Origin of the sequence: Bradyrhizobium sp. GCM10028915 (assembly GCF_042666195.1) — a bacterium.
Lineage (GTDB): Bacteria > Pseudomonadota > Alphaproteobacteria > Rhizobiales > Xanthobacteraceae > Bradyrhizobium > Bradyrhizobium canariense_D.
In genome coordinates this window covers 57672-115342 of the sequence record NZ_JBHTFN010000009.1, presented here as the reverse complement: position 1 = coordinate 115342, position 57671 = coordinate 57672, and the positions used below count along the sequence as shown (strand labels likewise).

The following is a 57671-nucleotide window of genomic DNA, read 5'->3' as shown; positions in this document are numbered from 1 at the left end:
TGACAACGTCAAGGGCTGGATCATCAACGGCGAGAAGATGTGGACGACCGGCATGCACGTCGCCACGCATTGCGCGCTGTTCGCGCGCACGTCAGGCAATGACGGCGATGCCCGCGGCATCACCTGCTTCCTGGTGCCGGCCACGAGCCATGGCGTGAAGATCGAAGAGTATATGTGGACCTTCAACATGCCGACCGATCATCCCCGCGTCAGCTTTACGGACGTGTTCGTGCCGGAGGATGCGCTGTTCGGCGAGGACGGTCGCGGCCTGTCGCTGGCGCAATGTTTTGTCCATCAAAACCGCATCCGGCAGGCAGCGAGTTCGTTGGGGGCAGCGGTCTACTGCATCAACGAGAGCGTGAAGTATGCGCGCGAGCGAAAACCGTTCGGCAAGGCGCTGGCCGAGAACCAGGCGATCCAATTCCCGCTGGTCGAGCTTGCGACGCAGGCCGAGATGCTGCGCCTGTTGATCCGCAAGACCGCCTGGGAAATGGACAAGCTCACCGAGGAGCAGATCGAGCGCACGCTCTCCGACCGCGTCTCGATGTGCAACTACTGGGCAAACCGCCTGTGTTGCGAGTCTGCCGACCGCGCCATGCAGGTTCACGGCGGCATGGGCTATTCACGCCACAAGCCGTTCGAGCACATTTACCGCCATCACCGCCGCTATCGCATCACCGAGGGCAGCGAGGAGATCCAGATCCGCAAGGTAGCGGGATTTTTGTTCGGCTATATGGGGCCGGGGAAGCATTGAGGGATTGTTGCGCGCAGTCTCTCCCCGGAGTCGTCCCGGCGAAGGCCGGGACCCATTACCCCACGGAGAAGTCGTTGCGCGAGACGGCAACTCCGAGTTTTCGCAAAACCCAATCCTGTGGCTATGGGTCCCGGCCTTCGCCGGGACGACGATGTGGCTGGAGTGGTGCTAATTCACCCTTCTATCCTTCCCCGCCCAATACGGCTCCCGCAACTGCCGTCGCAAAATCTTGCCTGAGGGATTGCGCGGCAGCGCCGGCAAAAACTCCACGCTCTTCGGCGTCTTGAAGCCGGCGATGCGCTCGCGCGTGAAGTTGATGATGTCGGTGGCGGTCGCCTGCTTGCCGGGCTTCATCACCACAACGGCCTTCACCGCCTCGCCCCATTTGTCGTCGGGTATGCCGATCACGGCAGCTTCCGCGACGTCGGGATGATCGCACAGCGCGCTCTCGACCTCGGCCGGGTAGATGTTTTCGCCCCCGGAGATGATCATGTCCTTGATGCGGTCGTGGATGTAGAGATAACCGTCTTCGTCCATGTAGCCGGCATCACCCGTGCGCAGCCAGCCGTCGCCGCGCAGCGTCGCGGCGGTCGCTTCCGGCAGGTTCCAGTAGCCGGCCATGTTGGAGCCCGAGCGCGTCGCGATCTCGCCGACCTCGCGCGGCGGCAGCGGCTTGCCGTCAACGTCTAGGATCGCGATCTCGACGCCCGGCAGCGCCTTGCCGGCCGAGCGCATCCGCTCCAAGCCCTGGATATGATCCTCCGGCGGCAGCGCGACGATGGTGCCGGTGGTCTCGGTCATGCCGTACATTTGCACGAACCCGCATTTGAAGATCTCGATGCATTCTTTCAGCAGCGCCGCCGGTATCGGCGAGGCGCCGTACAGCATGTATTTCAACCGGGAGAAATCGATTGTCTTCGCGCGCGGCTGCCGCACCACGAACTGCATCGCCGCCGGCACCATGAACAGCTTTGTGATGCCGGACTGCTCGAAGAAATCCAGCACCTTGGTCGGATCGAACTCGCGCGCGATCACGCCGCGGGCGCCGTGGTAGAGCCCCATCACGCCCCAGCCGGAGCCGCCGATATGGAAGATCGGCATCGCGACCAGCGACACGTCGTCGGTCGACCATCGGTTCCACTCCGGCTTGTCCTCGGCATTGCCTGTTTGCACCAGGTTGAGGAAGTTCGCATGCGACAGCATCGCGCCCTTCGGCTTGCCTGTCGTACCCGAGGTATAGAGCTGGATCGCGATGTCCTTAGTGTCGATCGGCACCTTGGGATCGTCGCCACTCTGTGCATCGCGCCAAGCTGTAAAATCCTGCCATTCCGGCGCGCCGCCTTCGGTGGTGATGACGCTGCGCACGCCCGGCAACTGGTCCTTGATCTGGCGGACCTGGGTGATGAACTCAGGTCCCACGAACAGCACCGGCGCTTTGCAGTCGCTCACGATGAAGGCGACCTCGGGGCCCGCGAGCCGCCAGTTCACCGGCGCCATCACCACGCCGGCCTTCATGGCACCCATCAGCAGCTCGAAATAGTTGTCGCTGTTCTTGCCGAGATAGGCGATGCGCTCGCCCTTGTTCACACCCATCGCGATCAGCGCATTGGCGACGCGATTCGTCTTGATGTCGAACTCGGCGAAGCTGGTGACACGACCTTCGAACTCGAAGGCGATGGCATTGCCGCGGCTCTTGGCGCGCTCGCGCACCATGTCGGCGAGGTCAGCCAATGGCTGTGTGGTGGACATGTCTCTCCCGTGACGTCTTGTTCTTATGCCGCGGAGTGTGGCGTCATCCGCGGGCGAAGACAAGATGGGAGAGGGTACGCCATGGCTTCAGCGTCGTCGTCTTGGCGAAAGCCAGGACCCATAGCCACAAAACGCAATTCGGCGAAGACTGGCCATGGCCAATCTTCGCCAAAGAACATTCGGTGATAATGGGTCCTGGCTTTCGCCAGGACGACTACGGAGAGAGCCTCAGCCCCGCTTCGCACGGTCCTTTTCATTCTGCGCCATGATGCTCTCGCGTGCGGTTTTCCAGTCGTCGTCGCTCCAGTCGCGGAGCTGGTAGAAATTGCCGCCCATCGCGAGCGCCTGCGCGCCGTCCATGGCGATGGTCTCGCCGCTGATCCAGTCGCAACCGCCGGAGATCAGGAACACGGCGACGTTCTGCAATTCCTCCATGGTGCCGACGCGGCCCATCGGGTTCATCGCCTTGGTGCGCGCGCCGGCTTCGTCACCGGGCTTGATGCGCTTGCTCATGCCCTCGGTCGGGATCTCACCCGGCGCGATCGTGTTCAGCCGGATGCCGTAGCGGCCCCATTCGGTGGCGAGCGACATCGTCATGGCATGGATCGCCGACTTGCTCATCGCCGACGGCACCACGTAAGGCGATCCGTTGCGTACCCAGGTCGTGGTGATCGAGACGACGTTGCCGGGCTGCTTCAACGCGATCCAGCGCTTGCCGACCGCCTGCGTCACGTAGAACGTGCCGTGCATGACGATGTTGGCGACGGCGTCAAAGCCGCGCGGCGACAGCTCCTCGCTGCGCGAGATGAAATTGCCGGCGGCGTTGTTGATGAGGTCGGTGAGGGGGCCGTCGCGAAAGATGGTCTCGATCATCTCCTCGACCGCGAGCGCGTTGCGGATGTCGACGCCGTGGCTGGTGACGCGGCCGCCATGCTCGGCCATCAGCTCGGTCGCGGTCTCGTCGCAGACGATCTTGCGCCGGCCGCAGATGTGGACTTCCGCGCCGAGCTGGAGAAAGCGCGCCGCCATCGACTTGCCGAGCCCGGTGCCGCCGCCGGTCACGAGGATGCGCCGCCCCGCCAGAAGATTTTCCTTGAACATGGCTGTTTCCCCCGTCGCGATTGTCGGTTAATTGATCGATTGACTAAATCCGGCCGCCGGCTTCCTGTAAAGCGGCACCGAACAAGAACAGCCGGGAACCAGGGGAGAATTCATCCATGGAAGAGCGCGTCTCGATCTCGATCTCGGAAGGCGTCGCCGACGTGCGGCTGGTGCGCGCGGACAAGATGAATGCGCTGGATCAGGCCATGTTCGAGGCCCTTGTGGCCGCAACGGATCGGCTTTCGAAGGAAAAAGGCGTGCGCGTCGTGGTGCTGTCCGGCGAGGGCCGCGCCTTCTGTGCCGGTCTCGACATGGGGCGTTTTGCCGCCATGAAGGAAAAGGGGGGCAATGGAATTCCGGGTGGCGAAAATCGCGACCTCACCAAACGCACGCACGGCCAGGCGAATTTTGCGCAACAGGCCGTGTGGGGCTGGCGCCAGCTTCCGGTCCCCGTGATCGCGGCGATCCAGGGCGTCGCCTTCGGCGGCGGCTTCCAGCTCGCACTCGGCGCCGACATGCGCTTCCTCACGCCCGATGCGCGAATGTCGGTGATGGAAATCAAATGGGGTCTGGTGCCCGACATGGCGGGCACGCCGATCCTGGCTTCGCTCGTGCGCGACGACATCTTGCGCGATCTCACCTACACCGGCCGCATCTTCTCCGCGCAGGAGGCGATGGCTTACGGTCTCGCCACGCGCATCTGCGACGACCCGCGCGCTGCCGCGCTCGACGTCGCGCGCGAGATCGCGGGAAAAAGCCCCGATGCGATCCGCGCCGCGAAACGCATGCTCAACAATCTCTCGGTCGATCCGGGCCCCGCGCTACTCGCCGAGTCCGTCGAGCAGCAGAAGTTGATCGGCAGCGCGAACCAGACCGAGGCGGTGCGTGCCAATCTGGAGAAGCGCGCGCCGAAGTTTGCGGATTAGCGCAGACCTCATCCCGAGGAGCCGCGAAGCGGCGTCTCGAGGGATGGGCCACGGGCTCTCATGGTTCGAGACGGCGCCTTGCGCCTCCTCACCATGAGGGGCAACTTCAACAACAAAGAAAAACAACAATGAGCGAAACCTCAAATTTCCTCGGCATCGTCTCCGGCGGGCGCAGCCGCTCCCATGCCGAGGTCGCTGATCGTGCCGACCGCATCGCGAGCGGTCTCAGCCAGATCGGCGTCAGGCAGGGCGATTGCGTCTGCATGCTGATGCGCAACGACATCGCCTTCATCGAAGCCGCCTATGCCGCCATGCGGCTGGGCGCCTACGGCGTGCCGATCAACTGGCACTTCAAGCCGGAGGAGATCAACTACATCCTGAACGACACCGGCACCTCCGTGCTGATCGGCCATGCCGACATGCTGCATGCCTTGCGCGATGCGATTCCCCAAGGCGTCACCGTGCTCAGCGTGCCGACGCCCCCGGAGATCCTGTCCAGCTACAAGATCGATCCCGATCATCTGAAGACGCCGGACTTCGCGATCGATTTCGAATCCTGGCTCGCAGAGCACCAGCCCTATGACGGCCCGGTCGGGCCGCAGCCCATGAACATGATCTACACCTCGGGCACGACAGGCCACCCCAAGGGCGTACGGCGCAACGCGCCGACGCCGGAGCAGGCGGCTGCCGGCGAGCGCATGCGCGCGATGATCTACGGGCTCAAGCCCGGCGCCCGCACGATCCTGCCGGGCCCGCTCTATCACTCCGCGCCGAACTCGTTCGGCATTCGCGCGGGAAAACTCGGCGGCGCACTGGTGCTGATTCCCCGCTTCGAGCCCGAGGAATTTCTCGAGCTGATCGAGCGCTACAAGATCGACACCATCTTCATGGTGCCGACCATGTTCATCCGCCTGATGAAGCTGCCGGAGGAGGTGCGCAAGCAATACGACGTCTCCTCGCTCCGCCACATCATTCACGCCGCAGCACCCTGTCCGGCGGACGTCAAGCGCGCCATGATCGAATGGTGGGGGCCGGTGATCTATGAATTCTACGGCTCGACCGAATCCAGCGCCGTCACCTTCGCGACCTCCGAGGACGCGCTGAGGAAGCCCGGCACCGTCGGCAGGATTTCGCCCGGCGCCGAGCTGCGCTTCATCGGTGAGGACGGACGCGTGCTGGGTGTAGGCGAGATCGGCGAGATCTACTCGCGCATGGCCGGGATGGCCGATTTCACCTACCACAACAAGCCGGAGAAGCGCGCCGAAATCGATCGCGACGGCTTCATCACCTCCGGCGACGTCGGCTATATCGACGAAGAGGGCTACGTCTTCATCTGCGACCGCAAGCGCGACATGGTGATCTCGGGCGGCGTCAACATCTATCCGGCCGAGATCGAGTCCGTGCTGCACGCGGTGCCCGGCGTGCATGATTGCGCGGTGTTCGGCATCCCCGATGCCGAGTTCGGCGAAGCGCTGATGGCGGTGGTCGAGCCGCAAGCCGGCGTTACGCTGGATGCCGCCGAAATCCGCACCCGCCTGAAGGCCTCGCTTGCCGACTACAAGGTCCCAAAGCACATCGAGATCCGCACCGGGCTGCCGCGCGAAGACTCCGGCAAGATCTTCAAGCGGCGCCTGCGCGATCCCTATTGGGAGCAGGCGGGGCGGAAGATCTAGCGGTGCGTAGCCCGGGTGAGCGAAGCGATACCCGGGATAACAACCAGTAAGACCCGGATGTCGCTTCGCTCATCCGGGCTACACGAGCACGCGAATACGTGAGCGGCTTTATCGATCGCAACCTCGCGCATCGTGCTATACTCACGGGATCATTGACCTTCGGATCATCCCATGGCTCCCGTTTCCATCCTGCTAAACCTGCTCTGGATTCTCATTGGCGGCGCCTGGATGGCGCTCGGCTGGCTGGTCGCTGCGGTCATCATGGCGGTCACCATCATCGGCCTGCCCTGGGCGCGGGCGGCGTTCAATATCGCCGTCTACACGCTGATGCCGTTCGGCTCGCGGGCGGTCAGCCGCTATGAGGTCACCGGTGTCGAGGATGTCGGCACCGGCCCGCTCGGGGTGATCGGCAACATCATCTGGTTCGTGCTCGCCGGCTGGTGGTTGGCGCTCGGCCACCTCTTCACCGCCGTGGCCCTCGCGATCACCATCATCGGCATTCCCTTCGCCTGGGCCCACCTCAAGCTCGCCGGCATCGCGCTCTGGCCGATCGGCAAGGTGATCGTGCCGGCTTAAGGCAAACTCGTAGGATGGTAGAGCGCCAGCGAAACCCATCAAACCGTCCGCTGATGACGAAGCATGATGGGTTTCGCAAGCGCTCAACCGATCCTGCGCTGATTCGAAGTGGACCACGACTGCTTTCAACGCGGCATAAGTATCCTGCCCCTCCGCAATGCGTCACATTTCATTGCAACTTTTTCCCGACTTCATTGTTGACGAGCGGGAGCGAACGCGGGCGCAATGTGCCGCGGCTGGCCCTTGGTTCATTCTTATCGGGAGGCGATTGCATGAAGTGGCTTTGCTTGGTGGGCTTTGTGGCGGGGGCCGTTGCTTTGACACCCACACCTTCTGCTTCGGCGATGCCCGTTGCCAAGCCGGACACACTGGGCGCGTCTCAGACTGACACCATCGAGGTCAAGGGCGGCCACGGACATGGCGGTGGCCACGGGTGGGGTCATCGCGGCGGCCGTGGTCATCATTACGGCTGGGGCAGAGGCCGAGGCCATCACTATGGCTGGCGGCACCATCACCACTGGTAAGCGTCACTATTGTCCCGAGATTGGAGTCGGGTGGCCGCTCAATGCTTCCGACCCACAATCCCTCGCGTTGCCCGACGGGCAAAACCCGCCACATGCAGGTCAATCGATCGGTTCTCCAATATTCTGATTGACCGAATTCGCTCCTTCGGGTAAACCGCAAACTATTCCGGCCCGCTAAAAAGGGCGTTTCGCGATCGTCACGATACGTGAGCCGAGATGCGATGGACGCGGCAGCGCCGGCGCGTGACGAGATGGCAGGGCGGGCTACGCCTGTGAGTCATCGCGATCCGCGCGAACGACCCGGCGCGGTCACAGCGGTTCTTTTCGGCTTCGGTGGCGAGCACGCGCGAGCTTCCGGATGTCCGGGGAGGGACGTCCGCGGACGGCAAAAGCGTGTGGTCCTGACGCCCGGGGTCTGTGCGTGAAGGCTTGCGGTGATGTGCGGCCCGACCGGGTGGGCGCATCGATCATCTGCGAGGCGACGGGGGCAATAGTGCATCGCTGCCCGGGGAGAGCGCGCCATAAGCCGTAAAACCATTGCGCAGGGAAGGCCGGGATGTTCCGGCATCACCTGTGGTTACCCCCGCGTGCGTTTTTCGCGTGTGCGGACCCTGGGTGCCAGCCGGCGCCCGGCCTTCCCTGCGCCCTTTTTTATCGATGAGGGCGAAACGACAGCAAAACTCGGGCCCCGCGCCGCGAGACCGCGGACGTGTGCGCGCGTCCGTCGGCAAGGCGCATTTCTCCCATGATAGGTGATGTTGCCGCGCCGCCCCCAACTTCATCTTGCGCTGCGGCAAAAAACTTGCACACTCGGCTGAGCCGGGCAGCCAAGCGAGCTCGAACAACGGAGCGAGCCATGTCCCTCCAGACCATATCATCCGACACCGCCGAGCAGCGCCCCAACCGCCCTGAGGACGTCCAGGCGCTGGAAGCGGACGTGCGGCTGCGGGACGACATCCGCCTGCTCGGGCGCATTCTCGGCGACACGGTGCGCGACCAGGAGGGGCCTGAATTGTTCGATCTGGTGGAACGCATCCGCCAGACCTCGATCCGATTCCACCGCGACGAGGACCGGCTCGCCCGCCGCGAGCTCGAGCAGATCCTCGACAGCATGTCGACCTCCGAGACGGTGCGGATCGTCCGCGCCTTCAGCTATTTCTCCCACCTCGCCAACATCGCCGAGGACCAGAACAACATCCGCCAGATGCGCGCCAACAAGGGCGGCGGCTCCGGCGTGCTGGCCGAGACGCTCGCCCATGCGAGGGCTGCGGGCATCGGTGCCGATGCCCTGCGCAACTTCTTCAAGAGCGCGCTGGTCAGCCCGGTTTTGACGGCGCATCCGACCGAGGTCCGCCGCAAGAGCACCATGGACCGTGAGATGGAGGTCGCAGCCCTGCTCGATCGTCGCGAGCGCGTCGCGCTGACGGCGGAAGAGGCTGCCGCCAGCGACGAGCAGCTCCGCCGCGAGGTGCTGACGCTGTGGCAGACCAACCTGCTGCGCCGGACCAAGCTCACCGTGCTCGACGAGGTCGCCAACGGCTTGTCGTTCTACGATTACACGTTTCTCCGCGAGGTGCCGCGGCTGGTCAACGCGCTGGAGGACCGGCTGGAGGAGGGCGGCGAGCAGGCGGCCGGCGAGCTCGCCTCGTTCCTGCGCATGGGTAGCTGGATCGGCGGCGACCGCGACGGCAATCCCTTCGTCACCGCCGACGTGATGCGCGGCACGCTGCGACTGCAGTCGAGCCGGGTGATGCAGTTCTATCTGAACGAGCTGCACGTGCTCGGCTCGGAATTGTCGATCGCGGCGCACCTCGCCGACGTCTCCGAGGAGCTGCGCACGCTGGCGGAGCGCTCGCCCGATACCTCGCCGCACCGGAGCGGCGAGCCGTATCGTCTTGCGGTCTCCGGCATCTATGCGCGCCTGACTGCAACGGCCGAAATGCTTCAGGTCGAGATCACGCGCCGGCCGGTCGGCAAGGGCGCGCCGTATGACAGCGTCGGGGAGCTCAAGGCCGATCTCGACGTGCTGCACCGCTCTCTGATCTCCAACAACGCCGGCGTCATCGCCCGCGGCCGGCTGCGGCTGCTGCGCCGTGCGGTGGACTGCTTCGGCTTCCATCTGGCCCGGCTCGACATCCGCCAGAACTCGGCAGTGCACGAGCGCACCATCGCCGAGCTGATGGACGCCGCCAACCCCGGCATGTCCTATCTCGCGCTCGGCGAGGACGCGCGCATCTCCCTGCTCACCAACGAGCTGCGCTCGACGCGCTCGCTGGTGTCGCCATTCGTCAAATACAGCGACGAGACCATGGGCGAGCTCAACGTCTTCCATGCCGCCGCCGAGGCGCATGCGAAGTTCGGCTCGGACGCCATTCCCCAATGCATCATCTCGATGTGCAAGGGCATGTCCGACATGCTCGAGGTCGCGGTGCTCCTGAAGGAGGTCGGTCTCGTCCATCCCTCCGGGCGCAGCGCGATCAACATCGTGCCGCTGTTCGAAACCATCGAGGATCTGCAGGCGTCTTCCACCATCATGGACCGCATGCTCTCGCTGCATGATTACCGCCGGCTGGTCGACAGCCGCGGCAGCGTGCAGGAGGTCATGCTGGGCTATTCCGACTCGAACAAGGATGGCGGCTTCGTCACCTCGGGCTGGGAGCTCTACAAGGCCGAGATCGGCCTCGTCGACGTGTTCGAGCGCCACGGCGTGCGCCTGCGTCTGTTCCATGGCCGCGGCGGTTCGGTCGGCCGCGGCGGCGGCCCGAGCTACGATGCCATCATCGCCCAGCCCGGCGGCGCGGTGAACGGCCAGATCCGCATCACCGAGCAGGGCGAGATCATCTCGTCGAAATATTCCAACGCCGAAGTCGGCCGCAACAATCTGGAGATCCTGGCAGCCGCGACGCTGGAAGCGAGCCTGTTGCATCCGCGCCAGAGCGCGCCGCGCCGCGAATATCTGACCGCGATGGACGAGCTTTCAAGCCTGGCCTTCAAGGCCTATCGCGGCCTCGTCTACGAGACCGACGGCTTCGTCGATTATTTCTGGGCGTCCACCGTCATCAACGAGATCGCGACGCTCAACATCGGCAGCCGCCCGGCCTCGCGCAAGAAGACCCGCGCGATCGAGGATTTGCGGGCGATCCCCTGGGTGTTCTCCTGGGCGCAATGCCGCCTGATGCTGCCCGGTTGGTACGGCTTTGGCAGCGCCGTCGAGCAATGGATCGCGGAGCATCCCGACAAGGGCATGCCGTTCCTCAAGGAGCTCTACAAGGAATGGCCGTTCTTCCGCATGCTGCTGTCGAACATGGACATGGTGCTGGCGAAAAGCTCGATCGCGATCGCGTCGCGCTATGCCGAGCTCGTGCCCGACGAGGCGCTCCGGGAAAAGATATTCGGCCGCATCCGCCGCGAATGGCATTCCTGCATCGAGACGCTCTTGGACATCATGGGCCAGGACCGCCTGCTGCAAGGCAACCCGCTGCTGGAGCGCTCGGTGCGCCACCGCTTCCCCTATCTCGACCCGCTGAACCACGTGCAGGTCGAGCTGCTGAAGGAGCACCGCGCGCAGAACCCGGACGAGCAGGTCCTGCGCGGGATTCAGCTGACGATCAACGGGATTTCGGCGGGATTGAGGAATACGGGGTAGAGACATGGTGAGTGGCGAGTGGAATCCATTCGCCACTCACCATTCGCTGCACTCAACAGAAATGCGCGCCCTGCGTCTCCACATACACCGCATAGAGCGACTGGCTCGCGGTCATGAACAGGCGGTTGCGCTTCTTGCCGCCGAAGCAGACGTTGGCGCAGGTCTCGGGCAACAGGATCTGCCCGATGCGCGCGCCGTCGTTTGGCGCGAACACCTGCACGCCGTCATAGCCGGGGCCGACCCAGCCGGCGCCGACCCAGATGTTGCCTTCGGTGTCGACGCGCAGGCCGTCGGGGAAGCCTGATTTGCCGTCGAGCGTCATGTCGATCAGCTTCTTCGGGTTCGAAAGCTTCGCCCCATCGATGTCGTACGACCACACCACGTTCTTGGCTTCAGGATAATGCGTGATGCCGGTGTCGCAGACATAGAGCTTCTTGTAGTCCTGACTAAAAGCGATGCCGTTCGGCTTGAACGGCTCGTCGGCCACCTTCGCGACCTGGCCGCTCTGCGGATCAATGCGATAAACCGCTTCCTTCTGATGGGGCTGCAGCGAGCCGGTATTGGCAAGCTTGCCCTCGTAGATACTGATCGCGCCGTAGCCGGGATCGGTGAACCAGATCGCCTTGTCGTTGGGATGCACCACCATGTCGTTGGGGCCGTTGAGCGGCTTGCCGCCGGCCTGCTCGGCCAGGGTCGTCACCGAACCGTCGTGCTCGTAGCGGACGAGCCGGGTGCGCTCGGCACTGAGCTGGCGCCCCTCGGTGTCGAACGAGTTGCCGTTGGCCTCGTTCGACGGCTTGTGGAACTGCTCGGAGATGTGGCCGTCGTCATCGAGGTAGCGCAGCTGCCGGTTGGCGGGGATGTCACTCCAGACCAGATATTGCCCTTGCGCATTCCACGCTGGCCCTTCCGCCCACAGGCAGCCGGTATAGAGCCGCTTGATTGCGGTGTTGCCGACCTTCGCCTTGAAGCGCTTGGGATCGATGGCAATGATGTCAGGATCGGGATAGCGCTGCGGCTCGGCATTGGCGCCGAAGTCGCGGGCGTCCGCGCGTGAGGCGAGCAGGGCGGATGCGGCAACGGTCGCGGCGCCCTTGAGGAGCGTGCGGCGGGCGAGGCCGCTGCCTGCAGTCGTGTCGTCGGAGTCGGTCAGCATTCTTGTCATGGTTTCCTCCCAAAGTTGTGTTGGGAGGAAATGATCCGCCAGCAATCGGGCGTAAAGCGGAGCGATCTCCGGACAAGGCAGCCGGAGATCGCAGAGCAGGAATGCCGGAAGTGCGGCTCGACGGGATCCTTACACGGGATCCCACGGGAAGATGTCGGCGGAGCGGTCGAGCTTGTAGAATGATCCCTTCAGCGCCGGCATGCCGTGTTCCGCGATCGATTGCGGCGTCCAGCCCTCGCTCCGGTGCACCGAGCGCAGCGGACGGTTCTGGCTGAACAGGAACAGCTCGTTCATGCGCGCGCCGAAGATCTGCCCGGACACGTCCTTGGCGGCATCGGAGAGCAGATAGGCGCAGACCGGCGCGATCTTCTCCGGGCCCATCTGCTTGATCTTCTCGACGCGCGCCTTCTCGGCTTCGGTCTCGGTCGGGATGGTCCCGATCATGCGGGTCCAGGCGAACGGCGAGACGCAGTTGGAGCGAACGTTGAAGCGGCCCATGTCGAGCGCAATAGACTTCGACAGGCCGACGATGCCGAGCTTGGCGGCGGCGTAATTGGCTTGTCCAAAGTTGCCGATCAGGCCGGAGGTCGAGGTGAAGTGCACGAACGAGCCGGACTCCTGCTCGCGGAAAATCCGTGCCGCGGCGTGGCTGACGTAGAACGAGCCCATCAAATGCACCTTGATGACGGCCTCGAACGCTTCCACGCTCATCTTGTGGAAGATCATGTCGCGCAGGATGCCGGCATTGTTGACCACGCCGTCGAGCCGGCCGAAATGATCGGTCGCGGTCTTCACGATCCTGCTGGCGGGGATGGCTTCGGCCACCGACTCGAAATTGGCGACGGCGGTGCCGCCGCGCTTCTTGATCTCCTCGACCACTTCCTCGGCGGGCGCGGCGCTGGTGCCAGCGCCGTCCGCGGCGACGCCGGGATCGTTGACGACGACCTTGGCGCCCTCGCCGGCGCAGAGCAGCGCGATTTCGCGCCCGATGCCGCGGCCTGCGCCGGTGACGATGATGACCTTGTCTTGCAGTGATTTCGTCATGTGGATTACCTCTCGTTCGTAAACACGATCGTGCCCGACGCGGCGAACATGCCGCCGACGCCGTGACACACCGAAATCTTCGCGTTGGCGACCTGCGCCGGCGCGATACCGCGCATCTGCCGCACGCTCTCCTGGAGCGCGTACATGCCGTACATGCCCGAATGCATGTAGCTCAGGCCGCCGCCATTGGTGTTGAGCGGCAGCTTGCCGCCGGGCCGCGTGTTGCCGTCGGCGATGAACTTTCCGGTGTCCTCGTGCGGCATGAAGCCGAGGTCGCCGAGGCCGAACAGCGGCAGATGCGCAAAGGCGTCGTAGATCATGAGATGGTCGACGTCCTTATGCGCGATGCCGGCCTCCTTGAAGGCGAGGGGCCCCGCGGTCTTGAACGCGCGCGAGGAGTTGAACGTCTCCATCTGGCTGACCATCGGCGTCTCCACGCTCTCGCCGGTGCCCATGATGTAGACGGGCTTGCGCGGAAAATCCCTGGCACGGTCCGCCGAGGTCAGGATCAGCGCGCCGCCGCCGTCGGTGACGAGGCAGCATTGCAGCAGGCGGAACGGATAGGCGATCATGCGCGAGTTGAGGACGTCCGCGACCGTGATGGGATCCTTCATCATCGCGCGCGGATTCTTCGCCGCCCACTCCCGCTGCACCACTGCGACCGAGGCGAGCTGCTCGTGCGTGATGCCATAGGTCTTCATGAAGCGAAGCACGGGGATCGGGAACATGCTGGGCGGGCCGTAGACACCGAACGGCGCCTCGAACTGGCCTTGCAGGCTGTCGGCAGGAATCGAGCGCGGTGCCTTGCCGATCATCGACTTGCCGCTCTCGGCATGGGTGATCAGCACCGTCTTGCACAGGCCGGCCTCGATCGCTGCGGCGGCATGGCGGACGTGCAGCATGAAGGAGCAGCCGCCGACCGAGGTGCCGTCCACCCAGGTCGGCTTGATGCCGAGATAGTGGCAGACCTGCTGCGGCGTTTCGACGGCGGTGGCGAAACCATCGATGTCGGACAGCTTCAGCCCGGCATCGGCAATGGCATTGAGCGCCGCATCCGCGTGAAGCTGGAGCTGCGAGGCGTTGGGGATGACACCGAGCTCGGTGGTCTCGGCCGCGCCGACGACGGCAACCTGATTGCTGCGCATGGGCTTACCCCTTCGCCGGACGGAATACGGGAAGGGTGATCTTGTCGTCGAGCGCCTCGAAGGCCACCTCGAGCTTCATGTCGAGTTCGAGCGCCTCCGGCGTCTGCGGGCAGTCGATGATGTTGCTCATCATCCGCGGTCCCTCTTCGAGCTCGACTACCGCAATCGCGTAAGGCGGCGTGAAGCCGGGCGCGGCGGGACGGTGGTTGATCACGTAGCTGTAGAGAAAGCCCTTGCCGCTCGCCTTGAAGATGCTGACCTTGCGCGAGGCGCAGGACGGGCAGAACGGGCGCGGCGGGAAATAGACATGCGCACAGGCGTCGCAGCGCTGCAGGCGCAACTCGCTCGCCTTGGTGCCGTCCCAGAAATGCTGGGTCTCCGGCGTCGGTTTCGGTCGCGCGCGATGCGGTTCGGCCATCTCGGCAGGTCCTCCCAAGGCCAAGCGAAGCCCGGCTGTTGCGATCTTGATGCGACAATCGACCATGGCGCGTCAACGGTCCAGCAATGCGCATGCATGCCATCATGCGCACAATGCTTGTGTCGAAGTGAGGCAGCGCTATACATTGCGCGCAAATATTCCGTGAGACAGACATGCCCGATTTTTCGACACTGAAGAAGCTCGCCGAAGACCTCGAAAGCGGCCGCACCAGCTCCCGCAAGCTGGTCGAGGCTTGCATCGCCAAAATCGCCGATCCGGCCGGCGAGGGGCAGCGTACCTTCATCCATGTGGACAGGGACGCCGCGCTTGTGGCGGCGGATGCGATGGACGGTTTGCGCAAGGTGAAGGCGGCGCCGTCGCGCTACGCCGGTATCCCGGTCTCGATCAAGGATCTCTTCGACATCAAGGGCCAGGTGACGCGCGCCGGCTCCCGCGCGCTTGATGATTCCTCGCCGGCCGAGCAGGATGCCCCCACGGTAGCGCGGCTGCGCAAGGCCGGCTTCGTCGTGATCGGGCGCACCAACATGACCGAGTTCGCCTATTCCGGCATCGGCATCAATCCGCATTACGGCACGCCAAAGGGCGCCTGGAACCGGGCCGAGGGCCACGTGCCCGGCGGTTCGTCCTCGGGTGCCGCGGTCTCCGTGCTCGACGGCATGGCGCATGGCGCGCTCGGCACCGACACCGGCGGCTCCTGCCGGATTCCGGCGGCCTATAACGGCATCGTCGGCTACAAGCCGACGCAGCGGCGCGTGCCGCTCGACGGGGCTGTGCCGCTGTCGTTCTCGCTCGACAGCATCGGGCCGCTGGCACGATCGGTCAGTTGCTGTGCCATTCTCGATGCCGTGCTCGCCAACGAGCTGATCGGCCCGCTGAAGCCGCGACCTGTCAAGGGCATGCGGCTGGCGGTGCCGACCACGATCGCGCTCGATGACCTCGACGCGGCTGTGGCCGGGACATTCGAGCGTGCGCTCAAGAGCCTTGCCGATCACGGCGCGATCATCGAGCGCATGGAGATGGCCGAATTCCACGACATCGGACCGATGAACGCCAAGGGCGGCTTTGCGGCTTCCGAAAGCTACGCCTGGCACCGCTACCTCCTCACATCCAAGGGTGACGTCTACGATCCCCGAGTCTCCGTGCGCATCATGCGCGGCGAGGCGCAGAGCGCGGCGGACTACATCGATCTTCTCCACGAGCGCCGCTCGCTGATCGCCCGCGTCAATGCGCGGATCGCGCCCTATGACGCGCTGGTGCTGCCGACCACCGCCAACACGCCGCCGAAAATCGCCGATCTCGCCGACGACAAGGAGTTCACCAGGGAAAACCTGCGGGCGCTCCGCAATTGCACCCTGATCAACATGATCGACGGTTGCGCCATCTCGCTGCCGGCGCATCGCGAGGGCGAAATTCCCGTCGGCCTGATGCTGGCGGGCGCGGGCGGATCGGACCGCCGTATCTTCGAGCTTGCTGCCGGCATGGAGGCCGTAATTCGTGTTTGACCTGACCTTCACCGTTGACGCCCAGGACACCACCACGCCGCTGACGCTGGCGATCGACCAGATGGTCATCGCCGGCTGGACCGGCCGCGATCCGGTCGCGCGCGACAAGCACATTGCCGAGCTGCAGGAGATGGGTATCGCGCCGCCGGCCTCGACGCCGATCTACTACCGTGCCTCGGCGCGGCGGCTGACGCAGGAGGACAGCATCGAATGCACCGGCGGCGATTCCTCCGGCGAGGTCGAGTTCGTGCTGATCGGCTGGCAGGGTCGCATTTTCGTCGGCTGCGGTTCCGACCACACCGACCGCAAGGTCGAAGCCTACAACGTCACGGTGTCCAAGCAGATGTGCGACAAGCCGATCGCATCCACCGTGTGGGAGCTCGAGGACGTCATCGGCCATTGGGACAGGATGATCCTGCGCTCCTGGGCCACGATCAAGGGCGAGCGCGTGCTCTACCAGGAGGGCACGCTCGACGCGATGCTGCCGGTCGTCGACCTCATCGCGCGTGGCTTCGACGGTGGGAAATTCCCCGACGGCTGCGCCATGTTCGGCGGTACGTTTGCGGCGAAGGGCGGCATCCGTCCCGCCGATCGCTTCGATTTCGAGCTGGAGGACCCCGTGCTGAAGCGCACGATCAAGCACGGCTATGACGTGGTGACGCTGCCGGTGCGGGGCTAAAGTCTCTCCTTCGTCATTGCGAGGAGCTCTTGCGACAAAGCAATCCAGACTGGTTCCGCGGAGGAATTCTGGATTGCTTTGCTCCGCTCGCAATGACGGGGAGAGAGACGGAAATCGGGTGGTAGAGGACGGGGCGGTCCTGCGAAGGTCAGAGAGCCATGACAGCAACAGCACGCAAATCGCCTCAATCCCCGTCAGCGGATACTGCCGCCCATGTCGATGCCCTCGACTGGCCGCAAATCACCGGCGAGCTCGACACCCACGGCTCCGCCGTCCTGAAGGGCCTGCTCACGCCGGAGCAGTGCCGCGCCGTCGCCGCGCTCTATCCCGACGACACCAACTTCCGCAGCCGTATCGTCATGGGCCGCCACGGCTTTGGCCGCGGCGAATACAAATATTTCTCCTATCCGCTGCCCGATCTGATCGCGCAGTTGCGCCCGGCGCTCTACGCGCATCTCCAGGGCGTCGCCAATCGCTGGAACGAGGCGATGGGGATCGACATTCGCTATCCCGCCACTCACGCCGCGTTCCTGAAACGATGCCACGAGGCAGGCCAAACGCGGCCGACGCCGCTGCTGTTGCAATATGAGGCCGGCGATTTCAACTGCCTGCATCAGGATCTCTATGGCGAGCACGTGTTCCCGCTCCAGGTCGCGATCCTCTTGTCCGAGCCGGGACGCGATTTCACCGGCGGCGAGTTCGTGCTGACCGAGCAACGCCCGCGCATGCAGTCCCGCGCCGAAGTGGTTCCGCTCGCGCAGGGCGACGCCGTTGCCTTCGCTGTGCATCATCGTCCAGTGCAGGGGACACGCGGCACCTACCGCGTTAATCTCCGCCATGGCGTCAGCCGGATTCGCTCTGGCCAGCGCTACACGCTGGGTGTGATCTTTCACGATGCGAAATAAACGCTGCCGCTGATGGGGGATTTGTTCGATAATGTCGCCGAAGCTCAGCCGTCGCGCGAGAAGATCGCCGACGGCGCCGTGCTGCTGCGCGGCTTCGTCAAGCCGATCGAAAGCGAGTTGATCGATGCGGTGCGCGCCATCGTGGCGCAGTCGCCGTTCCGGCGCATGACCACGCCCGGCGGGCATCTGATGTCGGTCGCCATGACCAATTGCGGCGAGCGCGGCTGGATCACCGATCATACCGGCTATCGCTATGATCCCATCGACCCGCGGACCGGGGCGCCGTGGCCGGCGATGCCACCCGTGCTCCGCGATCTCGCCCGCCGCGCGGCGGAGCAGGGCGGCTTTAATGGCTTTGCGCCCGATGCCTGCCTCGTCAACCGCTATGAGCCTGGCACGCGGCTGTCGCTGCATCAGGACAAGGACGAGCTGGATTATTCGGCGCCGATCGTCTCGGTCTCGCTTGGGCTACCTGCGACCTTCCTGTTCGGCGGCCTGGCACGCAGCGACAAGCCGCGCCGCTTCCGCTTGGTGCATGGCGACGTCGTGGCCTGGGGCGGCCCTAGCAGGCTGGCCTATCACGGCGTCGCGCCGCTCGCCGACGGCGAGCATGCGTTGCTCGGCCGCAAGCGGGTCAATCTGACGTTCCGCAGGACGCGCTGATCTTCCTTCTCCCCTTGTGGGAGAAGGTGCCTTCCCGAAAGGGAAGGCGGATGAGGGGTCTCCATCCGCGGAGACAGCCCCTCATCCGTCTCGCCGCCGCTGCGCGTCAGCGATCCACCTTCTTCCGCAAGGGGAGAAGGAAAGAGTTCCGGAACGACGATGCTTCGTTTACGGCTTCGGCGGGTGAATGAACGCCCACGGGCTGCCTTCCGAATCCCGCGTCACTTCCACCGAGATCAGATAAGGCCCGCCATGGGCCAGCGCCTTCTCCATCGCCGCCTTGAACTGGTCAGGCGCGGTGACGCGCGCGGATGCGACGCCAAAGGACTCTGCAAGCTTGACGAAATCCGGATTGACCAGATCCGAGGCCACCACGCGGCCGTCGAAGCGCTCGCGCTGGTCGCGGCGGACATTGCCATAGGCGTTGTTGTTGAACACCAGCGTCACCACGCCGATGTTGAACTGCACGGCGGTGGCGAGCTCCTGCACGCCGAACATGAAGCCGCCGTCGCCGGTGATCGCCACCACCGGCTTTTCGGGATTGGCGACCTTGGCGCCGAGCGCGGTCGGGAAGCCCGAGCCGAGCGTGCCCTGATAGCCGGATGTGATGAAAGTGCGCGGCTCGTAGATCGGGAAGCCGTACCAGGAGGCGAAGCCGAACTGGGACAATTCATCGGTCACGATCGCGTTCGCCGGCAGCACCTCGCGCAGGATGTTGAGATACGCCATCTGCGGCTGGATGCGCTGGATCTCGGCTTGTGCCGTCGCAGTCGCCTCGCGGATCTCTCCCCGCCGGCCGCTGGTCCTGGCATAGCCGGCCTTCGTCACGGCTGTGACGAGATCGGCCGTGCCGGCTTTGGCGTCGGCGACGATAGCGACATCGGAGGCAAGCCGGCGCATCTCGGCTGGATCGATGTCGACACGAATGGATTTCAGCCCCTTCGGCTGATACGGCCAGCGGAAGCCCGATGCCGGCAGTTCGGCGCGCGTGCCGATCGCGATCATCAAATCGGTCGTCGGCCACACCTTGTAGGCCGCCGCCATGGTCAGGCCGAGCTCATGCGCATTGGAGACGATGCCGCGGCCGCTGCGGAAGGCGACGACAGGCGCGTCGATCATCTCGGCGAGTTCGAGAATCTCCTCGCGCGCTTCGATTGCGCCGCTACCGACGAAGATCATCGGCGCCTTGCTGTTCTTGATCAGCGCGGCCGCCTGCTTGATCATATCAGGGTCGGGCTGCGGCGCCGGCAAAGGTTCCAGCACCTGTGCTGCAGCCGTGTCCGCGCGTTGTGTGAAGACGTCCCAGGGCATCTCGACCGAAGCGGGGCCACGCCGTCCGGACGTCATCTCCTGGAAGGCGCGCGCGACGGTGGTCGGCGCGTTGCCGGGATATTCGATCCGGTCCGCCCATTTCACATAGGTGCGTAAGGTCGCGAGCTGGTCCGGCATCTCATGCAGATGGCCGCGGCCCTTGCCCAGAAACTGCATCGGCACCTGGCCGGTGACGCATAGCACCGGCTCGTTGCAGCCGAACGCGGTGAGCAGCGCGGCGCTAGCGTTGAGCACGCCGGGGCCGGGCACCACGCTGAACACGCCGGGCCTGCCGCTGGAGCGCGCATAGCCGAACGCCATGTAGCCGCAGGCCTGCTCGTGCCGCGCGCCGATCACCTTGAGCTGCGCCTGGTGGAAGGCGTCGAACAGGCCGTAGACCTGCGCGCCGGGCAGGCCGAACACGGTGTCGACGCCGTGGGCGACGAGGCCGCTTACGATTGCTTCGCCGCCGGTGAGGGTGGTCATGGCACTATTCCATTTCAATCGGTGTTCAGGCTTCGTCGACGACGCCGTTGCGTAAGGTTCCGATGCCCTCGGCTTCGACCTCGACGACATCGCCAGGCTTCAAGTAGCGCGGCGGATCGAACCGTGCCCCGGCGCCGGTCGGCGTGCCCGTGACGATGATATCGCCGGGAACGAGCGTCGCGAAGGTCGAGATATAGCTGATGAGATAGCGGAACGGGAACATCAATCGGCTGGTGCGGTCGTCCTGGCGCAGCTCGCCATTGACATGCGTGGTGAGGCGGATGTCGGCAATCTGCGATTCCTGCGTGTAGGGCACCAGCCACGGGCCAAGGCTGCCGCTGGAATCGAAGTTCTTGCCCTGCGTGACGTTGAACTTGGCATGGCGCAGCCAGTCGCGCACCGAGCCTTCGTTGCAGAGCGTCAGCGCGGCGATGTGATCGAGCGCAGAACTTTCCGGAATGTGTCGGCCTTGCTTGCCGATCACCAGCACGATCTCGCCTTCATAGTCGAGCTGCGCGGAGGCGCGCGGGCGCACCAGCGGCGTGTCGTGGCCGACGAAGGAGCGCGGCGAGCGCATGAACATGCTCGGATATTTCGGCGCGTCCTGGCGGTCCTTGTACTCGGCATTGCGGTCGGGGTAGTTGACGCCGATGCAGATGATCTTTTCCGGCGCGGGCACCGGCGGCAGCCAGATGATGTCGCCGAGTGTATGATCGGGCGTGCGGCCGGCAGCCTCTTCGGCGAGGCTCGCGAGCTGTCCTGCCGCGATCACCTCGCGCAGCGTCGGATAATCCTTGGCGTGGCGCGCGGAGAGATCGACAATGCCGCCGTCGACGACGGCGCCGTAGCTGACGGCGCCGTTGACGGAATAGGTGGCGAGGCGAGGGAGATTCATTGCTTAATCCGCCACCAGCACGTCGGCCACGAACTTCGGCTCGCGCACGGCTTGCCCGGCGAACGGCGAGCCCTGCTCGAACCACGAGCGCGGGGCCGGCGCGCCCCACAATGTCTGGCGGCGCGGATCGCGCAGCGACCAGCGCAGCGGCTCGTGGTCGTGATCGCCGGTGAAATAGTCGCTGGTGTAGAGCTCCAGCCGGTGGCCATCGGGGTCGCGAACATAAAGGAAGAACGCATTCGAGATGCCGTGGCGGCCGGGGCCCCGCTCGATGTTCTTCACGAAGCCCTGCGAGGCCATGACATCGCAGAGATGGATGATGTTCATCGCCGTCGGCGTCCAGTACGCGAAGTGGTGCAGCCGCGGGCCCTTGCCGTTGGTGATGGCAAAGTCGTGGACATTGCCCTTGCGATGCATCCAGGCGGCGGCGATGCGCCCGTTCGGTCCGTCCTCCTCGGCGTATTCGGTGAGGCGAAAGCCGAGCCGGGCATAGAATTCGACGGTGTCCTGCACCTCGGCGGCGAACACGTTGAAATGGTCGAGCCGCTGCGGGTGGCAGCCCCTGTAGAGATCGTAGCGGCGCAGCAGATGCGGCCGCCGGTCCATCGACGCATACAGCTCGATCTGGAAGCCGAAGGGGTCGGTGAACTGCAGCGTGCGGCCCTGGAACGGTTGATCGACGAAGGCGTAGCCAAGGCCGTTCTCGGACAGGAACTTCGCGGCCTTGTCGAGATCCCCGTCATTGCCGACTTTGAAGCCGAGGCGGTTGCAGGCAGGCGCCGCCGCCTTGCGCAACACCAACGAGTGATGCTGGTGCTCCTCGGCGGCGCGCAAGTAGACGACCTTGTCGTCGGCGTCCTCGACATGCAGGCCGACAACGCTTTCATAGAACTCGCGGCTGAGCTTCAGGTCGGTGACGTCCAGCACGGCGTGGCTGGAGCGGATGATGTTGAACGGCGGCTCGAAGATATGTTGCGGTACGGGCATTGCGTTTCCCCTCTCTAGACCCAGCCATTCCTCGTTGGCGCTCCGCGCGCCGAGGAACCGCGGGCGTTAGATTCCCAGCTTCTGAATCTTATGCGTGCCCCGCGCCAGCGAGACGTGCTTGGTTTCCATGTAGAAATCGAACGAGTAATCGCCGCCGTCGCGGCCGATGCCGGAGGCCTTCATGCCGCCGAACGGCGTCGGCAGATGGCGGACGTTTTCCGAGTTCAGCCAGATCATGCCGGCTTCCAGCGCATCCGCGACACGCAACGCGCGGCCGACATCGTTGGTCCAGACATAGCCGGTCAGGCCGTAGCGGATGTCGTTGGCGATCTCGATCGCGTCTGCTTCGTCCTTGAAGGGCAGCACGGTGAGGAAGGGGCCGAACACCTCTTCCTGCGCCACGCGCATCTTGCCGTGTGCGCCGGTCACCAGGGTCGGCTCGACATAATATCCGCCGCCCGGGCCATCATAGGCCTTGCCGCCGACGGCAATCGTCGCGCCGTCCTGGCGTGCGACGTCGAAATAGGAGCAGACCTTCGCGAGATGACGTTCGTGGATCAGCGGCCCGATCTCGGTGGCGGGATCGAGGGGATGGCCGACCTTCAGCGCTTTCACCCGTGCGGTCAGCTTTTCGACGAATTTTTCGGCGATGCCGGCCTGGATCAGCAAGCGGCTCGACGACGTGCAGCGCTCGCCGTTGAGCGAGTAGATCATGAACACGACCGCATCGAGCGCGCGGTCGAGATCGGCGTCGTCGAACACGATCACCGGGTTCTTGCCGCCGAGTTCGAAATGCACGCGCTTCAAGGTCGGCGCGCCCTGAACCATGATCGCCGAGCCCGTCGAACTTTCGCCGACGAAGCCGATCGCCTTGATGGCGGGATGCTCGGTCAATGCCTTGCCGGCCTCTTCGCCAAAACCGTGGACGGTGTTGAGCACGCCGTCGGGCACGCCGGCTTCCTTGACGAGCTTCGCGAGGATAGCCGCCGTGACCGGCGACCACTCCGCCGGCTTGTGCACGACGGTGCAGCCGGCCGCGAGGGCAGGGGCGATCTTCCAGGTCGAGAGCATGAACGGCGTATTCCACGGCGTGATCACGCCGACCGGGCCGATCGGCACGCGCGTCGAGACGTTCCAATGCTCGTCGCTCGGTGTGTTCTGGCCGTCGCGCGCCTCGCCGCATCGATCGGCGAAGAAGCGGAAATTCTCGGCGGCGCGGATCGCGGCCTTGGCCATGAAGCGATAGGCCTGGCCGGTGTCGATGCATTCGAGCACCGCGATGTCCTCGGCATTGTCCTCGATGGCGTCGGCCACGCGATGCAGCAGCTTCTTCCGCATCGCCGGCCCCATGTCGCGCCAGGATTTGAAGGCGAGTGCGGCAGCGGTGGCGGCGCGATCGACATCCTCGGCATTGCCGCGGGCGACGCTCGCCAGCGTCGCGCCGTCGACCGGCGATTTCGTCTCGAACGTCTCGCCGGAGATCGACGGCACGATCTTGCCGTCGATCATGTGGCCGATACCGTCGGCACGCAGCGTCTTCAGCAGCGGTGCGATGCGGTCGCGATTGGCCTGGAATACGTCGGTTTTCGGCGTGGGCTTATCCATAGGCGGCCTCCGCTTTCAGGGCGTCGTGGATGTTGTTGCGCTTCCAGCTCGTATCCTTGTCGTTGATCTGCATGTCGAACGAGAGCGCGAATTTCGAGCTTGCGAAGACGGGATCAAGATGGCGGGAGAGCGCCTGGAAGATTTGTTCGCCGGCTTTCTTGCGGGTTGGCAGATCGCGGCCTTCGCCGATGCGCAGCACCATGCCGAGAAAGCCGTAATCCTGCCGCGCGTCCGCAATCGCATAATGCTCGCATTTGACAGCGCGGACGCGGATGCCGCCGAGCGGGAAGATGCCGGTCTCGACCGCCGCCTTGCGCACCACCTCGCACGCCGCGCCAATGTCGAGGCGGTCGTCGAGATTGGCCGAATATTCGATCGTGAAATGCGGCATCGCGGTTTCACTCCCTGTCTTTTTGGTCGTCTAAGCGAAGTAGCAGCTCACCGAGCCGTAGGCGCCATAATCGGCTTGAATTGTGTCGCCCTTGCGGGTCTCGATCGGACGGATGAAGGAGCCGGCGAGCACGATTTGCCCGGGCTCGAGCGCAAGGCCGAGCGGTGCGATCTTGTTGGTGAGCCAGGCGACTGCAGTCGCGGGATGATTGAGCACGCCGGCGGCAAGGCCGGTCTCTTCCAGCTGGCCGTTCTTGAAACAGAGCGCGCCGATCCAGCGCAGGTCCGCGTCCAGCGGGCGGATCGGCCGTCCGCCGAGCACGATGCCGGCATTGGCCGCGTTGTCGGCAATGGTGTCGAAGATCTTTCGGGTCGCCTTGGTCTGGGGATCGACGCGCTCGATGCGCGTGTCCAGAATCTCCAGCGCCGGCACGACGAAGTCGGTGGCGTTGAGCACGTCGAACAGCGTGCAGTCGGGGCCCGCGAGGCGCTTGCTCATGACGAAGGCGAGCTCGGCTTCCACGCGCGTCGCGATGAAGCGCTCCGTCGGGACGAGGCCACCATCGGCGAAGAACATGTCGTCGAGCAATACGCCGGAATCCGGCTCGTTGATGCCAAGCGCGCTCTGCATCGCCTTCGAGGTCAGGCCGATCTTGTGTCCCCGGACGATGCGCCCCTCGGCGACCTTGACGTCGACCCAGGCCTTCTGAATCGCGTAGGCGTCAGCGATGCTGATGTCGGGAAAGTCCTGCGAGAGCTGCCGGATCTGCGTACGGGTCTTTTCCGCCTGGTGCAGACGGTTCGCGCAAGCTCGGATATCGTCGTTTGAAAGCGCCATGTGTAATCTTACAAATCGTCGTGCCGGAAGATACTTAACATGTTAAGTGAATGCGTCAATCGCAAATTGGCTTGCTGCACTGCAAACGTTTCGCGGCTTGAAAGGGCGTCATGACGAAGAGACCGGCTGATCCTGCGAACGGAAGTGAGCCCGCCGTGCGGCAGGTGCCGATGCGCGACTTCTCGCGTTCGCTGCCGATGTCGTTGCTGCGGGCACGCGAGGCGGTGATGCGGCAATTCCGTCCCTCGCTGCGCACGCATGGCCTGACCGAGCAGCAATGGCGCATCCTGCGCGCGCTCGCGGCGATCGACACGGTCGAGGTCACGGAACTCGCGCGCACCGCGTTCCTGCTCGGCCCGAGCCTGTCGCGCATCCTGCGTGATCTCGAGGCGCGCAATCTGATCGAGCGCAAGACCGCCAAGGCGGACCAGCGCCGCAGCATGGTCTCGATCTCGGAAAAGGGCGTGAAGCTGATGGCTTCCGTCGCGCCGTCCTCCGAAGCGATTTATGCCGAGATCACGCGACGCTTTGGCGCGCGCAAGCTCGTCGAATTGCAGGAGATGCTCAGCGAGCTCGAACAAAGTCTCGCAGGGCTCGGCGCGGGCGAGGAGGCAAGTGCCGAGGAGTGAAAGCAGATATGCGCGAGCGCGCGGCAACAATCATGGACATCGCCGCATTTTTTCGCTCAAAGTGCCCCGCAGCCGATGCGCAAAAATCGGCGCGCCGGGACGGATTGCGCCGCCTTTGCCAAGTGAAACCTTGCGTCATCGCGAGCGTAGCGCGGCGGTCGGGTTCGCGCTAGTAACGGCATCGTGCTGTCGCGGCGCTCGTCATGGTGACGAAGGTCCAAAACAAAGAAGGAAGGCAACGTGGCGAACAAGGTCAAGGAAATCTGGAAGTCGGGCAAGGCCGTGGTCAACGCGTGGCTCGCGATTCCCTCCGGCTTCTCGGCCGAGATGATCGCGCAATGCGGCTTCGACAGCGTCACCGTCGACATGCAGCACGGCGTGCAGGATTATCTGTCGATGGTGCAGTGCTTCCAGGCGATGGACAAGCACCCGATCACGCCGATGGTCCGCGTGCCCTGGAACGAACCCGGCATCATCGGCAAGGTGCTCGATGGCGGCGCCTATGGCGTGATCTGCCCGATGGTCAACACGCCGCAGGAAGCCAGGAACCTCGTCTCCTATGCCAAGTACCCGCCGAAGGGCGTCCGCTCCAACGGCCCGATCCGCGCCGGCATGTACGGCACCGCCGGCTCCTACCAGAAGACGGCCAACGACGACATCGTGCTGCTGCCGATGATGGAGACCAAAACCGCCGTCGAGAACATGGAAGCGATCTTCGACGTCGAAGGCATCGACGGCGTCTATATCGGCCCGTCCGACCTCGGCTTCTCCTACGGCCTCGAACCGAAGCTCGATCGCACCGAGCCCGAGATCCTTGCGATCTACGAGAAGATCATCAAGGAGTGCGGCAAGCGCGGCCTCAATCCGGGCATCCATTGCAGCGGCGCCGAAGGTGCCGCGCGCGCCATCAACATGGGCTTCAAGCTGGTGACGCTCTCGAACGAGGTCGGCCTGATGACGACCTACGCCAAGATGCAGGTCAACGCCACCCGGAAGGATTCCGGCGGCAAGGCCTGAGAACTCGCGAATGGCGATGGGGAGTAGCGAATGAGCTGCTCCCCTTTTCCATTCGCCACTCGCTACTCACTATTCGTCTGAAGGAGACCTCCCATGACCATCAGCCCCGTCATTCGCCTGCATCCCGATGATGGCGTGCTGATCGCGCGCGCGAGCTTGCCGCCGGGAACATTGGTGGCCGACGGCGTGACGACGGTCGAGCGCATTCCTTCCGGCCACAAGGTCGCGATCAAGCCGATCGCATTGGGCGAGCCGGTGATCCGCTACGGCCAGATCATCGGCTTTGCGACGGTGCCGATCGCGCCGGGCCAGCACGTGCACGTGCAGAACTGCGGCATGGGCGATTTCGCCAAGGACTATGCCTATTGCGTCGACGTCAAGCCGACGCCGAATTTCGATCTGCCGGCGAGTTTCGAAGGCATCCGCCGTCCGGACGGCCGCGTCGCCACGCGCAACTACATCGGCATCCTCACCTCGGTGAATTGCAGCGCGCATGTCGCAAGCCTCGTCGCCGACGTCTTCAAGAAGAATCCGTTCACCGGCGACAATCCGCTGGCCGACTTCCCCAATGTCGACGGCGTGGTCGCGCTGACCCACAAGACCGGCTGCGGCATGACGCAGAACGAGCCCTTAGCGCTGCTCCGCCGCACGCTCGGTGGTTATGCACGGCACGTGAACTTCTCTCATGTGATCGTGCTCGGCCTCGGCTGCGAGGTGAACCAGATCGGCGGCCTGATGGAGGAGCAGAAGCTCGCGGGACGTCTGCGTGCGATGGACATCCAGGAGGTCGGCGGCACCCGCAAGACGGTGGAAGCCGGAATTGCCTTCGTGCGCGAGGCACTCGCGGAGTCCAACAAGGTCAAGCGCGAGTCCGTTCCGGTGAGCGAATTGACCGTGGCGCTGCAATGCGGCGGTTCGGACGGCTATTCCGGTGTTTCCGCCAATCCGGCGCTGGGTGCGGCCAGCGATCTCATCGTACGTCACGGCGGCACCGTGATCCTGTCGGAGACGCCGGAGACCTATGGCGCCGAACATTTGCTCACGCGCCGCGCCGTCAGCCGCGAGGTCGGCGAGAAGCTGGTCGATCTCATGCGCTGGTGGGACGAATACACGACGCGCGAAGGCGCCGAGATGAACGCCAATCCCAGCCCGGGCAACAAGGCCGGCGGCCTCACCACCATTCTGGAGAAGTCGCTCGGCGCGATGGCGAAGGCCGGCACAACCAACCTCGTCGAGGTGCTGCGCTACGCCGAACCCATCACCAAGAAGGGTTTCGTGTTCATGGACACCCCCGGCTACGATCCGGTCGCCGCGACCGGGCAGGTCGCCGGCGGCGCCAATCTGGTCTGCTTCACCACGGGCCGTGGCAGCGTGTTCGGCTGCAAGCCGGCGCCCTCGATCAAGCTCGCCACCAACACGCCCATGTACAAGCGCATGGAAGAGGACATGGACGTCAATTGCGGCACCATCCTCGAAGGCGAGGAGAGCGTCCAGCAATGCGGCCAGCGCATTTTCGATCTCATCCTCAAGACCGCGTCGGGCCAGCCCACCAAGAGCGAGAGTTTTGATTTCGGCGGCGCCGAGTTCGCGCCCTGGGTACTGGGCGCGACGATGTAGCAAAGGCACAGCCCGTGCCGTAGGCACGGTCTGCCCGTTGTTAGTGCTTGATCGAGGTCACCAGCGGTGTTCTGCTCAAAAAAGCTGCTGGAGTACCGCACCCCGTGTCGATCTACGTCGCACTACACCACGTCACGCACTACAAATACGACCGTCCGATCGATCTCGGCCCGCAGACCATCCGTCTGCGGCCGGCGCCGCATACCCGCACGCCGATCCTGAGTTATTCGCTCAAGGTCACTCCGGCCAATCATTTCGTGAACTGGCAGCAGGATCCGCTGGGCAATTGGATCGCCCGTTACGTCTTTCCGGAGAAGACGACCGAGCTCAAGATCGAGGTCGATTTCACGGCGCAGATGACCACGGTCAATCCGTTCGACTTCTTCGTCGAGCCCTATGCCGACAGCTTTCCGTTCGAATATACGCAAGATCTCAAGACGGAACTCGCGCCTTATCTCGAGACCGTCAAGCCCGATCGGCTGTTCGCGAAATATCTCGATACGATCCCGCACGAAGCCCCGAACACCGTCAACTTCCTGGTCGATCTCAACAGGGAGCTGCAGAAAAGGATCGGCTACGTCATCCGCATGGAGGCGGGCGTGCAGACGCCGGAGGAGACGCTCTCCTCCGCGGCCGGCTCATGCCGTGACTCCGCCTGGCTTCTGATCCAGACCTTCCGTCACCTCGGTCTCGCCGCCCGTTTCGTCTCCGGCTATCTGATCCAGGTCCGTCCCGACATCGATCCGATCGAGGGGCCGCCGGAGGTCGAGAACGATTTCACCGATCTGCACGCCTGGGCCGAGGTCTACCTGCCGGGCGCGGGCTGGATCGGCTTCGACGCGACCTCGGGCATGCTTGCGGGCGAGGGCCACATCCCGGTCGCCGCGACGCCGCACTACCGCTCGGCGGCGCCGATCTCCGGCGGCGCAGGCTTCGCCGAGGTCGAATTCGCCTTCGACATGAGCGTCAAGCGCATTCGCGAGGCGCCGCGCATCACAAAGCCGTTCTCCGACGAATCCTGGATACGGCTGAACGATCTCGGCGAGCAGGTCGACGGCGATCTTGCGGCCCAGGACGTGCGTCTGACCATGGGCGGCGAGCCGACCTTCGTCTCCGTCGATGATCTCGAAGGCGCCGAGTGGAACACGGACGCCGTCGGCCCGACCAAGCGCGGGCTCGCCGACGATCTGATCCGCCGCCTGCGCGCGCGTTTCGGACCCGGCGGCCTGCTGCACTTCGGGCAAGGCAAATGGTATCCCGGCGAAAGCCTGCCGCGTTGGGCGTTTGGCCTGTACTGGCGCAAGGACGGCGTGCCGATCTGGAAGAATGCCGACCTCATCGCCAGCATCGAAAATCCGCGGTCGGCGCAGGCCAAGGACGTCCAGGCGTTCGTGGAGGGCACGGCGCTGCGGCTCGGGCTCGATCCCGGCTACATCATGCCAGCCTATGAGGACACCGCGTACTGGCTGCAGAAGGAATCCGAGCTTCCCGTCAACGTCGATCCCTCCGATTCCAAATTGTCCGATCCGGAGGCCCGCGCGCGGATGGCGCGGGTGTTCGAGCAGGGGCTCAACAACCCTCGCGGCTTCGTGCTGCCGGTGCAGCGCTGGAATGCGGCGCCACGCTGGCGCAGCGAGCGCTGGCAGCTCCGGCGCAGTCATCTGTTCCTGATGCCGGGCGATTCGCCGCTCGGCCTGCGCTTGCCGCTGGACTCGCTCGGCTATGTCCCGCCCGATCAATATCCCTACATCGTCGAGCGGGATCCGATGGAGGCCCGCGGCAAGCTGCCGGTGTTCAGCCTTCCGGCGCGTCCGGACGCGCCGGAGCGGCTCGAGCCCGAACAGCTCAACACCTCGGTCCCCGTCCGCACCGCGATGTCGGTCGAGGTCCGCGACGGCGTGCTCTGCGCCTTCATGCCGCCGGTCGAGCAGATCGAGGATTATCTCGAGATGATCGCGGCGCTCGAAGCGACTGCCGAGGAGATGCAGCTCCAGGTCCATGTCGAGGGTTATCCGCCGCCATTCGATCCGCGTGTCGACGTGATCAAGGTGACGCCCGATCCCGGCGTGATCGAGGTCAACGTCCAGCCGGCAAAGAACTGGCGCGAGGCGGTCGACATCACCGTCGGGCTCTATGAGGATGCCGGCAAGACACGCCTCGGTGCCAATCGCTTCCTGGTCGATGGTCGCCACACCGGCACCGGCGGCGGCAATCACGTCGTGGTCGGCGGCTCGAGCCCGCAGGACTCGCCGTTCCTGCGCCGGCCTGATCTGTTGAAGAGCCTGGTGCTGCACTGGCAGCGGCATCCGTCGCTGTCCTATTTCTTCTCCGGCCTGTTCATCGGCCCGACCAGCCAGGCGCCGCGCATCGACGAAGCCCGCCACGACAGCATTTACGAGCTCGAGGTCGCGCTCACGCACGTGCCGCCGCCGGGCACTCAGGCGCCGCTGTGGCTGGTAGATCGCTTGTTCCGGCATCTCCTCGTCGACATCACCGGCAACACCCATCGCGCCGAGATCTGCATCGACAAGCTCTATTCACCTGATGGCACGACCGGCCGCCTCGGTCTCGTTGAATTCCGCGCGCTCGAAATGCCGCCGGATCCACGCATGTCGCTGGCGCAGCAGCTGCTGATCCGCGCGCTGATCGCAAAATTCTGGCGCGAGCCGCAACAAGGCAAGTTCGTGCGATGGGGCACCGCGCTGCACGACCGCTTCATGCTGCCGCACTTCATCTGGGAGGATTTCCTCGAAGTGCTCACCGAGTTGAAGCAGTCCGGGTATCCGTTCGAGCCTGAATGGTATCTGGCCCAGCTCGAATTCCGCTTCCCCGCGTTCGGCCGCATCCATCATGGCGGCGTGACGCTGGAGCTGCGGCAGGCGCTGGAGCCTTGGCACGTCCTCGGCGAGGAGGGCTCGGCCGGCGGCACCGTGCGCTATGTCGACTCGTCGGTCGAGCGGCTTCAGGTCAAGGCGGAAGGCTTCGTCGCGGGCCGCCATATCGTCGCCTGCAACGGCCGCCGCCTGCCGATGACCGCCACCGGCCGCTCTGGTGAAGCCGTGGCCGGCGTCCGCTTCAAGGCCTGGCAGCCGGCCTCAGGCCTGCACCCGACCATTCCCGTTCATGCGCCCCTGACCTTTGACCTCATCGACACCTGGAACGGCCGCTCGCTCGGCGGCTGCGTCTATCATGTCGCCCATCCGGGCGGCCGCAGCTACGACACCAAGCCCGTCAACACCTACGAGGCCGAGGCGCGGCGGCTGGCGCGCTTCCAGGACCATGGCCATACGCCGGGTCCGATGCAGCCGCCGCCCGAGGAACGCACAAATGAGTTTCCGCTGACCCTCGACTTGCGGACCCCGCTCCTGCAATGAGTATGATGCCGGGGCAGGGAGTGGCGCATGGCCGAGGGCGCAGCCGAAGAGGACGACAAGGCGGGTCAGGCGCAAGGTCAACGTGATGGCCAGCGCGAAGGCCAGCGCCGCTTCGCGCAATGGGTCCGCGACTACAGGCGCCTGCCCGACATCCCCGACGAGTTTCTCGGCCCGGACGGCAAGCCCCGCGCGGTCTGGAGCCGCTTCTTCGATGCCTTCGGTGCGCTCGCGCCCGATGAGGTTGAGCGGCGGTTTGGCATGGCCGACCGTCATCTCCGCGAGGCCGGCGTCACCTATCGCGCGCCCGGCGAGAGCGCCGACCGGCCCTGGTCGATCAGCCATCTGCCGCTGCTGATTGACGAGGCCGACTGGAAGCAGCTGTCCGACGGCATCACCCAGCGCGCCGAGTTGCTCGAGCTCGTGCTGCGTGACATCTATGGCGAGGGCCGCCTCGTCGCCGAAGGCGCGCTGCCGGCGGCCGCGATCGCGGGGAGCCCCGAATATCTCCGTCCCGCCTGCGGCGTGCCGCCGCCGGGCGGGCGCTATCTCTCGCTCTATGCCGCCGATGTCGGCCGCGGGCCCGACGGACGCTGGTGGGTGCTCGGCGATCGCACGCAGGCGCCGTCGGGTGCGGGCTATGCGCTGGAGAACCGCCTGGTGCTTTCGCGCGCCTTCTCGGATCTCTACAAGTCGATGAACGTCCCGCGCGTCGCACCATTCTTCGAGGCGTTTCGCGACAGTCTTCGGGCGCGCGCCGACCGCGACGAACCGCGGATTGGCGTGCTCACGCCGGGCAGCTTCAGCGAGACCTATTTCGAGCATGCGACGTTGGCGCGCTATCTCGGCTTCCTGCTGGTCGAGGGCGACGATCTCGCCGTCAGCGACAATCATATCCACATCCGCACGGTTGCAGGCCTCAAGCGCCTGGACGTGCTGCTGCGCCGTGTCGATTCCAATTCGCTCGATCCGCTCGAGCTCGATGCCTCGTCACGGCTCGGGGTCCCCGGCCTGATCGACGTGCTGCGCAAGGACGGCGTCGTTGTCGCCAACATGCCGGGCTCGGGTGTCCTCGAGGCGCGCGCGATGCTCGGCTTCCTGCCGGCGCTCAGCCGCCGGCTGCTCGGCGAAGAGCTGAAGATGCCGCACATCGCGACCTGGTGGTGCGGCCAGCGCTCGGCGCGCGACGAAGTGTTGTCGCGGCTCGACGAGGTCGCGATCGAAGGCGCGTATCGGCGCGGCGTTCCCGGTTTCGACAGCAACGGTCCGGTGCTCGCGAGCGAACTCGACGCCGCCGGGCGCCGGCGCCTGAGCGACGCCATCGCTGCGCGCGGCATGGACTATGTCGGCCAGGAGGTGGTGCGGCTCTCGACCATGCCGGTGTGGGAACAGGGGCAAATCACGCCGCGTCCCTTCGTGCTGCGCGTGTTCGCAGCCGCGACGCCGGACGGCTGGGCCATCATGCCCGGCGGCTTCTGCCGGATCGCCGAGCAGCCGGATGCGCGCGCGGTGTCGATGGGCGACGGCGCGCGCTCCGCCGACGTCTGGGTGGTCTCGGACAAGCAGGTCTCGACCGCGACGCTGCTGCCTGCGATCGACAAGGTGCGCATCCGCCGTATCGCCGGCGTGCTGCCGAGCCGCGCCGCCGACAATCTGTTCTGGCTCGGCCGCTATCTCGAACGCGCCGAGGCGACGCTGCGGCTGGTGCGGGCGCTGGGCTCGCCGAGCGGGCCCAACAAGGGCACCGCGGCCTCGCTGCAATCGGCGGAACGTATCCAGCGCCTGCTGGTGACCTGGGGCGCGATCTCGCAGACCTCGCGCGCGGCGCCCGGCCGCATCGTTGCCGAAGCGCTGCAGAGCCCGGAGCGTTTCGGCTCGGCACTGTCGCTGGTCCGCGCGGCCCAGCGCACGGCGACCTCTTTGCGCGAGCGGCTGTCGCCCGATGCCTGGCAAGTCATCACCGAGATGGTCGAGCGGCTGGCCGTCGAGGTCGAGGACGACGACAGCGTGCTGAGCGCGGCCGAGTTGACCTTGCAGGAGCTCGCGAGCTTTGCCGGCCTTGCGCATGAGAACATGAACCGCGCCGCCGGCTGGCGCTTCCTCGATATCGGTCGGCGCACCGAGCGCGCCATCAACACCACGCGCTTTGCCCGGCAGTTTGCCTATGACGAGGCCGGCGACGAGGATCTCGATATCCTGCTGACGCTGGTGGATTGCCAGATTACCTACCGCTCGCGTTATCTGCTGGCGCCGATCCTGGCGCCGGTGCGCGACCTCGCCGTGCTCGACAGCTACAATCCGCGTTCGGTGGCGTTCCAGGTGACGACGCTGAACGAACACATCGCCGCACTGCCGAGCCTGAAGGAGCACGGCCTGATCGAGAAGCCGCAGCGGCTTGCGGTCGCGCTGCAGGCGATGCTCGCGACCGCGCAGGCCGAAAAGCTCGAGGTCAAGACGCTGTTCGCCCTGGAGCAGGATCTGCTCAGCCTCGCCGAGGCGGTCGGGCAGCACTACTTCCCGCACGGTCCCAATGCGAGCCGGCCGGAAAAGCTGACGGGGCTGGCGTGATCTACGATATCCGTCACGTCACCACCTACGAATACGAGAGCCCGGTTAGCTTCGCGCGCTGCACGCTGCGGCTGGAGCCGAGGAGCGGCAATGGCCAGGAGCTGATTTCGCATAAGGTCGAGATCCGTCCGCGCCCTGCGGAGCGTAGCGTCCGGCGCGATTTCTTCGGCACCTTGACCGAGAGTGTCGTGATCGAGGCCGCGCATCGCACCCTGCGCATCGATTCCCGCTCTCGCGTGAAGGTGTCGCGCCAGCCGCCGGCGCGCGCCGCTGTCAGCCCGGCCTGGGAGAACATTCGCGACATCGCCTTCGAGGCGACGAGCCTCGGGCCGTCCTCGCCGGTCGGCTATGTCTTTGCGAGCCCGCTAGTGCCGGTGCTGGGACCGGTCAGCGCCTATGCGGCGGAAAGCTTTGCGCCCGGCGCGGGCATCCTTGCCGGGGCGGTCGATCTGATGCATCGCATCCGCACCGAATTTCGCTACGACCCCAAGGCGACGGTGATCTCGACGCCGCTCAACGAGGTCTTCGTCAAGCGCCATGGCGTCTGTCAGGATTTTGCCCATGTCATGATTGCGGGCTTGCGCGGGCTGGGCCTGCCCGCGGCCTATGTCAGCGGATATTTGCGCACCATTCCGCCGGCGGGCCAGCCGCCCCTGCAGGGCGCCGACGCCACCCATGCCTGGGTGTCGCTGTGGTGCGGGGAGGAGCTTGGCTGGGTCGATTTCGATCCGACCAACGATCTTATGGTTGCTGGCGACCATATCGTGCTCGCAGTCGGCCGCGACTTCTCCGACGTTTCGCCGGTCGACGGCATCATCGTCGGCTCGCCGAAGCAGAAGCTCGACGTCGCCGTCGACGTGCTGTTGGTGGAATGATTGCGGGTCCTGCCCGCGACACCCATCCCGGGTGTGGCGGGTCTGCACCGCAACCGCGATATCGCGGGGCACAAACCGCAACATATTTCCGAGTTTGCGCCCCCGGGTTTGGCCAGTCGGCCAAGATGGGCTATGCTGGCGCCTGCTCGAGGACGAGAATGAGACGTCGGGAATTGGCGTGGAAAACCACCGACAGACGGGGCTGCATCCATGATGACGTTACCGAAACTGGCGGCGGACTCCCTTGAAAAATTGCTGGGCTCGTTCATGCGTCGCCGGTTCGACGAGCCCTCTGCGCGCATCGTCGAGAGCGCAACCCGCACGGCGATGGAATGCATCGGCAATAGCGACGCGCTCTATCACAATATCGAGCATACGATGCTGGTGACGCTGGCGGGTCACTCCATCCTCAGCGGCCGATATCTTCACGCCCATCTGTCGGCGGAAGACTATGTCCATGTCCTGATCGCCTGCCTGGCCCATGACATCGGCTATGTGCGCGGCCTGTTCGAGGAGGATGACACCGATGGCTTCGTCATCGATGCAGCCGGCACCAAGGTGTCACTGCCGCGCGGCGCCTCGGATGCAAGCCTGATGATGTATCATGTCGACCGTTCCAAGCTTTATGTCTCGCGGCGGCTGCGACACATTCCGGGGCTCGATCCGGAGCGCATCGCCCGCGCCATCGAGGGCACCCGGTTTCCGGCCCGGGAAGGCCAGGACTATGACGACGAGGCCTCGATCCTGCGCGCGGCCGACTTCATCGGCCAGCTCGGCGACCCCAATTATCTGCGCAAGGCCAATGCGCTCTACTACGAGTTCGAGGAAGTCGGCATCAACCGCCAGCTCGGCTACGATTCGCCTGCCGACATCGTGAACCGCTATCCGCAATTCTATTGGAACAGCGTCGCGCCGCACATCCAGACCGAGATCGGCTACCTCAACAAGACCGAGATCGGTCGGCAGTGGATCGCCAACCTCTACAGCAACGTGTTCCGCGCCGAGCGTGACATCACGTTGTCCGGGCCGCAAAAATAGCTCCGCTTTCTAATGCAACAAAAAACGGTCGCCACCAATATTCTCGACATCGCCTATCGCGAATACGGCGCGCCGGACGGCTGGCCCTGCATCATGGGTCACGGCTTTCCCTACGACGTGAACGCCTATGCCGGGACCGCGCCGATCATGGCGCAAGCAGGCGCGCGGGTGCTGGTGCCCTGGCTGCGCGGCTACGGGCCGACGCGATTCCGCTCCGCTGCGACGTTGCGCTCCGGCGAGCAGGCGGCGCTGGGCGCCGATCTGCTGGCCTTCATGGATGCGCTTGGAATTGCGCGCGCGGTCGTCGGCGGTTACGACTGGGGCGGACGCGCAGCCTGCGTGGTCTCGGTGCTGCATCCGGAGCGCGTGATCGCGCTCGTCTCGGGCAATTCCTACAACATCCAGAACATCGCGCGCTCGATGGAGCCGGCTTCGCCACCGGAGGAGGCGGCACTCTGGTATCAATATCTCTTCCACAACGAACGCGGCCGCCGTGCGCTGGAGCGCAACCGGCGCGGTTTTGCGCGCCAGCTCTGGTCGATGTGGTCGCCGAGATGGGCCTTCGACGACGCGACGTTCGAGACCAGCGCCATCTCGTTCGACAATCCCGATTTCGTCGATGTCGTGATCCACTCCTATCGACATCGTTACGCGCTGGTCGCGGGCGATCCCGCCTATGCCGCGATCGAGGCGAAGCTCGCCGCCCAGCCCCCGGTTCGGGTACCGACCATCGCGATCGACGGTGACAGCGACGGCGTCAATTCCGGCACCGCTCACCACGCAGGCAAATTCGTGGGCTTTTTCGAGCGGCGCGTCTTTACAGGGGCCGGCCACAATTTACCGCAGGAGCGGCCGGCCGAATGGGCCCAGGCCGTGCTCGATGTACGGAAAGCGGCCTCATAGCGCCGGATTTCTCGTCCCGCTGTCTTGCCGCTCTCATAGCTTCCAATTTTTCCTGATTCCGGGAACCTTTTCCAATCGCAGCCGTCCAAGCTGTGGGGCCGCGTTCTGTATGCGGTTCGTTGCAGGGGAGTTTTCGATGAAGACGCAAACGCGCAGGCTGGAACGTGTCGCGGTCGCGCAGGCGCCGAGCGAGCGGCCTGAGAGGGCGGAGGTCGAGCAGGCGATCCGGACCATGATCCGCTGGGCCGGCGACGATCCCGCGCGCGACGGTCTGCGCGATACGCCGGACCGGGTCGCGCGCGCCTTCGAGGAGTATTTCTCCGGCTATGCGCAGGATCCGACCGAAATCCTGCAAAAGACCTTTGAGGAGATCGAAGGCTATGACGAGATGATCGTCCTGCGCGGCGTTCGCTTCGAAAGCCATTGCGAGCACCACATGGCACCGATCGTCGGCCGCGCCTGGGTCGCTTATATCCCGCAAGGGCGCGTCGTCGGCATCTCCAAGCTCGCGCGTCTCGTCGACATCTACGCCAAGCGGCTTCAGATCCAGGAGAAGATGACCGCGCAGATCGCCAACACGATCAACGACGTGCTGAGGCCCGAAGGCGTCGGGGTCATCATCAAGGCGACGCATCACTGCATGACCACGCGTGGCGCACATAAGCCCGGGACAGATCTCGTCACCAGCCGCATGCTCGGCGTGTTCCGCGACAATGCGTTGACACGCCAGGAACTGCTGGGGCTGGCCAATTCGGACGATTGATCCGCGACGGCTCAAGGAGGCAACGCCATGACCGAAGACAAGAAGCCAAGCGGGCCCGACCTGAGCCGAGGCGTGACGCTCGCCGCGTTCAAGGACGGCAAATTGCTCGGCCATGTCGGCGAGGAAGACGTCCTGCTGGTGCAGGCCGGCAGCGAGATCTTCGCGATCGAGCCGACCTGCAGCCACTATCACGGTCCGCTCGCGGAAGGACTGGTAGTGGGCGACACCATCCGCTGCCCCTGGCATCATGCCTGCTTCTCCTTGCGGTCAGGCGAGGCGACCCGTCCGCCGGCGCTGAATGCGCTGGCGTTGTGGGAGGTCTCGCGCGATCAGGACAAGATCGTCGTCCAGCGCAAGCGCGAGATGCCGAAGCCTCCGGCGTGTCACCGGACGGCGCCAACGCCGGAAAAATTCGTCATCATCGGTGGCGGCGCGGCGGGTTTCGCGGCGGCGGAGACGCTCCGTCGCGAGGGCTTTGCCGGCGCCATCACCATGCTCAGCAATGACAGCGCGATGCCGGTCGACCGGCCCAATCTTTCCAAGGATTACCTCGCGGGCAACGCGCCGGAGGATTGGCTGCCGCTGCGAGGCGAGGACTATTATCAGGACGCCGGCATCGATCTCAGGCTCAACACGAATGTTGCCGCGATCGAGGCGAAGACGCGCAGCGTGACGCTGGGCAACGGCGACAGGCTGCCGTTCGACAGGCTGCTACTCGCGACCGGCGCCGAGCCGGTCCGATTGCAGATTCCGGGTGCCGACCAGCCCCATGTCTACACCCTGCGCTCGGTCGCCGACAGCCGCGCCATCATCAAGGCGGCGGGCAGCGCCAAGCGGGCGCTGGTGATTGGCGCCAGCTTCATCGGCCTCGAAGTCGCGGCCTCCTTGCGGGCACGCAAGATCGAGGTGCACGTGGTCGCGCCGGACGAACGGCCGATGCAGAAGGTGCTCGGTCCCGAGATGGGCGACTTCGTGCGCGCGCTGCATGAGGAGAACGGCGTCAACTTCCATCTCGAGGACACCGTGGAAAAGCTGGACGGCACGCGCGCCACGTTGAAGAGCGGCGGCGTGATCGAGGCCGACCTGGTCGTGGTCGGCATCGGCGTCAAGCCGCGCCTTGCGCTTGCCGAGCAGGCGGGGCTTGCGGCCGATCGGGGCGTCAGCGTGAGCGAATATCTGGAGACCAGCGTATCCGGCATTTTCGCGGCCGGCGACATCGCGCGCTGGCCCGATCCGCATTCGCGGCAAACCATCCGCGTCGAGCATTGGGTGGTGGCGGAGCGGCAGGGCCAGACCGCGGCGCGCAACATGCTCGGCAAGCGCGAGCGCTTCGAGGCCGTGCCGTTCTTCTGGTCGCAGCACTATGACGTGCCGATCAACTATGTCGGCCACGCCGAGAGCTTCGACGACATCGCGATCGACGGTAGCATTTCCGGCAAGGACTGCCTGCTGAAGTATAGCAAGGGCGACCGCGTTCTTGCGGTTGCTTCAATTTATAGGGATCTCGACAATCTCAAGGCCGAGCTGGAGATGGAGCGGACACGCGGCTGAGGCGCGCATCCGGTCTCGATTTGCGTCAATGGTGCTGCCCGCGAGGGCGGCTGTGCACCGGCTGATCAGCAACTCGACGCAAGACCGCCTTGCGGAACTCCGCTGATCTGACGTGCTGGCAAGAAGCAGCACGCCGCGCGCCTTCCGAGTCGCGCGGCGATCATCACCGGGGAGAAACCATGAAAGCCGCTTTGGTCCTGGCTGCAGCCTTGGCTGCCTGCCTGTCCACGCCTGTCTCCGCGCAGAAATCCTACGGTCCCGGCATCAGCGACACCGAGATCAAGATCGGCAACACCATGCCCTATAGCGGTCCCGCTTCGCCGCTCGGCATCACCGGCAGGGTGATCTCGGCCTATTTCGACGAGGTCAACGAGAAGGGCGGCATCAACGGCCGCAAGCTCAATCTCCTGTCGCTCGACGACGCCTTCTCGCCGCCGAAGACCATGGAAGCGGCGCGGCGGCTGGTCGAGGGCGACGGCGTCGCCTTCATCTTCGCGACCATGGGCACCGCGCCGAGCTCGGCGATCGCGAAATATCTCAACAGCAACAAGGTGCCGCAGCTGTTTCTGATCAGCTCGGCCTCGAAGTGGAACGACCCCGCCAACATGCCCTGGTCGATGGCGCTGCCGTGGGCGCCGAACTACACCAGCGAGGCCGCCATCGACGTCGCCTATGCCCGCGCCAAGAACCCGAACGCGCGGTTCGCGGTGCTCTATCAGAACGACGACGCCGGCAAGGAATATCTGCGCGGCGTCAAGGAAGCGCTTGGTGCCGACGCGGACAAGGCGATCGCGATGGCGTCGAGCTTCGAGGTCGCCGACCCCACCGTCGATTCCCAGGTGCTGACGCTCGCCAACACCAAGGCCGACGTGTTCATGATCTATTCGGTGACGCCGCGCGCCTGCGCCCAGGCGATTCGGAAAGCGCATGAGGTCGGCTGGCAGGCGACGCGCTTCCTCGCCTCGGGCTGTGCCAACAAGGCGACCGTGATGGTCCCGGCCGGCCTCGATGCCGGCAAGGGCGTGCTCTCGCTCGGCTCGCTCAAGCCGTTCGTCGAGGCGCCGAAGGACGATCCGGCGATGACGGCCTATATCGACTTCATGAAGAAGCGCCTGCCCAATGCCGACGTCAACAACGTCGCGGGTCTCTACGGCTACACCGTCGCCGAGGCATTGGTGGTCTTGCTGAAGCAGTGCAAGGACAATCTGACGCGCGAGAACATCATGGCGCAGGCGGCCAATTTGAAGAACGTGCCGCTATCGCTACTGATGCCCGGCATCACCCTCAACACCACGCCGCAGGATTTCCGCCCGATCAAGGACGGCTATATGCTCCAGTTCAACGGCAACGACTGGATCGTCGCCAGCGAGCTGCTGCGCGGCACGTGAGGGGCACGCGAGCGGCAGCATAGACAGTGCACCCTCTCCCCTTGCGGGAGAGGGTGGATCGCCGCGAAGCGGCGAGCCGGGTGAGGGTATCTCTCCGCGAGTCGTCTCTACATTTGAACTCGCGGATACAACCCCTGATCCGGCGCTTCGCGCCACCTTCTCCCACAAGGGGAGAAGGGAACAGGAGACCCCCATGGACTTTCACCATTCCGAACGTTCGCTGGAGCTGCAGGAGCGCGTCCGCCGGTTCATGCGGACGCATGTCGAGCCGGTCGAGGAGCTCTATTACGAGCAGGTGAAGCCGGAAGCGACACGCTACAGGACGCCGCAGATCCTTCAGGACCTGAAGCGGCTGGCGCGCGAGCAGGGGCTCTGGAACCTGTTCCTCTCCGGCGAGCACGGCCAGGATCCCAACAACACTGGCTTGACCAATCTCGAATACGCGCCGGTGAAGGAGATCATGGGCCGCATCCTCTGGGCGCCGGAGGTGTTCAATTGCTCGGCGCCCGACGTCGGCAACATGGAGGTGCTGGCCAATTACGGTACGCCGGCGCAGCAGGAGCGCTGGCTGAAGCCACTCCTGGAGGGGCGCATCCGCTCCGGCTTCTCGATGACGGAGCCGCAGGTTGCCTCCAGCGATGCCACCAACATCCAGTGCGAGATCAGGCGCGACGGCGGCGACTACGTCATCAACGGCCGCAAATGGTTCACCTCGGGCGCGATGAACGAGGATTGCGAGATCCTGATCGTGATGGGCAAGACCGCGCCCGACGATCCCGATCGCCACCGCCAGCAATCCATGATCCTGGTGCCGAGAGCGACGCCCGGCGTGCGCATCGTCCGCGACATGCTGACCTACGGCTATGACGACGCGCCGGTCGGCCATCCCGAGATCGTCTACGAGAACGTTCGCGTGCCCGCGGAGAACATCCTGCTCGGCGAGGGCCGCGGCTTCGAGATCGCGCAAGGCAGGCTCGGCCCCGGCCGTATCCACCATTGTATGCGGCTGATCGGCTGCGCCCAGCGCGCGCTCGAATTGATGTGTCAGCGCGCGGTCTCCCGCACGGCCTTCGGCAAGCCGCTCGCAGAACAGGGCTCGGTGCGTGAGGACATCGCGCACTCATTCTGCGAGATCGCGCAGGCGCGGCTCTTGACGCTGCAAGCCGCCGACAGGATGGACCGCGAGGGCAACAAGATCGCGCGCGACCTGATTGCGGCCGCCAAGATCGTGGTGCCCAGCATGGCCGCCCGCGTTATCGACCGCGCCATCCAGATCCACGGCGCTGCCGGCGTCTCGCAGGACACGTTCCTGGCGCGTGCTTACGTCTACGCCCGCTTCATCCGCATCGGCGACGGACCGGATCAGGTGCATCTGGCCGCGGTGGGGAAGGAGCTGATCAAGCGTGGCGGGGTGATGGGCTAGCAAACGCCATCACTGACGGCCCCATTTCTTCTTTCCCGCGCAAAGCAAGGCGGCATGAACACCTTGCCGGCGGCGCCTTGACCACCGTCACTGGACCAGATGTGCGGGCCGAAGGGGCCTGAATGCGGCGCGCAGCTCGGCGGAGAAAAGCGCCGGCTGCTCCCAGGCAGCAAAATGACCGCCTTTGTCGACCTCGTGGAAGTAGGTCAGGTTGCGATAGGCGCGCCGGGCCCACGTCTCCGGGGCTTGATAGCTCTCGCCCGGGAAGACCGTGATGGCCACCGGCAGTGAGATCTCCGCAGTCTTCTCCGGACCTGCAAGGGCGGGACTGCGCCCGCTATATTCCCAGTAAAGTCGCGCCGAGGAGGTGGCGCTGTTCGTCAACCAGTACAGCGTGATGTCGTCCAGCACCTCGTCGCGGGATTTTTCGGAGTCGGTGTCGTCGAACTTCCAATGCGAGAAGCCGGGATGTCCGAGCATCCAGGCTGCCAGGCCCGCGGGAGAATCCGTCAAGCCGTAGCCGATCGTTTGCGGCCTCGTTCCCATCATCAGCGCGTAGGACCGGTTGCCCATCTTGCCGGCCGCACTGAATGCATCGAACGCCGCGCGTTCCTTGGCGGAGAGGTCTGCCGGAGCAGGCCCGCCGGCCGCGAGGATCGTGGCGATATCGGGCGGGACGATCGCCGGCAAGTTGATATGGATGCCGAGCAAGCCTGCCGGCGCCAGCCGTGCCATCGCACTCGAGACCGGCGAGCCCCAGTCGCCGCCCTGCGCGACATAGTGGGTGTAGCCCAGGCGCTTCATCAGTTCCGCCCAGATGCGCGCTGTGTGGTCGGGACCCCAACCGGTATCGACCGGCTTGCCGGAGAAGCCATAGCCGGGCATCGAGGGGATCACGACGTCGAACGCGTCCTCGGGCCGGCCCGCATGGGCCGTTGGATCGGTGAGTGGATCGATCAGCTTGAGCTGCTCGAATACCGATCCCGGCCAGCCATGGGTTATGACGACAGGCAGGGCATTGGGATGTTTGGAGCGGACATGAATGAAGTGGATGTCGATGCCGTCGATGTTGGTCATGAACTGCGGAAGTCGATTCATCTTCGCTTCGATCTTTCGCCAGTCGTAGGCCGTCCCCCAATAGTTGAGGAGGGACTGGAGCTTCGCCAGCGGGATACCTTGGGAGTGATCGGAAACAGTCTCGCGATCGGGCCATCGCGTCGCCAACACGCGCCGCCGAAGCTCGACCAAGTCCTCCTCCGGCACGGCAATGTGGAAGGGGCGAATTGTGCTTTCGCCCGCGGCCGCCGCTCCACGCAGCGGAAACACGCTCGTGGAAATCACCGCTGCAATTCCAACCGCTGCCGTGCTCAAAAGCGCGCGCCGGCTTCTGTCGATGGTGTTCTCGGAATTGTATGGTATCGGCATAGGACACCTTCCTGGCTTCAGGCGATCGGAGCCTGCGGAGCAGGGCAGTCCTTCGTCTGGCTCTGCAACATGGCTCGGAAGCCGGTCAATAGCTCGTTAAGGCTTGTTAGATGCTGTGAGCAGTTGCGACTGATGCAGGGGCAAGGTGAAGAAAGACAAGTTCAGCAGTTCTGTCCCTTGTCCCCCGACAAGGACGGAGTAGACAAGCTGATCGGATCTGTGCGTCGGCTCCTTGTCCATGAACGCATTCAGCAGCGGGCCTTGCTGCGCGAGGACATTGCAAACTCCCTCTGTGACATCGCGCAAGCAAGCCTTCTCACGCAGGTGGCAGCCTCCGTCGCTGCGATGATCGCTTCTGCGAAAACCCGCCGATGAGAATGAAAACACGGTCAGGCGGGCGAGCGCACCGATTATCCTGATTGGTCGCGCTATGAGAGTCATGTCGCGCTATTTCGCCGCGGCTCTCGTCGTCATGCTGTTGACGCAATGTCTGTCTTAGACGGCGACAACTAAAACACGGTGCTGGAACTGTTGCGGTTCCTCCAACGGTTCCGGAGCCAGGGGTTGGCTCGACCCGCAAAACGATTTGCGGCATCGGAACTGAACAATCGAAAATCACAGGAGATATAATGGGGTTCCGATCGAGCGCCGCAATTTGCGGCGCCATGATTGCGCTTGCCGTTTCCGTTTCTGTAGCGCGATGTGAAGCTGGTGGGGTTCACTCAAACGCTGTCGACGATGCCGCTTCCGGGGAAGCGATCGTTGGCGCGGCATCCATGTACAATCCGTTCAAGCCGGGCAAAGAGGAGGGCGGCCCGAAGACGGCTTCCGGCGAGCGCTATGATCCCTCGGTGTGGTCGGCTGCCATCAAGACGAGCTTGCGTAAGAAATTCGGTGGGGTCCAATTTGGCGCGAAGCCGAAATACGCCCTCGTCGAGGCCGTCGGCAAGAAGGTCATCGTCAGGATAAATGACGTGGGACCGCTAAGGCCTGGCCGCATCATCGACTTCAATGAGCGGACGATGCGCCATTTCGATCCGAGCCTGGAGCGCGGGGTCATTCCTGACGTAAAAGTCCGACCGCTTGCCGGCGGCGATTGGACCCCCGGACCGGTTGGCTGAACGTCGCACCAGAAGGTCGCGCAGTACGACCGAAGGTCCCGACGCCATCGCCATGATGACATCACGGTTTGCTGCGCGCCCGCAGCAGCCATGTCTACGCGTCTAAACTACTAAGCGGCCGTGATCTTCGAAATCTGGCCTTCGGCTCCTGTGCCAAGGCCATCCACACCTGTCGCCTCTATGCAGAGTTTAAGCGCTCCGCCCAGAGTTGCAGCAGCCAGATCCGCCTTGGCACCTTCCCGCAGGCTTTCCAGCGCCGCTGGCTCGATGTCCTTCATCCAGCAACCCAGAATGATTGTGGCCTTCGGCAATTTACGGCGAAGCCGTCGCACCGAGTAACGCATATGGGCAGGGCTGCTTGCATCCATATAGACGAGGCAGACAATGGCGACCCCGTCGGTCTCCAGCCGGAAGATATTCGCCGTCGACAACGCTTCCGCTGCCTCGACTCTGGCCGACAAGCCATGCGCGCCGGTCAGTTGAGCCAGCATGATCGCAGCGGCTTCGTCGATCGGATTTCGCCCGGCCACACAGAGGACGGGATGTTCGCCTTGCCATCCAGCGGGCAAGTCCTCCTTGCGCAGAACCCGCAGACTCTCATAAGGCGCGTCCTCAGCCACGCCTTCTATGGCAGATGTAGCTTCGACATCTGTTGTCGGGCCGACCTTCGGCGGCAGACGCTCATCCTGCTCCGAAATGTTATTGGCAAATTCCTGGACCGCATCCCTGATTTTGGTCAGCCGGTCGGGAGCCAGAGCGCCGCGCTCGGCATCCACTTGAGCCAGTTGCAGTCCTCGCAGGGCGACTTCGTCGTAATAGGAGCTAAGAGATCGCTCCTTCAAGAACTCCTCGGCTTTTGCCGATGCTTCTGTCGGATCGCCGGCGAGCATCCGCTGATAGAATATCTCGGGCGGAGAGAGTGCTGGTCGGTCTCCAAACATGACGTCCAGGAACTCCAGCCGCTCGACATGGCGGCCCAGTACGACGAGACACACCGTGAGTGGTGTCGCCAGAACGAGGCCGATCGGACCCCAGAGCGCCGTCCAGAACGTCGCAGAAGCCACAACGGCCACCGGCGACAGTCCCGTGCTGTGTCCATAGACCATCGGCTCCAGCACATGGCCGACGACGGGCTCCACCACCACGAACAGCGCGATCGTCCAAAGCAGCATCGTCCAGGTTGGATCGACCGCGACCGCGAGAGCGAGAGGAAAGGCGGCGGCGATGACCGCCCCGATGTAAGGCACGAAGCGCAGCACTGCTGCCAGAATACCCCACAGGATCGCGCTTGGAACGCCGATCAGCCAGAGACCCGTTCCGATGATGATGCCGAAGCTGCCGTTCACGAGAAGCTGGATAAGGAAAAGCCGGCTGAGGCGGCTCGCCGCGTCATCAAGGGCAGCCGTGGTGCGCTGCAGGTCATCCGAACCGGCCAGCCTGATCAGACGATTACGAAGATCCTCGCGTTGAAGCAAAATGAAGATCACGAATATGACGATGATCCCGGTCGTTGCGAGCGGATGAAGCAAGGGTGAAATCAGCGTTTGCAAGCTCTCCAGCGCGCCGGGATCGGGCTGAAGCACTTCCACAGGAACGGGCCTCGGCGCGGCCGCTTTCGGAGCTGCTATGGTGCCCAACGAATTCGCGGCCTCCTTGGGCTTGTCGAGTTCTTTGCTGAGGTCCTTCAACATGCTCGAAGCCCGCTCGAGCGTGCCTCGACCAGCGGTGGTCTCACGGAAGGATTGGATCTTCTCGCTTATTGTGGACTGATATCGCGGCAAATCGCCAGCCAGCTGCGTGAGTTGGGTAGCAAGGAGACTGCCCATCGCAAATATGAATGCGAAGGCGATCACGACCACGCTCACCACAGCCAAACTGCGTGGAATGCGCAGACGCTGAACCAGTCGAACCAGGGGCGCCAGCACGAAGCTGAGCAAGACGGCCAGCGCTATGGGGATGATGATCTCGCGACCATAATACAGCACCATGACAATGATCGCGGCGAGAATGGCCATCGCCACGGCGCTCAATAGCGAAATCAATTCTTCCGGTGTTCGTGCTTTGAATGGCTGCCTGATCACAGCTCCTCGCTAGGCCGGGAAAAGCGGCGAGTTTGTTGACGTCCAGTGAGTTCAAAAAAGCCGCGGATTGCTCCGCGGCTTTTGCATTCACAGGATTCGTATCTCAGTAGCGGTCGGTGCCGATCCCGACGCTCACGCCGGGAGCGCGGAAGCCGATGCCGCTGCGCTCTTCATAGCCGCGCCGCTCGATGTAGCGCTCGCGAGGCGCATATCCGTAGGAATCGCGCCCTTCGCGGATGATGACACGGCGTTCGCCGCGCTCACGCCAGCAACGACCGTCTTCGTTGCAGACCATGCGCACGTTCTGAATGTTGCTGTCCGGAGCGACAGACAGGGTGGGAGACAGCGGGGCTGCAGCAGCGGCGGTCACGAGAAGGGTACTTGCTGCGGCCGCCAGAGCGGCTGTGAAAAATTTCATCGTGTTTCTCCCAAATGTGATGTGTCAGTGAGGCAATAGACTGGGAACCCAATGGTTCCATGGCTGAACAGATATCGTCAGCTGCCGCCATTCTGTTCGCAGGCATTCCCTGCCCGAAAGACAGGTGAACTCGCCATGATTGGCGATCATGACCTGGAAGATGGGATTGCGGAGAGAGGCATCGCGCGGTCTATGTGAAGATCGGCTTCGAGATCCTGCCGGCCCAGCGCGGAAAGCTCCAACATTGACATCATGCTCCTGTTTTGCCCGACGGAGCAAGTAGATTCGTCAAATCCGCAGAGGATCGGGGCGGTGGCCAAGCCATTGAAATCGCTGTCCCCGGCTACTGTGCATGGGGTTGTTTTCGCGTTTTTGATGGAGCGATCCCACCGCCGGCTCTGTTGGCGATGGACGTGCGGCTACCCGGCCTTGGCGATGCGGCCGTCCGCCGCGCCCGAGCGCAGGTTCTGGAAGAACTTCTCCACCTCGCACGACAGCGTCTCCGCCGTCTCGGTCACGCTGCTCGCAGCCCTCAGCACCGAGGAGGCCGCAGTATCGGTCTCGCCGATGGCGTCGCGGAGCGAGCTGATGTTGGCGACGAGGGTCTCGTTGCCTTGGGCAGCCGATTGCGCGTTGGACGAGATCTCGCGCGTGGCGGCGTCCTGCTGGCCGATGGCGCCGGCGATCGCCGAGGTGACGTCGTTGATCTCGCGCACCGCGCCGCCGATCTCGCGGACGGCGTCGACCGCGTTGCGGGTGGAGGACTGGATCATCGAGACGTTTTCGCTGATGTCGGCGGTCGCTTTCGCGGTCTGCCCCGCGAGCGCCTTCACTTCGTGTGCGACGACGGCAAAGCCGCGGCCAGCATCGCCCGCGCGCGCCGCTTCGATGGTGGCATTGAGCGCGAGCAGATTGGTCTGCTCGGCGATCGCCTGGATCAGGCTGAGCACGCCGTCGATGCGTTGCGTGGCGGCCGCCAGGCTCTCGATCTCGGCAATCGATTTCTCGGTGCGCTGCCCGGTCTGCTCGACCGCGCTGGCGGATTGCCGCACCTGCCGGCCGATCTCCACCACCGACGCAGACAGCTCCTCGGCCGCGCCTGCCACCGCCGTGACGTTGTGCGATGCCTGTTCGGTGGCGTTCGCCGCCGTGCCGGCGCGACTGCTCGCGTCCGCGGTGACGCGGGTGATGGTCTGCGCCGTCTCGCGCATGACGGAGGCGTTGTCGCTGAGGCCGCGCATGATCGCGCCGATCGCCTCGCGAAACGCGTCGACGGATTGCTCGATGTGGCGGGCGCGCTCCTCGCGCGCGGCGGAGTCCTGCGAGACCTGCGAGGCGAGGTTGCGGTTGCGCCCCATCGCGTCCTGGAAGATCTGGATCGCGCGCGCCAGTGCGCCGATCTCGTCGGCGCGGTCAGAGTGGGGCACCACGACGTTCTCGGCGCCGTCAGCGACCTGCTTGATGGTCGCGGTGATGGCGGAGAGCGGGCGTGCGATCGAGCGGGCGATGATGACGATGCCGATCACGACGAGGGCGAGCGCCACGCCGGCGAGGCAGGTCAGGACGAAGGACAGGATGCGATTGGTCTCGGTCTCGTGCGCGATTTGCCTCGCGCGCTCGGAATAGACTTTGGACAGCGCCTCGAGATCCTTGTTCAGCGCCGAGCGCACGGCGCGGTTGGCGTCGTTGTCGCCCCATTCGCGGCCCGCGGCCGCATTGATCTCGACGCCGCGGCGCACCAGCTCCTTGCGAAACTCGACGAACTGCTCGATGCGCTTCTTGAAGGTGGCGAACTGCTCGGCATCGTCAGCCTTGACGATGGTCTCCCAGCGCTTCACGACGTCGAGGATCTGGGCGTTGAACTTGAGCAGGCCCTCGCCGTATTTCTTCACCACGGCCGGTTCGGTCGACATGTAGACGCCGCGCGATTCCATCACGACCGCATAGACCAGCGAGTTGACCCGCTCAACGTTCAGCGCGGCGGCGTTCGCGGTCTCGATCGCGGTGGTCAGCTCGGCACCGCGGCGGCTGTTGTAGTCGGACAGCATCGCGATCGCGGCCGTGAGCAGCGCGAACAGCGCGAAGATCGCGTAGAGCTTGTTGGCAAGCGTGAAGCGGCCGGCGAGGCCGGCGGCATTCCCAGATTGGTCGGTTTTCATGGTTTCAGGGGCCCGAATGGCCGGGAGCGGCCGGAGAGCGCGGTCGTAACAAATCGATGCAAAACTATGCAGAATGAAGATGGACGCAGCGTTAACGCCGGGTTTGGCCTCCTTCGCCCTCGGTCGAAAGAAAGGTCGATATTTCAGCGTCTTGATCTGAAGGTATAGTCTTGGGATTGCCCTGGAGTCGGCCTTTGGCCGACGAACCCCGGAGAGACCCTTGGTCTACCGCCACACCATCGACGCCACGACGTACGCATTCCCTGATCTGCGCGATCTGCTCGCCAAGGCGACGCCGCCGCGCTCCGGCGACCGGCTGGCCGGGATCGCCGCCGCCAGTGCCGAACAGATGATCGCGGCGCGGATGGTGCTGGCCGACGTCCCTCTCGGGCAGTTCTTACAGGAAGCCGTCATCCCCTATGAGACCGACGAGGTCACCCGCCTCGTTATCGACAGCCACGACGCCAAGGCGTTCGCGCCGGTGGCTTCGCTGACGGTCGGCGCCTTTCGCGACTGGCTGCTATCGGACGCCGCGACGCCCGAAATCTTGCGCAAGCTGGCCGGCGGCATCACTCCGGAGATGGCCGCCGCGGTCTCGAAGCTGATGCGCAACCAGGATTTGATCCTGGCGGCGCGGAAATGCGAGGTCACCACCGCTTTCCGCAACACCATCGGCCTGAAGGGCCGGATGAGCACCCGGCTCCAGCCCAACCATCCCTTCGACGACGCCAGGGGCATCACCGCCTCCATCCTCGACGGCATCCTGCTCGGCGCCGGCGATGCCTGCATCGGCATCAACCCGGCGAGCGACGACCCGGCCGTGATCGGCCAATTGCTGCGGCTGCTCGACGAGGTCATCGCGCGGCTCAAGATCCCGACCCAAGGATGCGTGCTGACCCATGTCACCACGACATTGTCGCTGATCGGGCAGGGGGCGCCGGTCGACCTCGTGTTCCAGTCGGTCGCCGGCACCGAGGCCGCCAACCGCAGTTTCGGCGTCAACCTCGCGCTCCTCAAGGAGGCCCAAGAGGCCGGGCTGTCGCAGAAGCGCGGCACGGTCGGGCAGAACGTGATGTATTTCGAGACCGGGCAGGGCTCGGCGCTATCGGCCAATGCCCATCACGGCGTCGACCAGCAGACCTGCGAGGCCCGCGCCTATGCGGTGGCCCGCGCCTTTGCGCCCCTCCTGGTCAACAGCGTGGTCGGCTTCATCGGCCCGGAATATCTCTACGACGGCAAGGAAATCATCCGGGCGGGGCTGGAGGATCACTTTTGCGGCAAGCTGCTCGGCCTGCCGCTTGGGATCGACATCTGCTACACCAACCACGCCGAGGCGGACCAGGACGACATGGACAATCTGCTGACGCTGCTTGCGGCGGCCGGCGTCACCTTCATCATGGGTGTCCCCGGCGCCGATGACGTCATGCTGAACTATCAATCCACGTCTTTTCACGACGCGCTCTATGTCCGCGACGTCTTCGGATTGCGTCGTGCGCCGGAATTCGACGACTGGCTGGCGCAGTCGGGCATTGCGGGCGCTGACTTCCGTCTTGCCGGCGATGCAGGCCTGCTGCCCGATTTTGCCTCACGGTTGATCGCGTGACGTGGCGGAAGCACCCGGTGGCCCGAGGAAACCATTGGTGCCCAAGGGAATTAAGCTCTGCCACAATATTGAGAAATTCCGGCGGCAGCATTACGCTATGTAGCTGTCTGGCAATTTCCGCAGCTAAGTCGAGCGTGGCGGGGGAGCTTTGATGCGAGCTGAAAGTAACGGGACGTCCCGGCGGATTCTCTGCGTGTTTCCGCGATACACATCCTCGTTCGGGACGTTCGAGCATTCCTACCCCCTGACCGATGGCGTCCGCGCCTTCATGCCGCCGCAGGGACTTTTGCTGCTCGCGGCCTATCTGCCCAGGGAATGGCAGGTCAAATTCGTCGACGAGAACCTTCGCCGTACGACCAGAGAAGAGTTCGAATGGGCCGAGGCGGTCTTCGTCAGCGGCATGCACATCCAGCGCCAGCAGATGAACGATATCTGCCGCCGCGCCCACGAGTTCGATCTGCCAGTCGCGCTCGGCGGTCCCTCCGTCAGCGCCTGTCCGGACTATTATCCGTCGTTCGACTATCTCCATGTCGGCGAGCTCGGCGATGCCACCAATCAGCTGCTCGAGATCTTGTCGCGCGATACCTCCCGTCCGGAAGCGCAGGTGGTGCTGACCACCAAGGACCGCGTGCCGATGACGGAGTTTCCGATCCCGGCCTACGAGCTCGCCGACGTGAAGAAATACTTCCTCGGCAGCATCCAGTATTCCAGCGGCTGTCCGTATCAGTGCGAGTTCTGCGACATCCCCGGCCTCTATGGCCGCAACCCGCGCCTCAAGTCGCCGGAGCAGATCATCGCCGAACTCGACCGCCTGCGGGAATGCGGCATGACCGACACGGTCTATTTCGTCGACGACAATTTCATCGGCAACCGCAAGGCGGCGCTCGACCTCCTGCCGCATCTGATCGAATGGCAGAAGAGGACCGGCTACATGGTGCGGCTCGCCTGCGAGGCGACGCTCAACATCGCCAAGCGGCCGGAAATCCTCGAGAAGATGCGCGAGGCCTATTTCGTCACCATCTTCTGCGGCATCGAGACGCCCGACCCCGATGCGCTGAAGGCGATGCACAAGGACCACAACATGATGGTCCCGATCCTCGAGGGCGTGCAAACCATCAACTCCTACGGCATGGAGGTCGTGTCCGGCATCATCATGGGGCTCGACACCGACAAGCCGAACACTTCGGAGGCGCTGCTCGCCTTTGTCGAGGAGTCCCGAATTCCGCTGCTCACGATCAACCTGCTTCAGGCGCTGCCGAAGACGCCGCTGTGGGACCGTCTGGAGCGCGAGGGGCGCCTGGTCGAGGACGACGGGCGCGATTCCAATGTTGACTTCCTGTTGCCCTACGACGACGTCGTTGCGTCCTGGAAGCACGCCATGGCCGTCGCCTACGAGCCCGAGAAGGTCTACGGGCGCTTCCAGTATCAATGCGACCACGTTTACGTGCACCGCCTCAAGATGCCAACGCCGGACGAGATGAAGACCTGGACCAACATCAGGCGCGGCCTCGTCATGCTGCGAAACATCTTCTGGAAGGTCGGCGTGCTCGGCGACTACAAGCGCGTGTTCTGGAAGTTCGCGCTGGGCCGCATCAAGCGCGGTGATCTCGAAGGGCTGATCGGCTGCACCCTGATCGCGCACCATCTCATCACTTTTGCGCGGGCGGCCTCGACCGGCCAGCAAAACGCCTCGAACTATTCGATCCGGCTACGCGAGGCCTCCGTCCCCGCCGAATGATGCGACATGTCTGATCCGGCCATCCCGCGTCGTCCGACCCTCGATCTGCGTTCGCTCACGCCCGCGCGCGTGGCGCTGGGGCGCAGCGGCGCGAGCCTGCCGACGCGGGCACTGCTCGATTTCACACTGGACCACGCCCGCGCCCGCGATGCCGTACACGCCGTGTTCGATGCGCCGCGGCTGGTCGCGGATCTCTGCGCGCTTGGCCTCGTCGTCACCGAGGCGAACAGCCGGGCGGTCGACCGCGGGGACTATCTGCGGCGGCCCGATCTGGGCAGACGGCTCGATGCCGGATCAGCCGAGTCCTTGGCGCGGAGCGCCTCGGAGCCGTGCCAACTCGCACTCGTGATTGGCGACGGCCTGTCGGCGGCGGCGGTCCACGCCCATGCGGCCGCGCTGGTGATGCGCCTGCTGCCGTTGCTCGCGGCCGACGATGGTGTCGCGATCGGCCATGTCGTCGTCGCCTCAGGCGCGCGCGTCGCGCTCGGCGACGAGATCGGCGCCATTCTCGGCGCGCGCATGGTCGTGATGCTGATCGGCGAGCGGCCGGGCCTGTCGGCGCCCGACAGTCTCGGCGCCTATCTGACGTTCGCCCCGAAGCCGGGCCGTACCGATGCCGAGCGCAATTGCGTGTCGAACATCCACAAGGCCGGGTTGAGCTATGACGAGGCTGCCTTCAAGATCGCCTGGCTGGTCCGCGAGGGGCTCGCGCGGGAAGTGAGCGGTGTGGCGCTGAAGGACGAGAGCGCAGACCGGGCGCCGCGTCGAATTGGCACGGCTTTGCCCGGATGAAGGGCATTAAGGCAAAATCGCCACATCTTGATCGATTCGGCCACACTCCGCCTGCTTGCGAGAAGGGCGATTGACCTGCTAAACCCCTCGCAGCGATTTTCTGCGCATTTTCAAAGGGCAAGCCTCCCATTGGTATGGCATTTTCAAGCCGTTCGCGGGGCGCGACAAGCTCACAGACCCGAGCCGATTTAGGAACTGGACAAGGCATGCTCGAAAAGCACAGCGAGAGTGAGGTTCATGTCGACAAGGTCGAGCAGGGACCTGCGTCCTCGATCGCCTTCGGGCTGGAGCGCATCGGGCTGATCGCAGTCCGGGCGCCCATCGTCTCCTGCGTCGTCCTGCTCGTGCTGATCGTCGGCGCCGTGTTTGGCATCCACCGGATCAAGATCGACGATTCGCTGTCGCAGCTGTTCCGGTCCAACACGCCGGAATTCCGCCAGTACGAAGCGGTGACCAAGAAGTTCCCGGCCGAGGAATTCGATGTCCTCGTCGTAGTCGAGGGCAAGACCCTGCTGGCCCGGAACAACCTCGAGAAGCTGCGCGACTTCGTCACCGACATGCAGCTGGTCGAGGGTACGCGCGGACTGGTCTCGCTGTTCTCCGCGCGTCAGGCGCCCGCTCCGGGCAAGCTTCCCGCCGCACTGTTCCCGCCCGAGCTGCCCGAGGGCGAGGCCTATGACAAGTTCATCGAGGGCGTCAAAGCCAACGAGATCATCCGCGGCAAGCTGTTGTCCGAGGACGGCACGCTGGCGCTGATCGTGCTGTCGCTCGATCCGGAGGTGGTCGCCTCCAACAAGCTGACCAAGACCGTCGCCGACATCCGCGCGCTGATAAAGGAAGACCTCAGTGACACCGGGCTCAACGTGCAGCTTTCCGGCGTGCCGGTGATGCAGCTCGAGATCCGCAACGCGGTCGAGCGCGACGGGCTCACCTACAACATCCTCGGCATTCTCGCCGGCTGTGTCATCGCCATCATCTTCTTCCGCAAAATCTCGTTCATGGTGGCGGCGGCGTTCCCGCCGATGATCGCGATCCTGCTGGCGCTCGGCGCGCTCGGCTGGGCCAATTTCAATCTCAACATGTTCCTGAACGTGATGACGCCGCTCATCATGGTCATCAGCTTCTCGGACTCGATGCAGCTCACCTTCGCCGCGCGCGACCGGCTGATCGCGGGCCAGGACAAGTTCACCGCATTCAAGAACGCGGTGCTGGTGGTGGGACCGGCCTGCGTGCTGACGCACGGCACCGCAGGCATTTCCTTCATCGCGCTCCAGTTCTCCGACTCCGATCTGATCCGCAAGTTCGGCGAGGCGGGTCTCGCCGCCACCATCATCGCGCTGGTTGCGGTGTTGTCGCTCGTGCCGGTGTTCGGCGTGCTGCTCGTGCGCAACGAGAAGGTCTTTGCGACCAAGTTCCAGAGCGCGGATGCCGGCGTACAAGCGCTGCGTAATTTCTGCTACTGGATCGCGGTGCGCATGGTGGGCCGTCCCGGCCTGTTCAGCCTGATCGCGGTGGTGTTCGTGGCGGGCCTCGGCGTCATCTACGCAAATCTGGAGCCGCGCTACCGGCTCGCCGACCAGGTGCCGGACAAGCGCCAAGCGGTCGCGGCCAGCGACCGGCTCGACGCCAAGCTCACCGGCGCCAACCCGGTCAACGTTCTGATCCAGTTCCCCAAGGGTGAATCGCTCTATTCGCCGGAGACGCTGCAGACCATCGCGGACGTGCACGCGACGGTGGAGAAGGCCGCCGGTGTCGGCAATGTCTGGTCGGTCGAGACCCTGCGCCGCTGGCTCGCGGACAAGGCCGGCAGCGCCGACGTCGCGACCCTGAAGGAATATGTCAGCGTCATTCCGGAGCATCTGGTGCGCCGGTTCATCGATGCCGAGCAGGACGCGGTCGTGGTCGCAGGTCGCGTGCCGGACAAGGATTCCAGCCAGCTCCTGCCGATCGTCGACAAGCTCGATACCGAGCTCGACGCCGTCCGCAAGAAGCATCCCGGCTATGAAGTGGCGGTCACGGGTCTTGCCGCGATTGCCGCGCGCAATTCGGCCGGCATGATCGAGAAGCTCAACCGCGGGCTCACCGTCGAATTCGCGCTGGTCGCGATTTTCATCGGCCTTGCCTTCCGTTCCTGGGTCGTGATGTTCGCCTGCATCCTGCCGGGCATCTTCCCCGTCGTGATGTCGGGAACAGTGCTGTGGGCGATGGACGAGGGACTGCAATTTGCCAGTGTCGTAGCTCTGACCGTTTCGTTCGGCCTGGGCTTAAGCGCCACCATCCACTTCCTCAACCGCCTCAGGCTCGAGAGCAAGCCGGGCGTCGGCTCGGCGCTCGCAGTGGAGCGCGCGACCGTGCTGGTCGGCCCGGCCTTGATCCTGACCACGTTGGTGCTGGCCTGCGGTCTCGTCGTCACGGTGTTCTCCGATCTGCCGTCGCTACGGCTGTTCGGCTGGCTCAGCGCCTTCTCGATGGTGATGGCGCTCGTCGCCGACCTCTTCATCCTGCGGCCGACGGCGATGTGGTTGATCAATCTGCACGCCAAGCTTCAGGGCACCGACAAGCCGGCGATCTGAGCGGCTGCATCCATCGGACACGGAATCGGCGCGGTCCGGACGATTGCGCCGCGCCTCCGAAAAACAACAAGCCCCGGTTCGCGAGAACCGGGGCTTGTCGCTTTCGAAGCGGAAAGAGCTGTCAGCCCTTCGTCATCGTGATGTTGACGCCGCGAATCTCGCCCTTGGATGAGATCTGCACCGTCTGCTTGGTGCCGTTGGTGCGCAGCGACAAATTGGCGGCAAAGCCGTTGGCCTCGACGAACACCTCGATCTGGCCGCCACCGGCAGTGCCTTGGAGATTGCCGAAGATGTTGCGGTTGGTCTCGCTCCAATTGCCGGAGATGCGCTCGCCTTGGCTGGTCACATCGCTGGTGAGGTCGAACTTGTAGCTGTCGGAGGCGCAGTGCAACGCCTGCTTGAGACTGAGACCGGTGCCGGCAACCTTGTAGTCCGCCTTGCAGCGGATGCGCTCGGTCGAGCCGTCGGACAGCGACACCGTACCCGTCCCGGTCCATGCGCCCTCGAAACCTGCAAACGGTCCGGACGACTGAGCCTGACTTGTCGAAACCGAGAAGAGCAGCGCAGCGCCGATGCCGGCCGCCTTGATTGCCAGTTCAGTCCGTCCAAAGAATTTCATCTCAAAATATCCCGTTTAGAACGACGTCCGCTTCTCACAAAGAACGTCTCGCCACATCGAAAGTTTAGTGTTCCGAGCCAGTGACAGGTTCAATGCCCGACTGCCAGAGATGGCAGTTCACGACGCCTTGCGCCATGCTTCCACCTCTCGATTTGTCGTATTTCGGCATGTTTCTTGGTCCCGAGGCGGTATCGAGAGATGCAGCTCTGCAACAGGTGCGCAGCAAAACGCGGCGCACCTGAATTATGACGTAGTATCAGTCTCTTACATTTGCCAGAGAAGACGCAGGGAAGCCCTGATTTGGTGGACGTGGCGCCAATTTGGCCGCATTTGCCAGTGCTTGTGCCTTCTCCGAGGCCGCTCCTCCCGCGGCGACTTGCCATCAGAACAATCCGCTCCGGTCGTCGCCCTGTGCTGTCCGGGATTGGTGCGATTCTGCCGTCAGAATGAAGGAATACAATGCGTAAGCTTCTCGTCGCTCTCACCTTGCTGTCGGCCTCCCTCTCGACCGCAGCGTTCGCCCAGCAAGGGCGCGGCACGGACGCCGAGCAGAAGGCCTGCTCGCGCGATGTGCAGAAGCTCTGCCGTCCGGTCATCGACCAGGGTGATTTCACCATCCTGGCCTGCCTCAAGGAGAACCGGGCCAAGATCTCTCAGGCCTGCGACCAGGTCCTGAAGAACCACAACCAGTAAGCTCGGCCACTGGCCCACAAAAGGCGGCCCCGGGGCCGCCTTTTCGGACCTGATCCGCAAAGGGCAGCCATCGAGAGACAGGATTGGTTTTGCGGCCGTATTCCCCTATATGGGGGCCGCGGCGGCATCGCCCGCACGGGCTCGCGCGAGCGAAAAAGCCCTTCCTGTCCAAACGATTGTAGACCAGCCCTCGATGACCTCTGCGAGCGAATTGCGATCCGGCAAGGGTGAGCGCGACGAGAATTTTCCCGTCGCGTCCTGGATCATTCATCCGCGTCATCGCGCGCTGATCCTGGCGTATTA

The 57671-nt window shown here is 64.5% G+C and carries 45 protein-coding genes (2 of these 45 cut by a window edge); 28 read left to right on the top strand and 17 right to left on the bottom strand.

Features of this window, described 5'->3' with window-relative positions; all coding sequences use genetic code 11:
- A protein-coding gene (locus tag ACFQX9_RS08260) for an acyl-CoA dehydrogenase family protein (protein ID WP_018456970.1) crosses the window boundary here: on the top strand, window positions 1-754 show its 3' portion. It extends 521 nt beyond the left edge of the window; the window shows 754 of its 1275 coding nt (coding positions 522-1275); its start codon lies beyond the left edge, outside the window; it ends in the stop codon at window positions 752-754.
- A 168-nt stretch (window positions 755-922) separates the two neighbouring features.
- Here the strand turns inward: ACFQX9_RS08260 and ACFQX9_RS08255 are convergent, their stop codons facing one another.
- Both ACFQX9_RS08255 and ACFQX9_RS08250 read right to left on the bottom strand, forming a co-directional pair.
- Complete coding sequence (locus ACFQX9_RS08255) at window positions 923-2503, bottom strand: fatty acid--CoA ligase (RefSeq protein ID WP_377787698.1); 1581 nt, start codon at window positions 2501-2503, stop codon at window positions 923-925.
- A gap of 228 nt (window positions 2504-2731) precedes the next feature.
- On the bottom strand, window positions 2732-3604 hold the full coding sequence (locus ACFQX9_RS08250; RefSeq protein WP_018456968.1) for an SDR family oxidoreductase: 873 nt from the start codon (window positions 3602-3604) through the stop codon (window positions 2732-2734).
- A gap of 116 nt (window positions 3605-3720) precedes the next feature.
- Between ACFQX9_RS08250 and ACFQX9_RS08245 the strand changes: the two genes are divergently transcribed.
- From ACFQX9_RS08245 to ppc, 4 genes are all read left to right on the top strand, one after another.
- Entirely contained in the window at window positions 3721-4530 is an 810-nt protein-coding gene (locus ACFQX9_RS08245; RefSeq protein ID WP_018456967.1) for a crotonase/enoyl-CoA hydratase family protein, read from the top strand.
- A gap of 128 nt (window positions 4531-4658) precedes the next feature.
- Window positions 4659-6203, top strand: a complete 1545-nt coding sequence (locus ACFQX9_RS08240; RefSeq protein ID WP_018456966.1) for an acyl-CoA synthetase — start codon at window positions 4659-4661, stop codon at window positions 6201-6203.
- 171 nt (window positions 6204-6374) lie between these two features.
- Window positions 6375-6779: a YccF domain-containing protein gene (locus ACFQX9_RS08235; RefSeq protein WP_018456965.1), complete on the top strand. Its 405-nt coding sequence runs from the start codon at window positions 6375-6377 to the stop codon at window positions 6777-6779.
- Between the two features lie 1380 nt (window positions 6780-8159).
- Window positions 8160-10949 (top strand): phosphoenolpyruvate carboxylase, encoded by a 2790-nt coding sequence (gene ppc, locus ACFQX9_RS08230; RefSeq protein WP_247547575.1) that lies wholly within the window; start codon window positions 8160-8162, stop codon window positions 10947-10949.
- A 52-nt stretch (window positions 10950-11001) separates the two neighbouring features.
- On the opposite strand, the gene ACFQX9_RS08225 is transcribed toward ppc, so the two are convergent.
- From ACFQX9_RS08225 to ACFQX9_RS08210, 4 genes are all read right to left on the bottom strand, one after another.
- A complete protein-coding gene (locus ACFQX9_RS08225) occupies window positions 11002-12114 on the bottom strand; it encodes an SMP-30/gluconolactonase/LRE family protein (RefSeq protein WP_026233273.1) in 1113 nt (370 codons plus the stop codon).
- 129 nt (window positions 12115-12243) lie between these two features.
- Entirely contained in the window at window positions 12244-13158 is a 915-nt protein-coding gene (locus ACFQX9_RS08220) for an SDR family oxidoreductase (protein WP_085352191.1), read from the bottom strand.
- A gap of 5 nt (window positions 13159-13163) precedes the next feature.
- The gene (locus ACFQX9_RS08215) at window positions 13164-14303 is read right to left on the bottom strand and encodes a thiolase (protein ID WP_085352192.1); all 1140 of its coding nucleotides are present in this window, start codon (window positions 14301-14303) and stop codon (window positions 13164-13166) included.
- 4 nt (window positions 14304-14307) lie between these two features.
- A complete protein-coding gene (locus ACFQX9_RS08210; RefSeq protein ID WP_085352230.1) occupies window positions 14308-14721 on the bottom strand; it encodes a Zn-ribbon domain-containing OB-fold protein in 414 nt (137 codons plus the stop codon).
- A gap of 173 nt (window positions 14722-14894) precedes the next feature.
- Here ACFQX9_RS08210 and ACFQX9_RS08205 point away from each other — a divergent pair, with 173 nt between their 5' ends.
- From ACFQX9_RS08205 to alkB, 4 genes are all read left to right on the top strand, one after another.
- Window positions 14895-16244, top strand: coding sequence for an amidase (locus ACFQX9_RS08205; protein WP_085352193.1), 1350 nt, complete (start codon window positions 14895-14897; stop codon window positions 16242-16244).
- Window positions 16237-16923: a DUF2848 domain-containing protein gene (locus ACFQX9_RS08200; protein WP_085352194.1), complete on the top strand. Its 687-nt coding sequence runs from the start codon at window positions 16237-16239 to the stop codon at window positions 16921-16923. The genes ACFQX9_RS08205 and ACFQX9_RS08200 overlap by 8 nt, the downstream gene beginning before the upstream one ends.
- Window positions 16924-17081: 158 nt before the next feature.
- Complete coding sequence (locus ACFQX9_RS08195; RefSeq protein ID WP_085352195.1) at window positions 17082-17828, top strand: 2OG-Fe(II) oxygenase; 747 nt, start codon at window positions 17082-17084, stop codon at window positions 17826-17828.
- A gap of 9 nt (window positions 17829-17837) precedes the next feature.
- A complete protein-coding gene (alkB, locus tag ACFQX9_RS08190) occupies window positions 17838-18491 on the top strand; it encodes a DNA oxidative demethylase AlkB (RefSeq protein ID WP_198959272.1) in 654 nt (217 codons plus the stop codon).
- Between the two features lie 168 nt (window positions 18492-18659).
- Here the strand turns inward: alkB and ACFQX9_RS08185 are convergent, their stop codons facing one another.
- The 6 genes from ACFQX9_RS08185 to hpaH form a co-directional block, all read right to left on the bottom strand.
- Window positions 18660-20288, bottom strand: a complete 1629-nt coding sequence (locus ACFQX9_RS08185) for a thiamine pyrophosphate-dependent enzyme (protein ID WP_377787692.1) — start codon at window positions 20286-20288, stop codon at window positions 18660-18662.
- 25 nt (window positions 20289-20313) lie between these two features.
- Window positions 20314-21183: a fumarylacetoacetate hydrolase family protein gene (locus tag ACFQX9_RS08180; protein WP_377787689.1), complete on the bottom strand. Its 870-nt coding sequence runs from the start codon at window positions 21181-21183 to the stop codon at window positions 20314-20316.
- Window positions 21184-21186: 3 nt separating this feature from the next.
- Window positions 21187-22170 (bottom strand): 3,4-dihydroxyphenylacetate 2,3-dioxygenase, encoded by a 984-nt coding sequence (gene hpaD, locus ACFQX9_RS08175; protein ID WP_018456952.1) that lies wholly within the window; start codon window positions 22168-22170, stop codon window positions 21187-21189.
- A gap of 66 nt (window positions 22171-22236) precedes the next feature.
- Window positions 22237-23775 (bottom strand): 5-carboxymethyl-2-hydroxymuconate semialdehyde dehydrogenase, encoded by a 1539-nt coding sequence (gene hpaE, locus ACFQX9_RS08170; RefSeq protein ID WP_085352200.1) that lies wholly within the window; start codon window positions 23773-23775, stop codon window positions 22237-22239.
- Window positions 23768-24166: a 5-carboxymethyl-2-hydroxymuconate Delta-isomerase gene (locus ACFQX9_RS08165; RefSeq protein WP_377787686.1), complete on the bottom strand. Its 399-nt coding sequence runs from the start codon at window positions 24164-24166 to the stop codon at window positions 23768-23770. Before ACFQX9_RS08165 ends, hpaE begins: the two co-directional genes overlap by 8 nt.
- Window positions 24167-24196: 30 nt before the next feature.
- Complete coding sequence (hpaH, locus tag ACFQX9_RS08160; RefSeq protein WP_085362332.1) at window positions 24197-25003, bottom strand: 2-oxo-hept-4-ene-1,7-dioate hydratase; 807 nt, start codon at window positions 25001-25003, stop codon at window positions 24197-24199.
- 110 nt (window positions 25004-25113) lie between these two features.
- Between hpaH and hpaR the strand changes: the two genes are divergently transcribed.
- From hpaR to ACFQX9_RS08100, 12 genes are all read left to right on the top strand, one after another.
- Entirely contained in the window at window positions 25114-25632 is a 519-nt protein-coding gene (gene hpaR / locus ACFQX9_RS08155) for a homoprotocatechuate degradation operon regulator HpaR (RefSeq protein ID WP_018456948.1), read from the top strand.
- A 240-nt stretch (window positions 25633-25872) separates the two neighbouring features.
- On the top strand, window positions 25873-26649 hold the full coding sequence (locus ACFQX9_RS08150) for an HpcH/HpaI aldolase/citrate lyase family protein (protein ID WP_018456947.1): 777 nt from the start codon (window positions 25873-25875) through the stop codon (window positions 26647-26649).
- A gap of 93 nt (window positions 26650-26742) precedes the next feature.
- Window positions 26743-28266 carry a UxaA family hydrolase gene (locus ACFQX9_RS08145; protein ID WP_018456946.1) on the top strand — a complete coding sequence of 508 codons (1524 nt, stop codon included), beginning with the start codon at window positions 26743-26745 and terminating at the stop codon, window positions 28264-28266.
- 104 nt (window positions 28267-28370) lie between these two features.
- Entirely contained in the window at window positions 28371-31640 is a 3270-nt protein-coding gene (locus ACFQX9_RS08140; protein ID WP_247488103.1) for a DUF2126 domain-containing protein, read from the top strand.
- A gap of 27 nt (window positions 31641-31667) precedes the next feature.
- Window positions 31668-34205 (top strand): circularly permuted type 2 ATP-grasp protein, encoded by a 2538-nt coding sequence (locus ACFQX9_RS08135; RefSeq protein ID WP_377787681.1) that lies wholly within the window; start codon window positions 31668-31670, stop codon window positions 34203-34205.
- Window positions 34202-35080, top strand: coding sequence for a transglutaminase family protein (locus ACFQX9_RS08130; protein WP_204510657.1), 879 nt, complete (start codon window positions 34202-34204; stop codon window positions 35078-35080). Before ACFQX9_RS08135 ends, ACFQX9_RS08130 begins: the two co-directional genes overlap by 4 nt.
- Before the next feature lie 210 nt (window positions 35081-35290).
- The gene (locus tag ACFQX9_RS08125; RefSeq protein WP_026233269.1) at window positions 35291-36118 is read left to right on the top strand and encodes a metal-dependent phosphohydrolase; all 828 of its coding nucleotides are present in this window, start codon (window positions 35291-35293) and stop codon (window positions 36116-36118) included.
- A 12-nt stretch (window positions 36119-36130) separates the two neighbouring features.
- The gene (locus ACFQX9_RS08120; protein WP_377787678.1) at window positions 36131-37021 is read left to right on the top strand and encodes an alpha/beta fold hydrolase; all 891 of its coding nucleotides are present in this window, start codon (window positions 36131-36133) and stop codon (window positions 37019-37021) included.
- A 136-nt stretch (window positions 37022-37157) separates the two neighbouring features.
- Window positions 37158-37784, top strand: coding sequence for a GTP cyclohydrolase I FolE (folE, locus tag ACFQX9_RS08115; protein ID WP_018456940.1), 627 nt, complete (start codon window positions 37158-37160; stop codon window positions 37782-37784).
- A 27-nt stretch (window positions 37785-37811) separates the two neighbouring features.
- On the top strand, window positions 37812-39335 hold the full coding sequence (locus tag ACFQX9_RS08110; RefSeq protein WP_204510659.1) for an FAD-dependent oxidoreductase: 1524 nt from the start codon (window positions 37812-37814) through the stop codon (window positions 39333-39335).
- A 179-nt stretch (window positions 39336-39514) separates the two neighbouring features.
- On the top strand, window positions 39515-40723 hold the full coding sequence (locus ACFQX9_RS08105; protein ID WP_018456938.1) for an ABC transporter substrate-binding protein: 1209 nt from the start codon (window positions 39515-39517) through the stop codon (window positions 40721-40723).
- Between the two features lie 193 nt (window positions 40724-40916).
- Window positions 40917-42146 (top strand): acyl-CoA dehydrogenase family protein, encoded by a 1230-nt coding sequence (locus ACFQX9_RS08100; RefSeq protein ID WP_377787675.1) that lies wholly within the window; start codon window positions 40917-40919, stop codon window positions 42144-42146.
- An 87-nt stretch (window positions 42147-42233) separates the two neighbouring features.
- On the opposite strand, the gene ACFQX9_RS08095 is transcribed toward ACFQX9_RS08100, so the two are convergent.
- Entirely contained in the window at window positions 42234-43571 is a 1338-nt protein-coding gene (locus ACFQX9_RS08095) for an epoxide hydrolase family protein (protein ID WP_377787672.1), read from the bottom strand.
- Window positions 43572-44200: 629 nt separating this feature from the next.
- On the opposite strand from ACFQX9_RS08095, the gene ACFQX9_RS08090 reads away from it, so the two are divergent.
- On the top strand, window positions 44201-44692 hold the full coding sequence (locus ACFQX9_RS08090; protein WP_026233268.1) for a septal ring lytic transglycosylase RlpA family protein: 492 nt from the start codon (window positions 44201-44203) through the stop codon (window positions 44690-44692).
- Window positions 44693-44802: 110 nt separating this feature from the next.
- Here the strand turns inward: ACFQX9_RS08090 and ACFQX9_RS08085 are convergent, their stop codons facing one another.
- From ACFQX9_RS08085 to ACFQX9_RS08075, 3 genes are all read right to left on the bottom strand, one after another.
- Window positions 44803-46773 carry an AI-2E family transporter gene (locus tag ACFQX9_RS08085; RefSeq protein ID WP_377787669.1) on the bottom strand — a complete coding sequence of 657 codons (1971 nt, stop codon included), beginning with the start codon at window positions 46771-46773 and terminating at the stop codon, window positions 44803-44805.
- Window positions 46774-46876: 103 nt separating this feature from the next.
- Entirely contained in the window at window positions 46877-47191 is a 315-nt protein-coding gene (locus ACFQX9_RS08080) for a hypothetical protein (protein WP_018456931.1), read from the bottom strand.
- 419 nt (window positions 47192-47610) lie between these two features.
- Window positions 47611-49350 carry a methyl-accepting chemotaxis protein gene (locus ACFQX9_RS08075; RefSeq protein ID WP_247300202.1) on the bottom strand — a complete coding sequence of 580 codons (1740 nt, stop codon included), beginning with the start codon at window positions 49348-49350 and terminating at the stop codon, window positions 47611-47613.
- A 220-nt stretch (window positions 49351-49570) separates the two neighbouring features.
- On the opposite strand from ACFQX9_RS08075, the gene ACFQX9_RS08070 reads away from it, so the two are divergent.
- The 4 genes from ACFQX9_RS08070 to ACFQX9_RS08055 all read left to right on the top strand — a co-directional run bounded on the left by ACFQX9_RS08070 (window position 49571) and on the right by ACFQX9_RS08055 (window position 56056).
- A complete protein-coding gene (locus tag ACFQX9_RS08070) occupies window positions 49571-50953 on the top strand; it encodes an ethanolamine ammonia-lyase subunit EutB (RefSeq protein ID WP_247300201.1) in 1383 nt (460 codons plus the stop codon).
- 151 nt (window positions 50954-51104) lie between these two features.
- Window positions 51105-52691: a B12-binding domain-containing radical SAM protein gene (locus ACFQX9_RS08065; RefSeq protein WP_247300200.1), complete on the top strand. Its 1587-nt coding sequence runs from the start codon at window positions 51105-51107 to the stop codon at window positions 52689-52691.
- Between the two features lie 6 nt (window positions 52692-52697).
- Window positions 52698-53483 carry an ethanolamine ammonia-lyase subunit EutC gene (gene eutC / locus ACFQX9_RS08060; RefSeq protein WP_085362342.1) on the top strand — a complete coding sequence of 262 codons (786 nt, stop codon included), beginning with the start codon at window positions 52698-52700 and terminating at the stop codon, window positions 53481-53483.
- Window positions 53484-53689: 206 nt separating this feature from the next.
- Window positions 53690-56056: an RND family transporter gene (locus ACFQX9_RS08055; protein ID WP_018456926.1), complete on the top strand. Its 2367-nt coding sequence runs from the start codon at window positions 53690-53692 to the stop codon at window positions 56054-56056.
- 121 nt (window positions 56057-56177) lie between these two features.
- Here the strand turns inward: ACFQX9_RS08055 and ACFQX9_RS08050 are convergent, their stop codons facing one another.
- Window positions 56178-56675, bottom strand: a complete 498-nt coding sequence (locus tag ACFQX9_RS08050) for a hypothetical protein (RefSeq protein WP_018456925.1) — start codon at window positions 56673-56675, stop codon at window positions 56178-56180.
- 459 nt (window positions 56676-57134) lie between these two features.
- Between ACFQX9_RS08050 and ACFQX9_RS08045 the strand changes: the two genes are divergently transcribed.
- A complete protein-coding gene (locus tag ACFQX9_RS08045) occupies window positions 57135-57368 on the top strand; it encodes a hypothetical protein (protein ID WP_007593627.1) in 234 nt (77 codons plus the stop codon).
- A gap of 193 nt (window positions 57369-57561) precedes the next feature.
- On the top strand, window positions 57562-57671 hold the 5' end (the start) of the coding sequence (gene hpnC / locus ACFQX9_RS08040; protein ID WP_018456924.1) for a squalene synthase HpnC. It continues 775 nt past the right edge of the window; 110 of the gene's 885 nt are visible here — the first part of the coding sequence; its start codon is at window positions 57562-57564; its stop codon lies beyond the right edge, outside the window.

What these genes read in the sequence shown, in the direction of transcription:
- ACFQX9_RS08110 (WP_204510659.1), top strand. Translation starts at nt 37,812, where the DNA reads ATGACCGAAGACAAGAAGCCAAGCGGGCCCGACCTGAGCCGAGGCGTG.
- ACFQX9_RS08235 (WP_018456965.1), top strand. Translation starts at nt 6,375, where the DNA reads ATGGCTCCCGTTTCCATCCTGCTAAACCTGCTCTGGATTCTCATTGGC.
- ACFQX9_RS08105 (WP_018456938.1), top strand. Translation starts at nt 39,515, where the DNA reads ATGAAAGCCGCTTTGGTCCTGGCTGCAGCCTTGGCTGCCTGCCTGTCC.
- ACFQX9_RS08250 (WP_018456968.1), bottom strand. Translation starts at nt 3,604, where the DNA reads ATGTTCAAGGAAAATCTTCTGGCGGGGCGGCGCATCCTCGTGACCGGC.
- hpaE (WP_085352200.1), bottom strand. Translation starts at nt 23,775, where the DNA reads ATGGATAAGCCCACGCCGAAAACCGACGTATTCCAGGCCAATCGCGAC.
- ACFQX9_RS08045 (WP_007593627.1), top strand. Translation starts at nt 57,135, where the DNA reads ATGCGTAAGCTTCTCGTCGCTCTCACCTTGCTGTCGGCCTCCCTCTCG.
- ACFQX9_RS08255 (WP_377787698.1), bottom strand. Translation starts at nt 2,503, where the DNA reads ATGTCCACCACACAGCCATTGGCTGACCTCGCCGACATGGTGCGCGAG.
- ACFQX9_RS08080 (WP_018456931.1), bottom strand. Translation starts at nt 47,191, where the DNA reads ATGAAATTTTTCACAGCCGCTCTGGCGGCCGCAGCAAGTACCCTTCTC.
- ACFQX9_RS08220 (WP_085352191.1), bottom strand. Translation starts at nt 13,158, where the DNA reads ATGACGAAATCACTGCAAGACAAGGTCATCATCGTCACCGGCGCAGGC.
- ACFQX9_RS08195 (WP_085352195.1), top strand. Translation starts at nt 17,082, where the DNA reads ATGACAGCAACAGCACGCAAATCGCCTCAATCCCCGTCAGCGGATACT.
- ACFQX9_RS08090 (WP_026233268.1), top strand. Translation starts at nt 44,201, where the DNA reads ATGGGGTTCCGATCGAGCGCCGCAATTTGCGGCGCCATGATTGCGCTT.
- folE (WP_018456940.1), top strand. Translation starts at nt 37,158, where the DNA reads ATGAAGACGCAAACGCGCAGGCTGGAACGTGTCGCGGTCGCGCAGGCG.
- ACFQX9_RS08095 (WP_377787672.1), bottom strand. Translation starts at nt 43,571, where the DNA reads ATGCCGATACCATACAATTCCGAGAACACCATCGACAGAAGCCGGCGC.
- hpaH (WP_085362332.1), bottom strand. Translation starts at nt 25,003, where the DNA reads ATGGCGCTTTCAAACGACGATATCCGAGCTTGCGCGAACCGTCTGCAC.
- ACFQX9_RS08185 (WP_377787692.1), bottom strand. Translation starts at nt 20,288, where the DNA reads ATGACCACCCTCACCGGCGGCGAAGCAATCGTAAGCGGCCTCGTCGCC.
- ACFQX9_RS08075 (WP_247300202.1), bottom strand. Translation starts at nt 49,350, where the DNA reads ATGAAAACCGACCAATCTGGGAATGCCGCCGGCCTCGCCGGCCGCTTC.
- ACFQX9_RS08180 (WP_377787689.1), bottom strand. Translation starts at nt 21,183, where the DNA reads ATGAATCTCCCTCGCCTCGCCACCTATTCCGTCAACGGCGCCGTCAGC.
- hpaR (WP_018456948.1), top strand. Translation starts at nt 25,114, where the DNA reads ATGACGAAGAGACCGGCTGATCCTGCGAACGGAAGTGAGCCCGCCGTG.
- ACFQX9_RS08135 (WP_377787681.1), top strand. Translation starts at nt 31,668, where the DNA reads ATGGCCGAGGGCGCAGCCGAAGAGGACGACAAGGCGGGTCAGGCGCAA.
- ACFQX9_RS08165 (WP_377787686.1), bottom strand. Translation starts at nt 24,166, where the DNA reads ATGCCGCATTTCACGATCGAATATTCGGCCAATCTCGACGACCGCCTC.
- ppc (WP_247547575.1), top strand. Translation starts at nt 8,160, where the DNA reads ATGTCCCTCCAGACCATATCATCCGACACCGCCGAGCAGCGCCCCAAC.
- ACFQX9_RS08100 (WP_377787675.1), top strand. Translation starts at nt 40,917, where the DNA reads ATGGACTTTCACCATTCCGAACGTTCGCTGGAGCTGCAGGAGCGCGTC.
- ACFQX9_RS08050 (WP_018456925.1), bottom strand. Translation starts at nt 56,675, where the DNA reads ATGAAATTCTTTGGACGGACTGAACTGGCAATCAAGGCGGCCGGCATC.
- ACFQX9_RS08065 (WP_247300200.1), top strand. Translation starts at nt 51,105, where the DNA reads ATGCGAGCTGAAAGTAACGGGACGTCCCGGCGGATTCTCTGCGTGTTT.
- ACFQX9_RS08125 (WP_026233269.1), top strand. Translation starts at nt 35,291, where the DNA reads ATGATGACGTTACCGAAACTGGCGGCGGACTCCCTTGAAAAATTGCTG.
- ACFQX9_RS08055 (WP_018456926.1), top strand. Translation starts at nt 53,690, where the DNA reads ATGCTCGAAAAGCACAGCGAGAGTGAGGTTCATGTCGACAAGGTCGAG.
- ACFQX9_RS08245 (WP_018456967.1), top strand. Translation starts at nt 3,721, where the DNA reads ATGGAAGAGCGCGTCTCGATCTCGATCTCGGAAGGCGTCGCCGACGTG.
- ACFQX9_RS08225 (WP_026233273.1), bottom strand. Translation starts at nt 12,114, where the DNA reads ATGACAAGAATGCTGACCGACTCCGACGACACGACTGCAGGCAGCGGC.
- ACFQX9_RS08145 (WP_018456946.1), top strand. Translation starts at nt 26,743, where the DNA reads ATGACCATCAGCCCCGTCATTCGCCTGCATCCCGATGATGGCGTGCTG.
- ACFQX9_RS08210 (WP_085352230.1), bottom strand. Translation starts at nt 14,721, where the DNA reads ATGGCCGAACCGCATCGCGCGCGACCGAAACCGACGCCGGAGACCCAG.
- ACFQX9_RS08205 (WP_085352193.1), top strand. Translation starts at nt 14,895, where the DNA reads ATGCCCGATTTTTCGACACTGAAGAAGCTCGCCGAAGACCTCGAAAGC.
- eutC (WP_085362342.1), top strand. Translation starts at nt 52,698, where the DNA reads ATGTCTGATCCGGCCATCCCGCGTCGTCCGACCCTCGATCTGCGTTCG.
- ACFQX9_RS08215 (WP_085352192.1), bottom strand. Translation starts at nt 14,303, where the DNA reads ATGCGCAGCAATCAGGTTGCCGTCGTCGGCGCGGCCGAGACCACCGAG.
- ACFQX9_RS08240 (WP_018456966.1), top strand. Translation starts at nt 4,659, where the DNA reads ATGAGCGAAACCTCAAATTTCCTCGGCATCGTCTCCGGCGGGCGCAGC.
- hpaD (WP_018456952.1), bottom strand. Translation starts at nt 22,170, where the DNA reads ATGCCCGTACCGCAACATATCTTCGAGCCGCCGTTCAACATCATCCGC.
- ACFQX9_RS08120 (WP_377787678.1), top strand. Translation starts at nt 36,131, where the DNA reads ATGCAACAAAAAACGGTCGCCACCAATATTCTCGACATCGCCTATCGC.